We start from the raw sequence: 52,539 nt of genomic DNA on the forward strand, positions 1-52,539 counted from the left end.
GCGACGTTCCACCCGCGGCGGGATCAGACGCTACGCAACGTGAATAGCTCCGCGTCTGCCCACGCCGCTCAACCCGCCCGAGAGGGCCAAACCAACCGCCGGGACGAACTCAAGGCTGGATAGAAACTGGGGGCAACGTCAGCTCCGGCCGGCGCATGTTCGACGACCGCGACGTGACCGCGCTCAAGCCCCACGAGCTGGGGCGCCTCGGCATCGCCTTCGTGCCGGAGAACCGGCGGATCTTTCCCAACCTGACGGTTGAGGAGAACCTGCGGATCGCGACCGTCATGGGACGCACCGGCCCTTGGACGCTGGAGCGCATCTACGGCCTGTTCCCCCGCCTCGAGGAGCGCGCGAGCCAGGGCGGCGATACGCTGTCCGGCGGCGAACAGCAGATGCTGGCCCTCGGCCGCGGTCTCCTGACCAATCCCGAGGTCCTGCTCCTCGACGAGCCGACCGAGGGCCTCGCGCCGCTCATCGTCGACCAGCTCGTCGAGGCCATCCGGGTGATCAACACCGAAGGCATTGCGATCCTGCTGGTCGAGCAGAACCTGAAGGTTCCCCTCAAGCTCGCGCGCCGCCAGTTCGTCATCGACAACGGCCGGGTCGTCTGGTCCGGCACCACAGCCGAACTGCAGGCAGACCGGGCCCGCATCGAAACTCTCATCAGCGTCTAGGATCGGGACATGGCCGACGTCTACATCATCGGGATCGGGATGACGCGCTTCGGGCGCTATCTGGACTCCCGACTCGAGGCCATCGCGCGCCCGGCGGTCGAGGAGGCACTGAGCGATGCAGGCATCGGGCGTAGTGACGTCCAGGCCGCCTTCTTCGCCAACACGGCGCAGGGCGTGGTCGAAGGCCAGCATCTCGTGCGCGGACAGCTCGTGCTGAGGGCCCTGGGCTTCGAGCACATTCCGGTCATGAACATCGAGAACGCCTGCGCCAGCGCATCGACGGCGCTCAACGCCGCCTTCGCCTTCATCGCCTCCGGCCAGGGCGATATCGCGCTGGCGCTGGGCGCTGAGAAGATGAACGCCGCCGATCGCGCCAAATCCTTCGCCATCTTCGACGGCGCCTGGGACGTACACGACGTGGACGCCAGCGTGAGCCGCCTCGCGGCGCTCGGCAAGGATCTTCCCTTGCCGGCGGGCGCGGGCCAGAACAGCGGCAAGCGCAGTGTCTTCATGGACGTCTATGCGGCGCTCGCGCGTTACCACATGCACAGGTTCGGCACGACGCAGCGCGACATCGCCGAGGTGTCCGCCAAGAACCACCGCCATTCCGCTCTCAATCCGAAGGCCCAGTATCAGGACGCGATGACCGCCGACGACGTGCTGGCGGCGCGCGAGGTGTCCTGGCCTCTGACGCTGCCGATGTGCGCGCCGATCAGCGATGGCGCGGCCGCAGCCATCGTCTGTTCCGCGGCCAAGGCGCGCGAGCTCGGCGCCACGCGCGCCATCCGCATCGCCGCCTCGGTCATCGGCTCGGGCTCGGACCGCGAGGCAGACGACCTCGATCATCACCTGTGCCGCCTGGCCGCCAACAGGGCTTACGAGAGCGCCGGTGTCGGTCCGGTCGACATGTCGGTGGCGGAAGTCCACGACGCCAGCGCCTTCGCTGAGCTGCACCAGGCCGAACTGCTTGGATTCTCGGACATCGGCGACGGGGCCCGCCTCGTCAGGAACGGTGACACGGCACTCGGCGGGCGGATTCCGATCAATACGTCGGGCGGGCTGGAATCCCGCGGTCACCCCATCGGCGCGACCGGTCTTGCCCAGGTCTACGAGCTGGTCATGCAGCTCCGCGGCGAGGCCGGTCCGCGCCAGGTCGACGGCGCCCGCCACGCCATCGCCGAAAACGGCGGCGGCTTCCATCGCTACGAGGAAGCCGCCGCCTGCATCACCATCCTCGAGCGTTGAGAGGAAGCCCATGCGTCTGATCGACTTCTTCGACCGCGGCGTGGCCCTGGACCCGACGCGTACCTGCCTGAAGGATGCGACCGTCTCCCGCAGCTATGGCGACGTTCAGCGCCGCAGCTATCGCATCGCTAATGCGCTGGCGGCGGCGGGCTTCGCGCCCGGCCAGAAGGCTGCGGTCTACAGCCCAAACGGAGCGGTCGCCTTCGAGTGCATTCTCGGCATCGTCCGGGGTTCACAGGTCTGGGTGCCGATCAACGCCCGCAACACCGCCGTTGAAAACGCCTATATCCTCGACAATTGCGACGTCGAGGTCCTGTTCTACCACAGCGAATTCGAGGCCAACGTCGAGGTCTTCCGCAAGGACTGCCCGAAGATCCGCTCCTACGTCTGCATCGACCGGGCGGGCGCCGACGCGCCGTTCCTGGAGGGCTGGATCGCCGAGGCTCCGGAAACTGATCCGGACATTCCCGAGGACCGGGACGCGACCATCTCCATCGTCTCGTCCGGAGGCACGACCGGACGGCCCAAGGGCGTCGTCTGGACCCATCTCGTCTGGGAGACGATGATCGCCAACTTCTTCACCGCCATGCCCGTCGGCAAGCCGCCGGTGCACCTGGTGGTGGCGCCCATGACCCACGCGGCCGGCATCGTCGGCATCATCCTGATGGCGGCGGGGGCCACGCAGGTGATCCTGCCGGGCTTCGACGCGGACAAGGTGGTGACCGCCATCGAGACCGAGCGGGTCACCCATCTCTTCCTGCCGCCCACCGCCATCTACGTCCTACTCGGCCATCCGGGCCTGAAGGACCATGACTTCTCCTCGCTGGACCATTTCATCTACGCCGCCGCGCCGATGTCGGTCGACAAGCTGAAGGAATGCCTGGACGTCTTCGGCCCGGTCATGACCCAGTCCTTCGGCCAGGCGGAGGCACCGATGCTCTGCACCTTCCTGTCTCCGCAGGACCATCTCGTCATCGGCGATCGGCAGAAGGAAAAGCGCCTGGCGAGCTGCGGACGGCCCACTTTCATGACCCCGGTCGCCATCATGGACGATGACGGCAAGCTCATGCCGGCGGGCGAGCGTGGCGAGATCGTCGTGCGCGGCAATCTCGTCATGCCAGGCTACTACAAGAACCCGGATGCGACGAGGGAGGTCTCCGCTTTCGGCTGGCACCACACCGGCGACATCGGCTTCAGGGACGAAGATGGCTTCGTCTACATCGTCGATCGCAAGAAGGACATGATCATCTCGGGCGGCTTCAACGTCTATCCGAGCGAGATCGAGCAGGTCATCTGGGGCCATCCGGCCGTCCAGGATTGCGCCGTGATCGGCGTTCCCGACGACAAGTGGGGCGAGGCGGTCAAGGCCGTGATCGAACTTAAGCCCGGTGCGAGCATCACGGCCGACGAGATCATCGCGCTGTGCAAGGCCAGGCTGGGAAGCGTCAAGGCTCCGAAGTCGATCGAGTTCTGGGACAGCCTGCCGCGCAGCCCCGTGGGCAAGGTACGCAAGAAGGACATCCGCGAGACCTTCTGGAAAGGGCGCGAGCGGGCCATCTAGAGCACCGCAGCGAACGGGAGAAACCGATGAACATCGCCATGGTTCTCGCCAATGCAGCCAGGGCCTTCGCCGATCGCCCCGCGCTCTGCCGCGGCCGCGAACCGGTCCACAGCTACGGCGCCTTTCTCTCACGCAGCGCCTCGCTCGGCACGGCGCTCCGCCGCCGAGGTCTCAAGCCCGGGGCGAGGATCGGCGTGTTCCTTTCCAACCGTCCCGAATATTTCGAGATACTGTTCGGTGCCTGGTTCGCAGGAGTGACGGTGGCGCCGATCAACGCCAAGCTGCATGCGAAGGAGCTCGCCTACATCCTCGACAATTGCGCGGCATCAGTGCTGTTCACCGACATCGAAGGGGGTCTGTCGCAGCCCGGCGATGTGGTGGATGTTGACGGCGACGCTTACGCCGCCATGGTCTCGACGCCTCCCGACACACTGCAGCCCGCCACCGCCGCCCCGGACGACATCGCCTGGCTGTTCTACACCAGCGGCACGACCGGCTATCCGAAGGGCGCGATGCTGACCCATCGCAACCTCTACGCCATGACGCTGAGCTTCCTCGCGGACATCGGTCCGGTCGAGGAGACGGATGCCTCGCTGTATCCGGCACCGCTCTCGCATGGCGCCGGCCTCCTCTCGCTCGCGCATATCGTGCGCGGCGCGGCCAATGTGGTTCCGGAGAGCGGTGGCTTTTCGCCCGATGAAATCGTCGAGCTGATCAACCACTATCCCGGCAGTTCCTTCTTCGCCGCGCCGACCATGGTCAATCGGCTTGTCACGTCGCCCGCCATGGGAGACATGAAGGTGGAGAACCTCGACCATATCTTCTACGGCGGCGCGCCGATGTACCTCGAGGACCTGAAGCGCGCCCTCGGCCTGCTCGGCCCCCGGCTCTGGCAGGCCTATGGCCAGGGGGAAGCGCCCTGCACCATCAGCTACCTGCCGCCGCACATGCATCTCGACACCGGTGACGGTCAGCTGGACGCGCGCCTGTCGTCCGTCGGCATCCCGCGCACGGGTGTCGCCGTGCGCGTCGTCGATGCCGATGGGCGTGACCTTCCCCCCGGCGAGGCCGGCGAGGTCATCGTCGCCGGCGACGTGGTCATGGCCGGCTACTGGAACAATGCCGCGGCAACCGCATCGGCGCTGCGCGACGGCTGGCTCTGGACCGGGGACGTCGGCACCTTCGACGCCCACGGCTTCCTGTCGCTCAAGGACCGCTCCAAGGACGTGATCATCTCGGGCGGCTCGAACATCTACCCGCGCGAGGTGGAGGAGGTTCTGCTTCGCCACCCTGCCATCACCGAGGTCAGCGTCATCGGCCGACGCCATCCCGACTGGGGTGAGGAGGTGGTGGCCTTCGTTTCAGCCTCCGATCCGGTGACGGTGGAGGAGCTTGACGCCTTCTGCATCGACAACATGGCGCGGTTCAAGCGTCCCAAGATCTACCGGTTCCTGCCCAACCTGCCGAAGAGCAACTACGGCAAGATCCTGAAGACGGAGCTGCGAGCCCTTCTCGCCAGTGAAACAGCTGCCTGAGCGCAGCGCCAACAGAGCAAAGGAGCGCGATATGACGACCATCGTCGCCGGCGTCGGCATGATCCCCTTCGCGAAGCCGGGCGCCTCCGCGCCCTATGACACCATGGGCGAGGAAGCGGTGAAGCTGGCGCTGAAGGATGCCGGCCTTAGCTACGAAGCCATCGAGCAGGCCTATGCCGGCTACGTCTACGGCGACTCCACCGCGGGCCAGAAGGTGCTCTACCGGGTAGGGATGACGGGCATCCCGATCGTCAATGTCAACAACAACTGTTCGACCGGCTCCACGGCGCTCTATCTCGCCCGCCAGTCCATCGAGAGCGGCGCGGCAGACTGCGTGCTGGCCGTGGGCTTCGAGCAGATGCGTCCCGGCGCGCTCGGTTCCATCTTCGAGGACCGCCCCTCCCCCTTTGAGGAGTTCGACAAGGTCACCGACGACCTGGTGGGACGCGAGGAGATCCCGCTGGCGATCCGTTACTTCTGCGGCGCCGGCAAGGAGCACATGGATCGCTACGGCACGAGCATGGAGACCTTCGCCAAGGTGCGTGCCAAGGCGAGCCGCCACGCTGCCAGGAACCCGCTGGCCCTGTTCCGCAAGGAATTGACCGAAGGCGACGTAATGCAGGCCCCGGTCATCTGGGAGGGCGTCATGACCCGCTCCATGGCCTGCCCGCCGACCTGCGGCGCCGCCGCCGCCGTGCTGGTCTCGGAGAGTTTCGCCAGGAGGCACGGCATCGACACGACGGTGCGCATCCGGGCCCAGGCCATGACCACCGACCGGCCGAGCACGTTCGAGGCCCGTGACATGATGCGCGTGGTCGGCTTCGACATGGCGAAAGAGGCGGCACAGAAGGCCTATGCGGCGGCCGGGATCGGGCCGGAAGACATCAAGGTGGTCGAGCTGCACGACTGCTTCGCCCAGAACGAGCTGATCAGCTACGAGGCGCTGGGCTTGTGCGGCGAGGGAGAAGCCGAGAAGTTCGTCGTCGACGGCGACAACACCTATGGCGGCCGCTACGTCACGAACCCGTCCGGAGGCCTGCTCTCCAAGGGCCATCCGCTCGGTGCGACCGGTCTTGCCCAGTGCTACGAACTGACCCACCAGCTGCGCGGCACCGCCGATGCGCGACAGGTGGAAGGCGCAAGCCTCGCACTCCAGCACAATCTCGGCCTGGGCGGCGCCGCGGTCGTCACGATCTACGAGAAGGCGTGAGGAGATGGCGTCGATGGGAGAACGGCTGAAGGGCAAGATCGCCTTCGTCATGGGGGCCGGCTGCATCGGCGAGGGCTGGGGCAACGGCAAGGCGACGGCAGTGCTGTTCGCCCGCGAGGGCGCCACTGTCATCTGCGTCGACCGCGACCTGGGCTCCGCCGGGCGGACCGCCGCCATCATCTCCGAGGAGGGCGGCAAGGCAGAGGCGCTGCGGGCGGACATCACCTCGGCGGCCGACATCGACGCGGCGGTGGCCGACGTCATCGCCCGTTACGGACGCATCGACATCCTCCAGAACAATGTCGGAATCGCCGAGCCCGGCGGACCCGAGGCAATCGACGAAGCGAGCTGGGACCGGGTGATGGACGTAAACCTCAAGGGGTTCTTCCTCACCTGCAGGCGCGTCCTGCCCGAGATGGTGCGGCAGGGCGGAGGCGCCATCGTCAACGTCTCCTCCGTCGCCTCGATCACCACCATCAACGTGCCGATGATTTCGTACTACTCATCCAAGGCCGCCGTGAATCATTTCACCCGCGCCGTCGCGGTCGAGTACGCCCCAAAGGGCATTCGCTGCAATGCTGTGCTGCCAGGGCTCATGAACACCCCGATGATCGTCGAGCCATACAGGCATGTCTATGCATCGGTCGACGACATGATCGCCAAGCGTGATGCCATGGTGCCCATGGGCAAGATGGGAACCGCCTGGGACGTGGCTCACGCATCGCTGTTCCTAGCCTCGGACGAGGCAAAGTACATTTCTGGGGTCTTGTTGCCCGTGGACGGGGCGCTGACCTGTCAGACCCGGTGAAGGGCGCAGCAATCCCACAAGCGATCGGCGCGCATCGGACATAACGAGTGCTCCGACAATCGCCGAGCGCCTTGCGGAACGGGATATCTGGATAAGGTCCCGAAGCCAATGTCCGCGTTAGTGGCACTAAGCAGAACAAGCCACGCCGCATTTGAACGTCTTTGGACTGCTGCCCGGCTCAGCACCACGGCGTGCACGAGCCGTAACATCAGCGGTTGGCGCATATTCAGGTTTCGGCGGGAACGGCTTTCTCAACTCCGAAATAGGCGCGCTCCAGGCGGCGCGGAAGGTCCGGCTCGCTGGCCTTCGCCTCCAGCACCACACTGCCCTGCGCCACCGCATAGACGCGGTCGGCGATCGCGAGGACCTTCTCGATCAACTGCTCGACCAGCAGGACCGCCGTGCCGTTGTCGCGCAGCGTCGAGACCACGGCCAGAACCCGGTCGACGAGCACGGGCGACAGACCGGCGGACGGCTCGTCGAGCATCAGGAGCCTGGGGCGGCGCACCAGCCCCTGTGCAACGGCGAGCATCTGTTGCTGGCCGCCGCTCAGCGAGCCGCCGCGATCGTTCCGCTTCGCCGCGATCTCCGGGAAATAGTCGAGCGCTTCCTCGACGCGCGCCATCCGCTCGGCGCGCGGGATGTCATAGGCGGCGAGCAACAGGTTGTCCGTCACGGTCTGCTGGGTGAACACCCGATGCCCTTCCACCACGTGGACCAGGCCACCGCGCGCCGTCTCGCGCGGGCCGACGCCGCGAAGACTGGCCCCGCCGAAGCGGACGTCGCCGGCGCCCCATGGCAGGAGCCCGGATATGGCGCGGAGCAGCGTCGTCTTGCCGGCACCGTTCGGGCCGAGCAGGGCCACCACCTCGCCCGCACCGACAGTCAGGGTCAGGTCGTGCAGCACGTTGATCTTGCCGTAGCCCGCCTGAAGCGCGCGGACGTCCAGCAGAGGTTCAGCCTCCGAGATAGGCACTGACGACCTCCTTGTGCACGCGAATTTCCGACGGCGTTCCGGCGGCCAGCACCCGGCCGAGGTTCAGGACCGTGACATGGTCGCAGATGTCGAAGATCAGGTCGGCATGGTGCTCGACGAGGAGAACGCCGGTGCCCTGGCGGCTGATGGCCTTGATGAGGGCCGCGAGGCGTTCGATCTCCGACACCGAGAGGCCGGCGGCCGGCTCGTCGAGCATCAGGAAGGCCGGCCTGAGGATGAGAGCCCGGGCAATCTCGACGAAGCGCAACTCGCTGTGCTGCAGGCGGTCGGCGCGGACATCGGCCAGCGCCTCCAGCCCGACGGCGGCGAGCGCGGTCATGGCGGCTTCACGCAGCCGCCCCTCGTCGGCCCGGTGCCGGGGCAGCGAGAACAGCGTCTCCATGAAGGTCGCCTCGCCCTGGATCGTCGCCCCGATCATCACGTTGTCGATGACGGACGCTTCGCCGACGATCCGCGGCGTCTGGAACGTCCGGGCGATGCCCCTCCCCGCGCGGGTCTCCGGGATCCCCGGTTCCAGCGGTCGCCCAAGCGTGACGCCGCCCTTTTCCGGCGCGTAGTAGCCGGAAATCACATTGAGCGTCGTCGTCTTGCCGCTGCCATTGGGACCGATCAGGCCGTGCACCTTGCCGGGTTCGATCGCAAGGGAGACTCCGTCGATGGCGCGGACCCCGCCGAAGCTCAGCACGATGTCGGTGAGGATGATCGGGGTGCGCTCCTCGCTGCGGCCGAGCAGCGGGGCCAACAGGGCCGGTCGCGGCTTGATCGTCCGGTCGAACGCCAGCGCCTTGCGGCTCTTGAAGTCGAGGAGCGCGGCAATTCCGCCAGGCATGGCGAGGACGATGACCAGCAGCAGGACCGCGTAGAGGAAGGTCGACCAGGCCGCCAGGGGCGCGGCGATCTCCGGCAGGATGGTCAGCACGATCGTGCCGATCAAGGGCCCGAGGATCGAGCCGCGGCCGCCGATCAGCACGGCGATGAAGAACAGCAGGGACAGTTCGAAGGTGAAGGCATCGGGCGTGATATAGGTCTGGAGGCTCGCGAAAAGGCCTCCCGCCATGGCCGCCAGTGCGCCCGCCAGCATGAACACGGCGATGAGCAGGCGCGCCTTCGAAATACCGCTCGCCTCGGCCGCGACGTCGGCATCGCGCACGGCGATGAGAGCCCGACCGAACCGGCTATGAGCGATGTTTGAGGTGATCCAGGTGCTGAAGGCCGCGATCCCCAGGCACAGGTAGTAGAAGCCCCAGGCATTGTCGAAGGGTGCGGGCATTTCCGGCCCGGGCAGCCCGATGCCACCACCGGTGACGCTCTGCCAGGCCAGCGCCACCTGGGTGACGATGGTCGCAAATCCCAGCGTGGTCATGGCGAAATAGAAGGTCCGCAGCCGCAACGCCGGCAGGCCGACGATGACGCCGAAGACGGCTCCGACGCAGCCCGCTGCGGCGAGGGCTGCGAAGACAGGCAGGGGCGGCGTCACGTTGCCGGCGACCAGCACGCTGGTCGTATAGGCCCCGAGCGTCAGCAGCGAGACGTAGCCGATCGCCAGTTGACCGGCGTAGCCGACGATCAGGTTGAGACCTGCGACCAGCATCCAGTAGATGGCGGCGCGGGTGGCGATCAGGCCCCAGTACTCGTTGCCGGTCAGCGGCAGGAACGTGGCGAGGCCGAAAAGGGCGATGAAGGGCAGCGCGACGCGCAGCGCCCTCCCAAATCCGCCGGTCTTGTCTGCGGGCGCGATGCCGGCCGTCTTGCTCAGGTCGGCCATCACACCCTCCTGGCGGCTTGGCCGCCGAACAGGCCCTGGGGTGCGATCAGCAACACGATGATGAACAGGCTGAACACCGCGACGGACGAGAAGATGCCGCCGACCAGGAAGTTGGCCGCCTGCTGGAAGATGCCGAGGGCGAGGCCGCCGATGACGGCGCCGCGATTGTTGCCGAGCCCGCCGAGCGCCACCGGCACGAAGCCGTAGAAGTTCAGGAGAGGACCGTTCGCGAAGAACGCCAGCAGCAACTGGCCTCCTGCAAATCCCGCGAGGCCTCCGATGGCACCGGCGAGCGCATAGCTGGCGATGCGCAGGTTGCGCTCCGGCAGGCCCAGGGCCCTGGCGGCGAAGTTGTCCTCGGCAATCGCGAGGAAGGCGCGGCCGACCAGGGTCTTGCGATAGAGGAATTCGAGCCCGACGATGGTGATGGCGCAAGCCGCCACCGGCAGCCAGAATTTCTCCTCGATGAAGCCGCCGCCCGAACTGAACAGCCGCGGGAAAGGCTGCGGCTCGGTGCTCCACTCGATCGCGGTCACCTGCTGGATCATCAGCGCCAGCGCGAGGGTGGACAGCACATAGAGATGCTGGTCGAGGCTCTTCAGCACCGGCCTGACGGCCACGAACTCGGTGATGACACCGACCAGCGCGCAACAGGCGATCATCGCCAGGAAACCGAGAACCGGCGGAAAGCCCATGCGCAGGATGAACAGCGAGCCGAAGACGCCTCCCAGCATGCCGAGCTGGCCGGCCGTGAAGCTCATGACCCGCGAGGTCGAGAACATGGTGTTGTAGGCAATCCCGATGAGAGCGTAGATCGCCCCAACCGCGAGGCCCGAGGCGAGGATCGAAGCCAGCATGGGTCAATTCTTTCGGGAATGAAGGCCTGCATGCGAAGCCGGGCTGCTCTGGGGGCAGCCCGGCCCTGGTTGGGCGTCTCGCTCAGCCGGAATAGCCGGGGGCGAGCGCGAAGGTACCGTTTTTGGCCGAACTGGCCGCCGACATGACGACATCCGCCACGGGATAGCCGTTGTGCCGGGTCGGGCTGTAGGAATAGTTGCCGAAATAGCCCTCGTATTTTGCAAGGCCGTTCCAGTAGCCGATGATCGCCTCGCTGGACGACGAGCCGGTCGTCTCGACGGCCTTGGCGACGAGGTCGATCGCATCGATGCCGCAGGCCACCCACCAGAGCAGCGTGTCCTGGAGGTTGACCTTGCCGGCGAGCCGTTCGACGAGCGCCTGGTTCTTCGGCGGCAGCTTGCCGTCGGCCCCGTAGCTGCAGCTGCGGTAGCCGATCGCGTAGACCTTATCCCAGTTGGCCGGCTTCTCGATCAGGCCGCCGATTTCGCCGGACGACAACGAAGGGTGGCCGACGAAGGGCACGTCCCAGTTCATCGCGGCACGCGTGTTCATCATGCGCGCCTCCATGCCGGTGGAGACGCTCCACACCACGATCGCCTGGGCGCCGGCATTGCGGGCGCGCAGCATGTCGGGCGTCATGTCCGGCTGGGTGGCGTCGATATTGGCCTGGTAGACCACCTCGGCGCCGTCCTTTTTGAAGCCGGCGACGGAGGCATTGACCGCGCTGACTCCATAGCCGGTCGTGTCGCCGATGACGGCGATCTTCTTCAGCTTGAGGATGGCGAGGCAGTAGTTGCGCACGGCGTCGTCCCACTGGGTGTTGGACGGCGAGATGCGGAAGGCGTTGGGGAAGCGGCGCTCATCGATCAGGGTGTCGACCACGCAAGGGTGGATGTTCGGCATCTTGGCACGGGCCATGATGGGCGTGACGGCCAGCGACTCGCCGGAATTGGTCGGCCCCCAGATGGCATGGACCTTGGCCTGGCTGATCAGTTCCTGGGTCGCGTTGACCGCCTTGGTCGGGTCGCCCTGGGTGTCGCGGGTGATGATCTCTACCCTGCGACCCTTGACGCCGCCGGCCGCGTTGATCGCCTCCGCGGCATAGATGACACCGCGATTGAAGCCGACGCCAGGTGCGGAGCTCGGTCCGGTGAGAGCTGCGAGCCAGCCGATGCGGATCGGCTCGGCCTGGGCGATCGCCGGATGCGCGAGCCCGAACGCCGAGGCACTGATGGCTCCTGCGGAGCCGAAGGTGAAGTGACGCCGATTGATGGCCATGGGATCCTCCCGATCGCTGAGTGAGAAATGCCCGTCTGCGCGGGCTTTTCCGGGCCTTCAGCCCTTGAGGTGGCGGATGTAGTCGCGGTTGAAGGTGAAGCCCCAGCCCGGCCGCTCCGGAACGACGGCGGCGCCGTTCTCGAAGGTCAGTTGCTCGGTGTAGAGCGGCGAGAACCAGGGCATATATTCGAGGAAGATCGCGTTGGAGAGGGCGCCGAGCACCTGGATGCTGGTCTCGGGAAACAGATGGCTGGACACCGCGATGTCGTGGGCTTGCGCCATCTGGCTCACACGCATGAATTCACTGACGCCGCCGGCGCGCTGCAGATCCGGCATCAGGATGTCGGCGGAACGCAGTTCCAGCATGCGGCGGAAGCCATAGCGCGAATATTCCGTCTCGCCGGAGGCGATCGGCGTGTCGAGGGATGCCGACACTCGCGCCAGCCCGTCGAGATCCCAGGCGGGGAGCGGCTCCTCGAACCAGGTGAGGTCATACTCCTCCAGCATGCGTCCCAGCCGGATCGCCTGATGCTCGCTGAGCCCCTGATTGGCATCTGCCATCAGCTTGACCCGCGGGCCGATCGCCTCGCGGACCGCCCGAACCCTTGCGATGTCGTTGCGGGGATCGGCATGGCCGAGGCGCATCTTCATGGCGGTGAAGCCCTCGGCCATGAAGCGGCCTGCCTCCTCCTGCAATGCGTCGATCGACAAGGACAGCCAGAGCCCGCCGGAATGATAGGCCGGAACGCGCGACTGGGCGCCGCCGAGCATGCGATAGAGCGGCAGGCCGGCGGCCTTGCCCGCGAGATCCCACAGCGCGCCGTCGAGGGCCGAGATGCCCATCACGGTCACGCCCTTGTGGCCGAGGAAGTTGATGTCCTTCCAGGCGCGTGCGTTGAAGCCGGCGATCAGGCCGGCATCCTGCCCGACGATCAGGTCGGACAGTTCCTCGATCATGGCACGCAGAACCGGCGTCCTGCGGTTGTTCAGCGTGAAGACGAGGTTCTCGCCGGTGAGCCCCTCGTCCGTGTGGATGGTCACCAGCACCATGCCGAAGTCGCGCAGTTCGCCGAGCGCGCTGCCGATGGGCCTGGCGAGCGTCAGCGTGACCGTCTCGGTCTCGACCCTGGTGACTTTCATGGCCGGTTCCGTCCGTCGATGCGGGTGATGTCGCCGACGCAGTAGCGGGCGAGGATGGCGGGATCCGGATCGGCGCCGAGGCCGGGACCCTCCGGCACCGCGAACAGGCCCTTGTCGCCCTTCACCCAGGGATCGAAGGGATTGGCCTCCATGTCGAGCCAGAGCACCTCGACCATGGGCCTTTCCATCCGCGCCTGGATGATGTGCAGGGTGGCGATGAAGCCCGGCCCGAAATAGGGGCTGTGGGGACAGACCTCGACCCCATGCGCCTCGCAGAGGTCGAAGATCCTGAGCATTTCCGCGATGCCGCCGACCTTGGTGACGCTCGGCTGGGCGATGTCGATGGCATCGGCGTCGATCAGGGTCTTGAAGCCGAAGAGGCCCGCGACGTTCTCGCCGGCCGCGATCGGAATGCCGTAGGCGCGCACGCTCGCAAGGCTCCCGACATCCTCGGGCGGCCAGACCGGCTCCTCGAGCCACATCAGCCCGTCATCGACGAGCGAGGCCGCCATGGCGCGGGCGACCGGTGGTGACCAGGCGCAATTGACGTCCATCATGACCGGCACGTCGCCGGCGGCTTCCTGGGAGGCCAGCACCGCCGAGCGGGTGAGTTCGTGCAGCTTGATGAAGCGATAGCCCCGCGCACAGGCCGCCGCCGTGTTCTTCGCCGCCAGGGCATCATCATTGTAGGCGAGCAGGCTTGCATAGCCGGGAATGGGTCCGCGGTCGCGGCCGCCCAGCAGCCGGTAGAGCGGCTGGCCGGCGCGCTTGCCCGCGAGATCCCACAGGGCAATCTCGATGCCGGAATAACCGTAGACGAAGGAGCCGTTGCGCCCGAGCAGATGCAGGCTGTGCAGGATGGTGCGCGACAGCCCCTGGATGTCGCCGGCATCGCGGCCGATCATCAGCGGGCCTACGATCGTGTCGATGGCGGACCTGGTCGCGGGAATGGCCGCGTGGCCGAAGGCCTCGCCCCACCCCACCAGCCCGTCCTCGGTCTCGACCTTCACCAGCAGGATTTCGAGATGGTCCCAGGGCCTGCCGGCAAAGGCGGGCTTCGGCCCGCCCATGTCGAAGGGAAGCGCCACGACGCAGGTCTCGACCGCGGTGATCTTCATGTCCGGTCCGGCATTTCCTCAGGCGCCGGCCTCTTGGGTCGGGCAGCGTCCATACCTGCGACGCTAGGCCGATGCCGGAATAAGCTCAATTGCCTGTAGCTTAATTCTATATAAGCTCAGCTGATGTCACTCAGCATCCGCCAGTTGCAGATCGTCCACACCGTGGCGAGTTCCGGGTCGGTGACCTCGGCGGCCCATGCGCTCGGCATCTCCCAGCCGGCGGTGAGCATGATGCTGCGCGAGTGTTCGCGCGAAGCGGGCTTTCCCATGTTCGTGCGCAAGCAGGGGCGTCTGCAGCCGACGGCGGAGACGCGCGTCCTTCTCGCCGAGCTGGAGCGGGTCTTCGACGGAGTCGACCGGATCGGCCGGCTGATCGAGGACATGGGCGATACCCATGTCGGCTCGATCCAGATCGCGGCCACCGCGACCCTCGCCAACAATATCCTGCCTGCGGCGGTCGCCGCATTTCAGGCATCGCGGCCGCGCATCCAGATCACCATCAGGACGACCGATAATCCCGGCGTCATCCAGAGCGTGGTGCGCGACGAGGTCGATCTCGGGCTGGCACTGTCGCCGCTCGCCCAGCACGACGCGCGGGCCGTCGAACTGTGCACCGCCGACCTCGTCGTCGTCGTCAACCCAACCCATCCGCTGGCTGACCGCACCGTGGTCGAGGCGGCCGATCTCGCGCCCTATCCGTTGATTTCGTTCAGCCGCAGTCAGCCGCTCGGCGCCTTGGTCGATCAGGTCTTCCGCCAGGCGGGAACGCCGCGCCGGGTTGCGATCGAAGTCAACCAGTCATCGGTCGCCTGCGCCCTCGCGCGCGCGGGGGCCGGCGTCTCGGTCATCGACCCGTTCTGGTTGATCGACGCACGAGAGATCGGGATCGTCTGTCTGAAATTCGTGCCGAAGACGGCGTTGAGTGCGCAAATCCTGATTTCGCGCAGCTCGTCGTTGTCGCGGCCGGCGCGTCTGTTCCTCGCGACCCTCAGGCGCACCGTCCAGTCTTTGCAGGCACAAGGCGTTCTCAACGAGGTCGGGACCAGTCCAGGTGCGAGATAGCCGGAGCCTTTCCTTGCCCTACCGACTGGGCCGTGCGCTTTTGGGCAGTGATCCGATGACAATGGCGGCGAGAACCGACGTCGGGTCCCTTTCGCGCGGCGTCCTTACCTCCCGCTAGACTGAGACGATCTTCCCCGGCGTGATCGGCAGGTCACGGAAGCGCCGCCCCGTCGCATGGAACGTCGCATTGGCAATGGCGGCGGCCATTCCCGGTACGCCGATCTCGCCTAGGCCGCGGGCGCCGAACTCATTGAATGCGGTGTCCGAATTTTCCACGAAGATCACCTCGATCGGCGGAATGTCCGCATGCACGGGCACGGCATAATCGGCGAGGTTGTCGCCGATGATGCGGTGGTGGCTCGGATGAAATTCGGCGCCCTCCATCAGAGCCATGCCGAGGCCGAAGATGATGCCGCCCCTGATCTGGCTGGTCGCGGTCGTCGGATTGATAATCCTGCCGCAATCGAGCGCGCTGACGACGCGGGACACCCGCAGACGCCCGAGCCGCTCGTCGACGCGCACCTCGACGAAATGCGCGCCGAAGGAATAGTAGCTGAGGTCCTTCCGAAGATCGGCCATGCCGGTCGACGTGCCTTCGGCCGTCAGTTCGGCCAATCGGGCGGCCTCTAGCACCGCCGTCGGCGGACGGTTCGACGCCGCGGGCAGTGCGTGCTTGTGGGCGAGGCCGGCCAGCGTCTCACGCATCGCGACGCAAGCCCTTGCAGCCGCCGGCAGGAGACTTGCGGTGGATTTCGAGCGTCCGGCCGTCGGAGCCGCCGGAAAGCCGGAGTCGCCCAGGCGCACCACGATGTCCTCGACGGGATGGCCGAACTCGTCTGCCACGGTCTGCGCCAGAATGGTGCGCATGCCCGTGCCGATGTCGGTGGCCGACGTCTCGACCACGAGTGGCCCGTCGACGCTCAGCCGGAGCCTGACGGTCGCCGGCAGGGCCGGCGCGGGATAGGCGGTGGTCGCCATGCCGTAGCCGACCAGCACGTCGCCGTCGCGCATCGCACAGGGCTTCGGCAGATTGACCGGCCATCCGAATGCGGCGGCGCCCTGCGCGTAGCAGTCGAGCAGGCGGTTCGACGACCATTCGCGCTGGTGATAGGGGTCGCGCGCCGCGAAGTTGCGACGCCGCAGGTCCAGCGGATTGACGTCGAGCTGAAAGGCCAATTCGTCCAACGCGCATTCCACGGCGAAGGAACCGGGCGTCTCCCCCGGCGCCCGGAAGGGCGTCGGGCTCGCGATAGCCTTGCGGGCGACGTGGTGGGTCACCGCCAGCGCCGGCGTGTCGTAGAGAAGCAGGGTGTTGAGCCCGCAGGGCTCGAAGAAATTGCCGCGCAGCGAGGTCGGCACGTGGGAAGCGTGACGCAGGCCCTGAAGCTGACCATCGCCGTCGCTCGCGAGGTCGACCGCCTGCTCGGTCTCGGAGCGATGGCCGGAGGCGACCGCCATGTCGGCGCGGGTAAGCTGAAGCCGGACCGGACGTCCGAGGTGGCGGGCGATATGCGCGGCGAGCGCCTGGTGCGGCCACATCTGGTTCTTGCCGCCGAAGCCGCCGCCCACATAGGTCGCATCGACGCGGACCCTGTCGGCGGAGACCTTCAGGGACGCCGCGATATAGTCGCGTGCGGCCATCGCCCCTTGCGTCGAGTCGTGCACGGTCACCGTGTCGCCATGCCAGACGGCGACCGTGGCCGAGGGCTCCATCGGATGATGCAACTGCATCGGCGTCCGGTAGGTGGCGGAGTGGGACGCGTCAGGCGCCTCCGGCCAGTCGCCGCGGCGCACCTGCATCTCCGCGGCGAAGAAGAAGCCGGGGGCGAGGAACTTGTCGCTGTCCGGTCTGGGATGGACGGAGGACGCGGCTTGTCGCACCTGCGGCAGGATGCGGAGAGTTGCCTCCCGGGCCGCTTCGAGAGAGGTGGCGACAACCACGGCGATCCACTGGCCGGCAAAGATGATCTCCGGCCCGCCGAGGGGCCAGTAGGGCGGCGGCGGGACCGGTTCGACGGCGGCCAGGGCGGTGCGCCCCAAATGCTCGCCGCTCATGGCCACGACCTCCGGAGCCGGCCGCCAGTCCAAGAGGCCTGGCGCGTTCTCGTGGGAATAGACCGCCACGACGCCTGGTACGGCCACCGCCTGTCCGAGGTCGAGGGCGGTGATCGTCCCGGCGGCGACGGGGCTGCGCACGGCCATGGCATAGAGCTGGCCTTCGGGCCTGCGATCGGCGGCATAGGCCGCCAGTCCCGTCACCTTCTCCACGCCGTCGATCCGGCTGCGGGGCGAGCCGATCTGCTTCAGCATGGCCGGCTCCGTGCGAGCATGTGATGGACGGCGCCGCGTGCGAGGTCGAGCTTGTAGCGGTTGTCCGGCGTGGGGCGGGCGGGCGCGAGGAGCGCGTCGCAGAAGCGGTCGACGGCTGCGTCGCCCAGTGCCTCACCAATGAGAAGCCTCTCCGCCCCGCGGTCGCGCCATGGCACGGTGCCGAGCCCGCCGATGGCGACCGCCACCTCGGCGACCACGCCGCCCTCCAGCTTGACCGCAGCGGCCACCGAGGCGCTGGCGAATTCGTAGGACGCGCGGCCACGAAGTTTCAGATAACCCGAACGGGTCGCGAGCGCGGTCGCGGGGACATCGAGGTGGACGATCAGTTCGCCCGGCTGCACGACGGTCTCGATGACGGGCGTGTCGCCGGGAAGCCGATAGAAGTCGGCGATCGCCACGTGGCGGACGCCGCGCGGACCCGCGATGGCAACGCTCGCGTCAAGCGCGAGCAGCGCCACCGCGACGTCGGAGGGGCTGACCGCGATGCAGTGGTCGCTGGTTCCCAGCACGGCATGGTGGGCATTCGCCCCCTCGCGCGCCGGACAGCCGGAGCCGGGGACGCGCTTGTTGCAGGGCCAGTCGTGGGAACGGAAATACGCGCAGCGGGTGCGCTGCATGAGGTTCCCGCCCATCGAGGCGGCGTTGCGGATCTGCCCAGAGGCCCCGGAGAGCAGCGCCTCGGAGAGGGCCGGAAACTGCGAAAGCACGACGGAATCGCGGGCCACCGCGCTGTTTCTCGCGAGAGCGCCGATGCGCAGGGAGCCCGATTCGAGCGTAATCCCCGCGAGAGGCAGCCTGCCGATATCGACGACGAGGCCCGGTGCCTCCACGCCAAGTTTCATCAGGTCAACGAGCGTGGTGCCGCCGGCGAGCGCCCGCGCGTCGGGCCGCGCGAGCAGCGCCAGCGCCTCGTCCAGCGACGTGGGGCGATGGAACTCAAACGGGCGCATGGGTCGTCGCGTCCAGCTGGGCCTTCACGTCCATGATCGCCTCGACGATGCCGTGATGCGCGCCGCAGCGGCAGAGGTTGCCGCTCATCTGCTCGCGAACCGCCTCGCGCGTGGTCACCGTGCGATCGGCGATGACCTCCAGCGCGGACATGATCTGCCCAGCGGTGCAGTAGCCGCACTGCAGCGCATCGTGCCGGATGAAGGCTTCCTGCAACGGATGCAGCGCACCGGGCGCGCCGACACCTTCGATGGTCAGCACCGTGCGGGCTTCGGTCGTCGCGGCGAGGGTGAGGCAGGAGAGGACGCGACGGCCGTCGACGAGCACCGTGCAGGCACCGCACTGGCCGTGGTCGCACCCCTTCTTCGTGCCGGTGAGCAGGAGGTCTTCGCGCAGCAGGTCGAGGAGCGTGCGGCGGATGTCGGCCGTGATTGTCACGGACCGTCCGTTGACAACGGCGGTTACGGTCATCGTCGGGCTGGCGCTGTCCATCGGTGAGCTCGCGGGTTTCGGGCGCAGCGCCCGGATCGGCGAAGAGAAATGCGGAAGGCGCGAGGTGCGCCCTCCGCGGGGTCGATCAGTCGATCAGCATGCCGGCACTGCGCAGGCGTGTCTTCATGTCCTCGAGGCTGCCCTCGTATTCCCAGGTCTGGACCGTCTCGTGCGGGCATTCGATGAAGATGTAGGTCTCGGTGAAGGAGAGGATGCGGTCGATGCGGATGACCTTCTCGACGAACTCGGTGTTCGGCATCTTCTCGGTGACGATCTGGTTGTCGTCGTCATAACCGAGATAGACCTTCTCGGGCCGAACCCGGGCGGTGAGGTATTTCATCGTCTTTCCTTTCAGGGATATCTCGCGATGCGGGATGAGGGGCCGGGCGGATGTCTCGCCGGCGGAGGTGATCAGCGGTCAAGGCGCGGATTGAGAGCCTCGTTCAGCGCATCGCCGAGCAGGTTGATGGCGAGCACCGTCAGCAGCACGGCGAGGCCTGGCAAGGTCACCATCCACCACGCCGTGCGGATCGCCGACCGGCCGGCGCCGATCATAAATCCCCAGGTCATGATGTTGGGATCGCCGAGGCCGAGGAAGGACAGGCCGGATTCGAAGAGGATCGAGGTCGCCACCATCAGCGAGCCGGCCACCACGATCGTGGAAAGCACGTTCGGCAGGATCTGCACCAGCATGATGCGCAGGTCGCTGAGACCGATCGCGACGCTGGCGGCGACAAACTCGCGGCTCTTGACGCTGATCACCTCGGCCCGGACGAGGCGCGCGAGCGGCGCCCACGAGACGATGGCGATGGCGCCGATGACGTTCGGCAACGTCGCGCCGAGAATCGCGACGATGACAATGGCGCCGATGAAGGTCGGGATGGTCTGGAAGAACTCGGTGACGCGCATGACGGCGGAATCGATGCGGCCGCCGTAGTAGCCGGCGAGCCCGCCAACGAGGGTTCCCAGCACCACGATGAAGAGCGTGGCGACACCGCCAACCAGCAGCGAGATGCGCGCTCCGTAGGCGATGCCGGCGGCGATGTCGCGGCCGAGCATGTCGGTGCCCAGCAGATACTCGCCGAGCGGCGGGCTGAACGGCATGCCGACCATCTCGAAGGGCCCGTCGGGATAGAGCCAGGGCGCGGCGATCGCCATGAGGACGATGCAGGCGAGCAGCGTCAGGCCGATGGCCCCGGAGGGGTTGGAGGCTACACGGCGCAGGACGCTGCGCTGCTGAGCGAAGGCATTAGCCATGGGTGCGCCCCGTGTTCAACGCGATGCGCGGATCGACGATGGTGTAGATCACGTCGACGACCGCATTGGTGACAACAACGAGGATCGAGGACAGGAAGAAGATCCCGAGAAGCAGGTTGATGTCGCGGGCGAACAAGGACTCGAAGGCCAGCAGCCCGAGGCCAGGCCAGCCGAACACCGATTCCACGATCACCGAACCGCCGAGCATGCCGGAGACCTGGACGCCAGCCATGGTGAGGACCGGCAGTACCGCGTTGCGCAGGGCATGGACCAGCAGGATGCTGCGGTCGCCGAGGCCCTTCGCCCGCGCCGTGCGGATATAGTCCTGGCCCAGCGTCTCCAGCATGGAGGCGCGCATCAGGCGGGCATAGAGCGCCATGTAAAAGCAGGAGAGCGCCACCGCCGGCAGGACGAGATGGTGCAGCACGTCGAGCACCGCACGCAGGCCCGTATAGTCGGCGCCGACGGTGATAATCCCGCTCGTGGGGAACCAGCCGAGCTGGATGGCGAAGACGATGATCAGCATCAGTCCCACCCAGAACAGCGGCGTGGCGTAGGACACGACAGCAAAGATCACGATGACATGGCTGATGATAGTGCGGTCGCGCATGGCGGCGATGGCGCCCAGTAGCGTCCCCAGCGTAACCGAGATCACCATCGCGGCGCCCATCAGGATCGCGGTGGCCCCCAGCCTGTCGAAAATGAGCGACGACACCTCGCGGCCATGGCGGAACGAATAGCCGAGGTCGAAGGTGACGATGTTCTTCATGTAGCTGAGGAACTGAATGTAGAGCGGCTGATCCAGGCCGAACTGGCGGCGGATCTGCGCCATGTATTCCTCGCTCGCCGCCCCGGCCTCGCCGGCGATCACCTGGGCGGCGTCACCGGGCGCGAGGCGGATGAGGAAGAAATTGACCACGACGATGGCGAGGATGATCGGCAGACCTCGAACCAGCCGCTCGAGAATGTATCTGCCACGGGCGAACCACATGCCTTGAACCTCTGGGAGAACGGGCGGGAGCCGGCCAGAACGGCCGGCTCCCGCATCCTGTCAGCGTCAGCGCTGGATCCACGTCTCATAGAGCCCGCCGCGCAGGCCGAGCGGCGAGGTGATCAGGTCCTTGACGCGCTTGTTCTGCACGGCGACCAGATCCATCTCCATCAGCCAGATGATCGGGCTGTCGGCGACCAGAAGCTCCTGCAGCTTGTGGAAGATCTGGTTGCGCTTCGTGGGGTCGATCTCCGTCTGCGCAGCTTCCCAGAGCGTGTCGACCTCGGGGTTGCGATACTGCGAGACGTTGCCGAAGGGCACGGCGCGGTTGATGGTCCTGGACCAGGTCTGGCGCTGCACGCCGAGCGTCGGATCGGCCATGCCGATCGACCAGGTCGAGGTCATGTTGAAGTCGTACTCGTTATGAACGAGACGCACGAAGGAGGGATAGTCGCGGTTGCGCAGTTCCACGTCGATGCCGACGCGGGCGAGCGCCTGCTTGATGTACTCGCCCATGCGGCGCCAGTCCTCGCCGAACGGAGCGGGGTCGTGGAAAATCTTGACGCGCATGCCGTTGGCGCCGCGCTTCAGTCCGGCCTCGTCGAGCAGGCGGTTGGCGATGTCCAGGCGATCGCGCACGTCGAAGCGCAGGATGTTCTGGTCGGTGAAGGCGCCATTGCCCTTCATGAAGGAGGAGATCGGGCCGACCGCCGGCTTACCGAAGCCGTGCCAGATGGCCCGGGTGATGAAGTTCCGGTCGAGGGCGTAGGCGACGGCGAGACGCACCCGCTTGTCGTCGAACGGCGGCTTCTGGACGTTGAGCTCCAGCATCATGACGGGGGCGATGGCCTCATAGCCGCCCTTGGCGATGGCGAGGTGCGGCAGCGTCTCCAGACGGCGCATCTCGACCGGGTTGATCGTGCCGAAGGTCGCGACGTCGATCTCGCCGCGCTCGATGCCGGCCGCGCGGGTGGCCGAGTCCGCGATGAAGCGAATGATGAGGCGGTCGAGATAGGGACGCCCAGGGCGCCAGTAGTTCTCGTTCTTGTCGAGCTGGATGAAGTTGCCCTTCTCCCAGCGTGCGAACTTGAAGGGGCCGGTGCCGATCGGGGCGTTCACCGCGGGGTTGTTGCGGAAGTCGGTGCCCTCGTAGATGTGCCGCGGCACGATGGGTGACTCGAGGCTCGACAGGCCCATCATCAGCGGCGGATAGGGATGAGCGAGGTTGAACACGGCCGTATGCGCGTCCGGCGTGTCGATGGACTGGACCGGACCGAGATTGCCCTGACCACGCGGGTGGAACTTCTTGACCACCTCCATCAGCGCGAACTGCACGTCCGCCGAAGTGAAGGGCTTGCCGTCGTGCCAGGTCACGCCCTGGCGCAGCTTGAAGGTGATGGTCTTGCCGTCCGGGCTGATCGTCCAGCTCTCGGCGAGGGACGGCTTCGGCTTCAGCTCGAGATCGTATTCCAGCAGGCCGTCAAAGATCTTCGTCGCGAGTTCGGCGGTCGTCGGCGCCGAGCTCAGGGCATTGGTGATGATGGCCGGCTCGGGGGTCGTGGTGATGGTCAGCGTGCCGCCGGGCTGCGGGTTGGCGAGGGCCTGCGACGTGGGAAGGAGGGCGCCGAAGGCGGTGCCGAGAAGGAGGCCGTTGAAGAGCCTGCGCGACGTGACGAGATGATCCATGGCCGTTCCCCGGTCGTGAGACAGCCCTTGCGGGCAGGACCTGAGCGTTTCATCATGATTGAAATTATCGAAGTGCTTTTTTCAATGGGCAGCAATGCGGTGCGCGCTGGGGCGACCAGCAAGCAGGGGATTTTGCGGTATTTTTCCTCCTTAAGCGCGGCATTAGCTTGGAAAATGACGCTTCTGAGATCGAACTAGCCAAGTCGGGGACAGTCTGACATTATCACTGCAGTATAAGTTGGGCGGACTTCACCTGCAGGGTCTCGCTTAGAATTTTCAATCGGCGTATAAGGCGATCATCGCCCCCTGCCCTTTCCGATGGCCCTGGAATGTCCGACGGCACCGACGAACTCGACAGCAGCACGCTGGTTGGCCTCGGCGAGAGGATTCGCAATCTGCGCGTCGAGCGCGACCTCACCCTGGCGACGCTCTCGGCGCGCAGCCAGATCTCCGTCGGCATGCTCAGCCACATCGAACGGGGAAAGACGTCTCCTTCGCTGAAGCTGCTCGACCGCCTGCGGGTTGCGCTCGGCGTACCGCTGGCGAGCTTCTTCGAAGCGCAGACGGACCGGTCGATCGAGGAAGGCACCATTACCCGCGCCGGCCAGCGCTCGACCCTCGCCTTCAGCAAGACCGGGTTGACGAAGGAACTGCTCTCGCCTCCCGGCCATTCCGAGATGGAGATGCTGATGCTGACCATCGAGCCCGGCGGCGGCTCGGGACCGGATCCCTGGAGACGGAACGGCCAGAAGGGCGGCTACGTGCTGCAGGGCCGCTTTGAGCTGAAGATCGACGACCAGATTCACATTCTCCAGCCGGGCGATGCATTCCAGTTCGACAGCCGCCGGCCGCACTGGTTCCGCAACCTCGCGGACGGCGAGGCCAGGATCCTGTGGATCATCCGGTCGAACGAAGCGGGATAGCGGGGAACGGACCGCCCTCACCTTCACAAGGATCCCATGCACGAGAGCGACGGAGCACAGAGCCTGGAGCGGGGACTGCGCATCCTTCGCGTCATCGCCGCGAGCGGCGTCTTCGGTCGCCGGCTGATCGACATCGAGACCGAAACAGGTCTTGCCCGCTCGACGGCCCATCGCATTGCGCAGACGCTCGCTCGCAACGACTTCGTCCGATACGACCGGGCAAGCCGGCGCTATTTCGTCGGTTCCGAAATATCCATCCTCTCGGTCTCGGCGCCCGCGGGCATGGCCGAACTGCGTCATCTGGCGCAGGATGCCCTGCGTGCCTTGGCGCTCGCGACCGGGGACACCGCCTATCTCATGGTGCGCTCCGGAAACGACATCGTCTGCATCGCGCGCGAGATGGGCCCCTACCCCATCAAGGCGCTGACCGGAGAAATCGGCACGCGCCGCCCCCTCGGGGTGGGCGCGGCCGGCATCGCGCTCTTGGCCCATATGAATCCGGCGGACGACGAGGCCGTGCGACGGGCTAATCGGTCCCGCCTCCGCCGGTTTCCCGGCGCAACGGAACGCGCGGTGACGAACGCCGTGCAGGAGGCGCGCGCCACAGGCGTCGCATTCAGCGAGGGCCTGGTCATTGCTCCGGTGCGAGGCGTTGGCCGGGTCATTCAGGACCCGAGCGGCAAAGCGGTTGCCGCTATCAGCGTCGGAGCGACGCAAGAACGGATGACTGAGGAGCATCGTGCCAAGGTGACGGCGGTGCTCGTCAAAGCCTGCCAGATGCTTGAGCGCCGTCTCGCGCGGGAGCCCGGCCTCATTGGCCGAGGCTGATGTTGCTCTGGCCGACGATGGCCCGGTAATAGTCCAGCTGCTGACGCCAATAGGCGTCAAACAGCTCGGCCGGCATGCCGACTGCCTCCACGCCGAGCGACGCCAGCCGCGAACTCACCGCCGGATTCGCGGCGATCTTCGCGACCTCCGCCGAGACCCGGGTGATGATCTCGGACGGTGTTCGCGCCGGTGCGTAGAGACCGGTCCAGAACGGCAATTCGTACCCCGGGATGATCTCCTTCATAGCGGGTACATCCTTCAGCGCCGGAGATCGTTCGGCCGTCGTGACCCCCAGCGCACGGAGCTTGCCCGCCTGGATGTGCGGGAGGAGCGGCGCGATGCCGTCGAAGGTGAAGGCGACACGCCCGGTCAGAAGATCATTGAGCACGGCGGAATTGCCGCGGTAGGGCACGTGAACCAGTTTGGCCCCGGTCAGGGAATTGAACAACTCCCCCGCCACATGGGTGACGGTCCCGACCCCTGAACTTCCGTAGGAGTATTTCGTCGGCTCCGCCTTGAGCGTCTCGATGAGGCTCTTCAGATCGGCAGCCGGTAGGTCCGGATAGGTCGCCATGACCAGGGGAAAACGCGCAAACAGGGAGACGGCCGCGAAACCGCCGACGGGATCGTAGCTCAAGTTCTTGTAGGTCAGCGCGTTGATCACCGCCGAGGAGACCGATTGGAAGATGAAGACGTAACCATCCGGGTCGGATCGCGAGACGTTGGCAGCGGCAATCGTGCCGCCCGCGCCGACAAGATTTTCCACGACGACTGGCTGACCCAGAGCCTTGTCCAACTGTTCGGCGAGAATTCGGGCCATCATGTCAACGCCGCCACCGGCGGCGAGCGGAACGACGAACCGGATCGGGCGCTGCGGCCAGGTGTTGGCCCGGGCGGCGACGGCCGGGGCGGCGAGCGCGCCGGCGATGAGAAGTCGGCGGTTGAGCATGGGCGTTCCTCCAGTCTGTCGCATCGCCAGTGAACCGGCCTGCGTGCTTATTCCTTGAACTTGTAGACGTAGGTGCGCTGAGCGAGATCCGGCACGGAAACCCCCGCACGGATCTCCTCGTAGCGGCGGCTCTCGCCGTCACGAATTTCCGTGGCACGCTTCAGCACGCGGGCAGCTTCTGCGAGCGGCACGAAACAGACCCCGTCGTCATCTGCCACCACAATGTCGCCAGGGCGGACGGGCACACCGCAGATGTGGATCGGGCCGTTGATCTCGACGGTCTGAATGCGCCACTTGCCGGTGATCGGGCTCACCGAGCTCGCCCAGCGGGGGAAACCGATCAAAACCGACTCCGCGACGTCGCGGATGCCGCCGTCGACGATCGCCGCCGCCTCGCCCTGCCGCTTGGCGATGGTCGAGGAGATGCCGCCCATGTTGGAGATGTCGGCGATCCCTTCGATCACCAGGACGTCACCCGACTTGGCAAGGTTGTGGGCCTCGATCTCGGCGAGACGCGACACGCGGTCCTGGGCGCCCTTGTAGGCGTGGACAGGCTGCTCGATGTTGCGCAGGGTCAGGGCAGGACCGACCACACGCGACCCGGGAATAGTGGGCTTGAGCCGCGAGGCCGGCACCACCCCGTTGAGGCCGAGCTCGTCCATGGCGTCCGAGACGGTGCTGGAGAGGTCGCCGAGGGCAAGGAAGCCCGCGATAAGGGCGGGATCGACAACGGGAAGATCAAACAAGCGGATAGCGTCGCTTGGCACCTTGCCCGTCAAAGGACGCCCGTCGGGAGCGGTTTCAGCCGTCATGTCTTTATCCTTTCGGGTCACTGGATCACTTGCCGGAAGGCTCGGAGAAAATTTCCGCCGGCAAAGGCGGCCATGTCCTCGACGGAGAAGCCGTGGTCGGCGAGCGAGAAAATGAAGTCCTGCTGGGCATCGAGATCGGCGATGGGAAAGCGCCATGGCCAAGTCCCATAGACTTCGGGGTGACGCAGGAATTCCTGGTACCGCTCGGCGGGCTGATCCTCGATGAAGTCGGACCCGATGCCGATGAAGCCGGGGCCAAGACGGTCCCTCACATGGAGCACGTGGGCGAGGACGTCCGCGGCCGCGGGTGCACCGCCGCCCATACGAACCATGGGCGGCAGGTAACAGAGACCGAGCACTCCACCGTTGACCTTCAGCGCATCCAGCACGGCGTCCGACTTGTTGCGGACGTTGTCGCAGACGGCGCGGGAATTGGCGTGGGTGATACAGACGGGCGAGGAAGATAGCTGCAGCGCCTCAATCGTGCTTCGTTCACCGGTATGGGAAAGGTCGATGACGATGCGCAATCTGTTAAGCTCGCGGATAAGGTCACGGCCAGCAGACGTCAGCCCCTTGTCCGCCGGGTCGGCGCAGCCCGCGGCGTAAGGTCCTGCCCGATTGTGGGCGATCTGGATGCAGCGGATCCCGAGATCGGCAAGGCAGGCGAGAATGCGCAAATCACCCGCAAGATCAGGCACATTCTGATAGCCGAGCACCACGGCGAGCCGGCCAGAGTCGCTTGCGCGGTCGAAGTCCTCTGCGCGTTCGACCACGAGGGCGACGTCGTCGAGCCCCGCGAAATGAGTTCGGATCGCCGAGAGCTCGCCGAGGGCCTCTGCGAGTGTCGGATAGGGCCGGATCGTGGAGTAGTTGTTGACGGTCAGCTGAGCGGCCGAAAGGCCGCCCGAAAGCGCCTTCTCGATGTAGCTCCGCGTCATCCGGGAGCCGTTCAGGGCGTCAAAAACATTGTGCACGGTCATCTGCGTCTCCGGAGCCCGAGAAGGACCGGGAGGCATCTCGCCGTCAAACAGAACGTTCACTTCTCCCACTAAGTGGGAGAATTTCATCGGATCGGCTCTCCAATGACACTCTTGAATGTCGATTTCGGAAGGCAGCAGCTATCCGGCCGCGGCGCCCTGCTTCAGGGGGCCGCTTCACATATGTCGCCGATGATCGGGCGAGTTCCGCAGTGCGTAGGTGGCGCATCGGCGCAATGCGTCACAACTTCCTGGCAAGCGGGGGGGGCTCCGGTGAGCTCATGGCGCTCCAACTGGCAATGTGCCTCGGACTAGTCGCTCATCGTTCGAAACGCGACGTTCCGCCTGACCTCAGCAACCCACCGAGCAAACCGCGAGAACTGCAGTCACCAGGATGCGTCGGCCGTAGTCCATTTATGGCGCCGGTGAAATCAAGGGGTAAGCGCGACGCAGTCGGACGGCAGGATGCTTCGCGCCTCAATCGAGGCGCGTCTGGCTGCTCCGGCGGGTATGTGAATCCAGTCCCTGCCCGTCACCGGACAAGCTCATATGGGGCGACGCCGGTGTTTGCAGCCCGGGATGAAAGCGAAGAGTAGCGCCGGCACTGGCGGCTCATTTTTTCGGGAGCGGCATCGCCAGCAGCACGGTCACAGTCCGATTGGTGACGTTCTTTAGGCTGCGGGTTTCGTCCGGGGCAATCCTGCAACTGTCCCAGGGTCCAAGCTCCACAGTGCCGTCGGGAGTTTCGATAACCAGCGAGCCCTCCAGCACGACGTAGAATTTCTCTTCGGGCGAGGCGGAGGGGTCGATCCCGCCGCCGGGCAGGATCTGCGACACGCCAAGCCACATTACGTCCGAGGGTCCTGCCTCCCTGCCCTGCATGCGCAGCATCCGCATGTCGCGATGACCGGGCGATTGGTACGGGCGAAGATCGGCGAACCGGTTGACGTGCATGACGCGTCCCTAGGGCACGAGGAAAATGCGATTGCGGGTCGAGCCGAGCACGGCCGCATAGGCTTCGCGCGCCCGGTCCAGAGGGAAGATCGCTTCCGGGTGGACGTCGAACGGCCGCAAGTGTCCAGAGACGAGGCCGGTAAGCAACTCGCGCAACACCTGCGCCGTGGCAGGGGTCGACAGCGCAAGCGTATCGATCCCCACATAGGTGTGCCGGCCACGGTAGAAGCTGAAGAGATCGAACGACACCGGCTGTTTGACCGAGGCGATGATGATCATCCGCCCACGCACGGCAAGCGCCTTGGTCGCAGCCTCATGATAGGGCTCGCCGACCGTGTTGAAGACGATGTCGGCGCCTTTTCCGCCGGTCGTCTCGCGGATCGCAGTCGCGGCGTCGCATGCGCTTGCGTCGATCACCTCGACCGAGCCGCTCGTGTAGCCGGCGTAGGGCTCGCGTTTGCGGGCAATGCCGATGACCCGCGCGCCGCACCAGGCGGCGATCTGGGCGGCGGCCTGGCCAACCTTGCCGTTGATCCCGAAGATGGCGATCGTTTCGCCCGGTGTCGGTACGCCTGTTCGCCTGAATCCCTCCTGGGCCGTGACGAAGGGAACTCCGATCCCGCTCGCGGCCACAAGGTCGAGGGCGGCGGGTTTCTCGACGACACCGTCCTCCTCCACCAGGAGGTGGCTCGCATGGGTGCCGTCTCGGCGGATGCCGAGATCGCCGGAGGAGCCGAAGACCTCCTTGCCGATCATGGAAGCGTCTCCCTCGACCACGATCCCGGCAAAGTCACGTCCTGGGGTTCGGGGAAAAACGGCGTAGGGCATCATCCCGATGGCCGCCTTGGCGTCGGACGGGTTCACCGCCGCGGCACGGATCTCGACGAGAACCTCCCCTGCGGCGGGGCGCAACCGCCCGACACGCTGCACGGCAGGCGCCACCAGCTCGATCGATGCGGCCTTCTCGAGCAGGCGAACACGGCGCATCGCCGTATCCTCGACCCCTGCCCTCTCCTCAATGGTCATCGACGTCATGGCCGCGATCACGCCCCTCTCGAGGGAAGTTGGAAGATCTCTCGCGCCTCGTCGGGGCTTGCGACGGATACGCCGAGTTCCTCGATGATGCGGCGTGCCTTCTCGACCATCGCCGCGTTGGAGGGTGCAAGCTCCCCGCGCGAGAGGTAGACCCCGTCCTCGAGGCCCGTGCGGGCATGGCCACCCGCCAGGACCGATTGAGCCACCATGGGAAAGGTCGATCGCCCGATACCGATCGCCGTGAACTCGGTGCCGGCAGGCAAGAGGTTGCGGGCATAGAGAACGGTCTCGGCGCTCGGCTGGAAGCCGTACTTCACGCCAAGGACAAAGGAGGCGATGCAAGGCGCCTCGAGCGTGCCGTCGCGGATCAGGTCGTGCATCAGCGCAATGTCGCCCGAGTCGAACAGTTCGATTTCTGGCTTCACCCCCGCCTCGCGCATGACCTTGGCCATCTTGCGGACATTGCCGGGGGTGTTGATCACCACCTGTCCGCCCGAGTTCATGGTGTTGAGGTCGAGCGTGCAGATGTCGGGGCGGATCTTGGCGATGTGCTCGACACGCTTTTCCGGGGCGACCAGCGTCGTGCCTGGCCCCGCGACCTTCGGATCGTCCTCGGACGGTACGAACCGCCCCCCCGGCCCTGTCGTCAGATTGAGGATCAGTTGAGGGTTTCGCGTCCGGATCCGGTCCACGACCTCCTCGTAATACTGAAGCTCCATCGACGGCCGGCCGGTCGCGGGATCTCGGACGTGGATATGGACGACGGCCGCACCCGCTTCGGCCGCCCCGAGACAGGCCTCCGCAATCTCTTCCGGCGTGATCGGCAAATGGGGGGTCTGGTCCGGGGTGGTCAGGTTTCCCGTCACCGCGCAGGTGATGACAACCTTGTCTCGCATGGACCGCATGGTCACATTCCCTCGCAGCTAGAGCGCGCGGCCGCCGTCGACGACGACGAGCGATCCGGTCGAATAGGTAAGGTGCGTGGCGCAGGCGACGATCGCCCGGGCGACATCCTCGGCACTCGCGACACGCTGGAGCGGAATTGTCGGAGCGATCCTTGCCAGTTGCTCCGGTCCCCGGCCCGCGACGAAGTCGGTGGCGACTACGCCCGGCGACACCCCCATCACCCGAATTGCCGGGGCAAGTGCGCGGGCCAATGACTTGGTCATTGTGTCGGTTGCTGCCTTCACCGCCGCATAGGCGATGTTGGAACCGACGCCGTTGAAGGCCGCAATGGACGAGACATTGACGATCAGCCCGTCACCCCGCCTTGCAAGCTGGCCGCGGAAGGCACGGATAGCGGCAAACTGGCCCCGCCAGTTGATCTGGAAGATTTCATCGATCAGATCGTCGGTCAGGGCGTGGAGATCGGCAGCGGGAACAGGCTGCGTGAAACCACCGGTATTGATCAGGATGTCCGCGCCGCCGGTCTCCTGCTCGACGCGGGCGGCAAGATCGGCAAGAGACGCGCTGTCGCCGAGTTCGGCCGGCAGACACAGATGCCCGCCAGCTGGCAGCGAAGCGACTACCGCTTGGGCGCTGGCCTTACCTCGCCGGAAGGTTACGACCACGCGAGCGCCTTCTGCCGCGAGGGCTTTGGCCGTCGCGCCGCCGATGCCTCCTGAGCCTCCAATAACTACTACGACCTTATCGGCGAGCCGGCCAGACATCGTCACCTCAGGAAATGGGGGGGGTTGGAAGGATGGCCTCGCCGGGGGCGAGAACAAAGTCATGGGCCAGGGAGAGTCCGTCAGCGCCGCGGTCGAGCTTGCCGACGAGCGATCGGGTAACCCCAAACACCACATCCGATTGCAGCTGCTGCTCGTCGTCGACGAAGATCTGCGACACGAGCGTCTTAAAACCGGGCTTGTAAATCAGGAAATGGATGTGGGCCGGACGAAGCGGCGCACGCTTCTGGGCGGCGAGCAGCGTGCCGACGATCCCGTGCGTCGGAACCGGGTAGCCTGCCGGTTTCACGGAGGAGAACCAGAACCGCCCTTCCGCATCGGTGGTGAACTGTCCCCGCAGGTTCATATCCGCCTGGTCAGGGTCCTGGTTCTCGTACATGCCGACGGGCGAGGCCTGCCACACGTCCACAACCGCCCCCGCCACCGGTGCGCCGTTGACGTCCCTCACCGCGCATCGAACCGCGAGATTTTCGCCGGGGGTTGGCGAGCGCACGATGCTGTCGCCATTCCGGGTCACAGGCGAATTCATGCGCCAGAACGGGCCGAGCAGCGCGGCTGCCGTTTCGGTATTGCCCGCCGGTCCGTTGTTCATCAGGCAGACGAGCGTCGAGAGCCCGATGACATCTGCGGCGAGCACGACCTCGTTATGCGTTGCGGTCGTCAGTTGCCCCAGCGCGACCACGGCCCCGATCGCCTGCTCGAACTCGGGCTCGGTCAATTGCACCTCACGGACAAAGTCGTGGAGGTGGCGGACGAGGGAGTTCATGATGACGGCGAGACGCGGATTGCCTGTGTCCGACATGGCTGCCAGAACGGCGTCCGTCACCTGCTCCTGCCGCTCAATGATCATTATCGACTCCCGATAAAAACGCTAATGCAATCGATTGCATTCGTCAATGAACATGTGCCTTTCGGCGGCTAGTGTCGTGTGGCCGCGGGAGATGCCGCCTCGCCTGGGAAGGCCTCTCGTCTCAGTCGCGCAACCGACTCCACCAGGCGCTCTCCCATGGACGTGAGCCACCCCTGCTCGGCCAGCATGCGCCCGTCCCGCTTGCGCGTGATGCCATCGATGATCACCGTATCGACGTTGCCTGCGTGAGCCTGCTCGACCAGCGACGCGATCGGATCGTGGACGGGGAAGAGGTTGAGGTCGTCGGCCCGCAGCATGATGAGATCCGCCTTCATGCCGGGCTGCAGCCTGCCGATTGCTGTAGCCATTCCGAGCGCCTCGGCTCCTGCCGTCGTGACCCAGCCGAGAGCCGAGCGGGACGCGATCATGGCGTCGCGTCGCCCCGATCGCAGCCCCTCGTTGCGGGCGAACAGCAGCGCCGTCTGCATCTCTCGCCAGAGATCTCCCGACACCATGGCTTCGACGTCGACACCGAGCGATGGCCGGTGCCCGTGATCCATCACCTTCCGCACAACCGAGTCGGTCGGATAGTCGTGGAACTCGTTGCTGGTGGTCGCTGTGACGGTGCAGCCGGCATCGAGGAGCCGGCACACCTCGTCCCGCGTCAGATGATTGCAGTGGACCAGATTGTGGTCGGGTCCGAGCAGGCCGAGTGCCGCGAGGCGATCATAGCCGTCGGGAACGACCGCATCCTTGTGGGCACGCGTGACGTGTGAGGAGACGATGAGGCCGAGATCGCGGGCGAGGCGGACATTGTGGAGGCTTGCCTCCCAATCCGCCCAGTGCGGACCGGCGATCCCGAGGGCGAGCGTGACGCGGCCGGGCCCGGAGAACCGGCTCCGGCGCAGAGCCTCGACACGGTCGCGCGGGTGCAGGCGCCGGGCCGGCATGGCGCCGGGCGACACCGGCTCCCGCAGCCCGTCGCCATGGATGAAGACCGCCCGAATGCCTGAATCGCTGAGGGCATCGACCGAGCGCTCGGCCTGTTCGAGGGTGCGCAGGTTGTGTGAATAGTCGGCGAGTGTCGTGACCCCGGCACTGATCTGGCCGAGCGCCCCGAACAGTGTGCCGAGGTAATTGTCCTCGGGCGTAAAACGCGTGGCGATATCGCCGTAGAACAGCCGGAAATAGTCCGGGGCGAGCCACTCTGACCCGATGGCGCGAAAGCCTGTCTGGAACGTGTGGAGATGCATGTTCACGAGGCCAGGCATGACGATCATCCGCCCGGCGTCGATGACCTCCTCGCACGGCTGCTCGAGCCGCTGCCCGACGGCGACGATGCTGTCGCCCCGGATGATCAGTTCGCCGCCGCGCAATGCTGGCTCGTTGGCGCCGGTGACGAGCCAGCCGCAGCGGATGAGGGTGTGCCTGGCCGCGTCCATCGTCTCAGCGGCCGAAGGGCACGTAGGAGGCCTCGTCCATGATCCGCGCGACCGAGGCTGCCAATTGCTCCATGCGGCGCCGTCTGACGTCCGGCGGGAACACAAGGGCCTTGTTGCGTTTGCGGATGACGCCGTCGATGAGGACCGTATCGACGTTGCCGGCATTGGCTTGCTCGACGATCGACAGGACGGGATCGTGGACGGGGAAGAGGTTGAGGTCGTCACCATCGAGGAGGACGATGTCGGCCTTCTTTCCCGGCGTCAGCGTTCCAATGCGATCTTGCAGTCCGAGCGCCTCGGCGCCGCCGATCGTCGCCCAGGCGAGCGCCTCGCGTGAGCGGATCGGAACCGTGCTGAACGGGGGCTTTGCATCGCGGGCATTCTCGCGCTGGCAGACGGACAGCGCATAGAGCAGCGCGACGTGCATCTCGCGGAACATTTCGCCGGACACGCGCGGCTCGACGTCCACCCCGAGAGAGGGCGTGCCGCCGAGGGCCCGCACGCGTCCGACGAGGGGATCGCCGGCATAGCCGCGCAGCTCGGTCTGGACCGTGGCGCAGAAAGTGACCCCGGCGTCGAAGAGCCGCTTCAACTCGTCGTCGGAGAGGTAATTGCCATGGACGACGCTGTGATCGGCGCCGATCAGACCCTCGTCGAGCAGAGGATAATAGCCGCGTGGATCGATGGCGAGTTCAGGACGCTTGGTGGCGTGGGAGGAGGATCTCAGCCCCATCTCCCGGGCAAGCCGCAAGTTGATCCGCGTCGGCTCCATCTCCGCCCAATGCGGCCCGGCCACCGCCAGTGCCATGGTGACGAGACCGGCGTCGTCGGCGAGGCGCGCGCGGATGTGCGCGACGCGCTCGCGCGGATTGATCCGCCGTTCGAAGGGCTCGCGCGCCTCGCCCTCCGGCGGCAACTTGCCGGCACCGAGCGTGAAGACCGCGCGGATGCCGGTCTCCTCCAGCGCGTCGATCGATCGTTCGGCCTGCTCCGTCGACGTGATGTTGTGGCAATAGTCGTTGAGGGTGGTGCAGCCGCCGTCGATCTGGTTCAGCGCGCCGATGAGGTTGCCGAGGTAGTTGTCCTCCGGGCCGTACTGGGTCGCCATGCCGCCGTGGAGATACTTGAAATATTCCCCGTGCGCCCATTCGCAGCCGATCGCCCTCAGGCCCGTTTGCCAGGTGTGGAGATGGGCGTTGACGAGGCCCGGCATGGCGATCATCGCCGGCGCCTCGATCACCTCGTCGACCTCTGCGCCGAGCTGGCGACCGACGGCGGCGATACGATCGCCGTGGACGAGGATTTCCCCGTCCCTGAGATCACCGACAGCCGGATCCATCGAGACGATCCAGCCGCATTTAAGCAACGTCCTACGCATCGCCGTCAGCTCGCGGCCGGCGTGAAGTTGCCGGCCCGCATGATGCGGTCGATCGAGGCGACGAGTTCGCCCTTGCGTGTCTCCAGCAGCGCATCGGGGAAGCTACGGCGCCCTCCCCGCTTTTTGATGACCCCGTCGATCATGACGGTGTCGACGTTGCCGGCATGGGCCTGGTCCGTGATGGACAGAAGCGGGTCGTGAACGGGGAAGAGGTTGAGATCGTTGGCCCGCAGCATCACGATGTCGGCCCTCTTTCCCGGCGTGATGGAGCCGATCTGGTCCTCAAGGCCGATGGCGCGGGCATTGCCGATCGTCGCCCAGGTCAGCGCTTCACGCGAGCGGATCGGGATCGTCTGGAAGGGCGGCCGCCCGGCGGCCGCATTGTCGCGGAGCGAGGCCCAGCGCGCATGCAGGAGAGCCGCCTGCATCTCGCGGAACATCTCGCCGGTGACGATGGGCTCGACGTCGATCCCGATGGACGGCATGCCACCGAAGCGGCGCACCCTGAGCGTAACGGGCTCGGCCGCATGGCCATGAAGCTCGACGAGCACGGTGGCCGTGACGGAAGCGCCGGCTTCGATCAGGGGTTTGAGCTCCTCGTCCTCGATGTAGTTGCCGTGGACGAGATTGTGGTCGGGTCCGATGAGGCCGGCGGCGACAAGCTTCCCATAGCCCCCGGGGGCCACCTGATCGGGAATCTTGCGCGTCGCATGCGAAGTCGAGAGGAGGTCGAGCTCACGTGCGAGCCTCAGGTCCTGCTCGGCGACCTCGTAGGTGCCCCAGTGCGGGCCGAGGATGGCCATGGCGAGGGTGACCAACCGATCGTCGGAGGCAAAGCGACCGTTGCGCAGCGCCTCGATCCGGTCGCGCGGATGAGGAACGTGCGTGTAGGGGAGCTCGCCCGGCTTCGTCGGCGGCTTCGCCGTGCCGTGGGCGAAGACGGCGCGAATGCCCGATTCCTCAAGCCCGTCGACCGATCGCTCGGCATGTTCGAGCGAGGTCAGGTTGTGACACCAGTCGAGGATGGTGGTGACGCCGCCGTCGATCTGCCCGAGAGCGCCGATCAGGTTGCCGAGGTAGTTGTCCTCCGGTCCGTAATGGGTCGCGAGATTGGCGTGGATGTTCTTGTGGTAGTCGGGCCCGAGCCATTCCGATCCGATGGCGCGCAGGCCCGCCTGCCAGGTGTGGATGTGAGCATCGATCAGGCCGGGCATGACGATCATGTCGCGGGCGTCGATGACCTCGTCGGCCTCCGCCTCGATGCCCTTGCCGGCGGCAAGGATGCGGTTCCCCTCCACCAGAATGCGGGCATGCCGGTGGTCGCCGACCGCGTCGTCCATGGACACGAGCCAGCCGCACTCGATGAGGGTGCGCTTCATGGGATGCTTCTCCGATATGCGCCGCGGTGGCGCTGGGTATGCGGTATGCCCGGTGCCGTCAGTTGGCGCGCCAGCGATTGACGAGATTGCCGATCCTGTCCTGAGCCTTGGTCAGGAAGATGCCGAGAACGGCGAGCAGCAGCAGGATGGCGAAGACCTGGCCGGTCTCCAGCACCTGGCCTGCCATCTGAAGCTTGGCGCCAAGCCCATAGCGCGCCGTCTGCATCTCCGCGGCCACCACGAGGATGATCGAGATGCCGAGGGCCAGCCGCAATCCGCCGAAGATGGCGGGGATGGCTGCCGGAAGGACGACCTTGCGCTGGATTTGGAGCGGGCTGGCGCCGAGATCACGGGCGGCGAGGATCAGGCCCTCGTCGCATTGCCGGACCCCGATGATCGTGTTGACGAGGATCGGAAAGATGCAGCCGAGAGCCGACAGGGCGATCTGGAACGAGTTGCCGGTGCCGAGCCAGATGACTAGGAGCGGCACCAGCGCGATCTTCGGCACGGGATAGAGCGCCGCCACGAAAATGTCGGCGATCGCGTAGACGCGCTTCGACATCCCCATTGCAAGTCCAAGCCCGATGCCGATGAAGGCCGCGAGGAAGAAGCCGCCGAAGATGCGGTAGAGTGTAATGCCGAGATCGTAGAGGAGCCCTCGGGTGGCGAAGAGGTCGTAGAGCGTCACCACCACGACAGAGGGGCGCGGCAGGAACAGCTCGGGGATCGAGCCGTACATCACCGACAGCTCCCAAAAGACCAGGAAGCAGGCCATCGCCACCGGGCCATACCACCAGGTGTCGTCCTTGAGGCGTTCGTCCGGCGGCGCGGGGGGCGCTGAGCTGTCTGTCACGAAGGTTATGGTCCTGTTGATGTCAGTCATGCGCCGCAAGCCTCAATTCAGCATCGACTTGCGCACTTCGTCGCGGAGCAGTCCGTAGATTTCGGAAAAGAGTTCGCCGAACCGCTTGTCATGCTGGATATCGACGCCCCGGGGGCGAGGAAGGTCCACCTCGAGGCTGGCAGCGATCCTGCCCGGACGAGCGGTCATGACGATCACGTGGTCGGCGAGAAAGATCGCCTCCTCGATGGAGTGGGTGATGAGGACCACGGTCTTGGCGCTCTTCTCGACCAGCGTCGACAGCTGCTCCTGCAGATAAAGGCGCGTCTGTGCGTCGAGCGCCCCGAAGGGTTCGTCCAGGAACAGAACGTCGGGTGCCATGACCATGCCCCGGGCAAGGCCAACGCGCTGCTTCATGCCGCCGGACAGCTGGCCCGGATAGTGGTTCTCAAACCCGCTGAGTTCGACCAGCCGGATGGCCTCCATCGCCTTGTCCAGCCGCTCGGCCTTCGCCATTCCCTGCAATTCAAGGCCGAACGAGACGTTGTCGGCAACGGTCCGCCAGGGGAGCAAGTTGAACGACTGCCAGACCGTCGACATGCGGGGCGGCGCTCCAGCCGTGACCCGCCCAGCGCCGTCACCGTACAGGAACCTGATCTCGCCCTGGCTCGCCTTCATCAGGCCGCGCATGATGAGAAGAAGGGTCGACTTGCCGCATCCCGACGGACCGACGATGGCCGTCACCTTCCCTGCCGGAAACGTGCACGTCACATCGGTCAGCGCTGTCGTCGGTGGACGTGTGCGTGACAGGAAGCGGTGCGACAGGCCCTCGATGGAAATGGACTGAAACTGCATGAACGAGACGCGCCTCCCAGCGCGGCGGAAGGCGGCAACAGGTCAGATGAAGGGGTTCTTGTCGTCGAGGCGCTTTCTGGCCTCGCGCACGGCCCGATCGTCGAACAGCTGGTTCTCGGGAACCATGCGCTGGAGAAGATCGGTTTTCTCGTGCCAGAACCGCTGCTGAGCGACGATCGACGGCATGTTCGGCAGGCCGTCGGCCGACATGAAGGTCCAGCGCGGACGCGTCGAGTTGATGACCTCCGGCGTCAGCCCCGTTCCCTCGGCCATGATCTTCAGGATCTCTGGAGTGCCGTTGCGAGCCGCTTCCATGAACTCGGCGTTGCCTTGCATGATCGCCATGGAAAACCGGACGGCGGCCGAATGCCTCTCGCGGAGGAATTTCTCGCTGGCGACCGAGCAGGCGAGCACAAAGTCAGGAGCGATCTCGTCGCTCCATGTCGCGATCTTGCCAACCCCGCGGTTCTGCGCGGCATAGGCGGCCGGCAGCGGCATGTTGAGGATGTCGATGCGGTTCTGCTGCATCAAAGGCAGACTGACCTGTGGCGACATTCCCCAGTTCCAGTCGGCATCGTCGAACTTCAGACCCGCCCGTTCCAGGCCGACCGTATGGAGGTAGTGGGCGACACTGCCGCGCGACGAGATGCCGATCTTTGCGCCCTTGGCGAGCTTATAGCCGTCGAGAGAGCGGAAGCCCTTCTCCCACATCGCATTGGACACCATGATGGAGTTCGAGCCCCAGCCCGGTGCCTCGCGGCCGCGCTCGAAGAAGAGGCGCAGGCCCGCGCCCTTGGCCATGAGGTTGAACAGACCAGCGCTGAGGGTGGCGCCGGTGATGTCGAGTTCACCTGCCGCAAGCGCCGGCATCGACAGCGACCCGTCGACGTGGCTGGTCGGCACAATCTCGATATTGAGCTTGCGGAAATAGCCCTTGGCCTGCGCGATGTAATAGGGGCCGGCGGAAATGTAGGGCGCAAAACCCATCCGGATGCGGGCCGGCTCCATGAAGTCGGTTTGCGCCATGACCTGGGGGGCGTGCAGTGCTCCCACCGCTGAAGTGGCAATGAACGTCCGTCGCGTCACCTTCAGCATTGCACCCTCCGTAAGAAGCCCCTGCGGCCAACATTGCCGGGAAAGCCGTGAAATTTAGCGCCGCAATCGATTGCAATGGCAGGTTGCGATAAAGATCATGCTGGTGTCAATCCTTAGGCCTGCACATCTTATCGGCGCTGGGCCGCCTTGTTGGGCGCCCCGGTGGAGCCGCGGACAATCAGCGTCGAGGGGAGCACGACGCGCATCTGCGGGACGGCCTCGCCGTCGATCAGGGCCAACAGCATCCGGGCGGCCTCCTGGCCCATCTGCCGGGGACCGATGCGGATCGTCGTCAGCGACGGCTCGACGAGGTCCACCAGAGGCATGTCGTTGTGCCCGACGACGGAGACATCGCCCGGGCAGGTCAGGCCCCTCCCCCGGATCGCCGCGCAGGTGCCGAGAGCGAGGAGATCGTTGCCGGCGACGATGGCGGTCAGTCGAGGATGCCGGCGCATCAGGTCGGCGGCGGCGGACTGACCCGCCTCGATGTCGTAGGCCCGCGCCTCCACAGCGAGGTCGGGCCGGAACGCGAATCCGAAATCGGACAGGCCCTTCTCAAACCCGATGCGACGGAGGTGGCCGGTCGACAACCGTTCCGGGCCACCGACGAAACCGATCTCCCGATGCCCGAGCCCATAGAGATGCTCAACGGCAGCCCGCATGCCCAGGATGTCGTCGCTGACGACGGCCGGCGCGCGATCAAGGTCATCCGCCCGGTTGACGAGGACCACGGGAATGCCCTCGGCAAGGCAATGGTTGAGCACCGGGTCGTTGCGGGTCGCGCTGGCAAGGACGAGCCCCTCTACCCTTCTGGCGATCAGTTCGTCCACCAGCCTGAGACCACTGTCGGCTTCACCGCCCGTGTCGGCGACGATGGTCGAAAACCCCTGCCCGCGGACAACCTCCGTGATGCCCGAAATGATCGGAGAGAAGACAGGATTGGCGATGTCCGGAACGAGAACTCCCACGAGCGTCGAGCGCTGGGTTCGCAGGCTCGCGGCGACCGAGTTGCGCCGATAGCCATATTCCTCGGCAATCCGGCGAATGCGATCGGCCACATCTGCCGCGACGAGACCATTCTTCAACGGATCAAGGGCGCGCGAAACGGTAGACGGATGGACGCCGGCGACCTCTGCAAGCTGCTTGAGCGTAAAGCCAGTTCGGGCGGGGCGGCGCTCGCTTACCATTGGGGCGGCTCTGGCGATCTCATGTCAGCCAAAGCCTTACCACCGGTTTTTTCAAGGGCAAAGAAATGTCCCGCTCCTGCTCGGCCATCCTTGCGTCCAGCAGCTCCACAGCTCCGAGGGATTGTCGCCGCCACCGAGCCCGATACCATTGAGGAGAGATCAGCGGTCCACAAGTTGGCGCAAACGGTCGAGCTGGCGTCGCCGCTTCCACGATCCAGGGGCCCTCCCCTTAAACTAGCCTGCCATGGAGACGTTCATGTCCGCCATAATCCCTCCTCCTGCCGGCCGTTTCGCCCTCCTCGATCAGAAGGTCGTTGCCTGGGGCCAGCATCTTGACGCTGCGCTATATGAGGAGGTGAGCAAGCGCGGGGCCCGCCGGCTCTTTATCGTGACAACGCGTTCGCTGAGCCAGCGCGCGGCAGCGATGGCCAAGGCCCATGGCGACCTCGATGCGGTGGCGGTTGAAGACGCCATCCCTGCCCACACGCCGATGCCCTCAGTGTTCGCACTCGCTCAGCGTCTCGCCGCATTCCGTCCGGACCTGATCCTGGCGCTAGGCGGTGGAAGCGTGATCGACGCTGTAAAGATCGCAGGGCTCATCCAGGCCGAGGGAATCGACGGCCGCGACGGACTTATCGCCCGCTCGATGCAGAAGGGCGGTCAGCCATTGGCGATCTCCGATCCTCCCCGCTACATCGCCGCACCGACGACGCTGTCGGGGGCGGAATTCGGAACCATCGGCGGCTCGGTCGATCCGGAAACGCGCATCAAGTTCGGTTTCGCAGCGTCCTGGTTTCCGGCCGAGACGGTGATTTTTGATCCGGCGCTTTGCCAGGCGACGCCTGAAGGACTGTGGCTGTCGAGCGGCGTGCGGGCGACAGACCACGCGGTCGAGGCCATCCTGTCGCCGGACGCCAATCCGTTCATCGACGGCTGCGCGTTGCACGCCCTGCGGCTCCTCGGCAGGAGCCTGCGTGCGACCAGGGCAGACCCAGGCGACCTTCTTGCCCGGCAGGAGAGCCAGTTCGGCGTCTGGCTCGCTTCGCAAAGCGTAGGCCGGGTGCGCTATGGGGCGAGCCATGGGATCGGCCATCAGCTGGGAGCCGTCGCGGGTGTCGCCCATGGCCACACATCCTGCATCATGCTGCCAGCCGTGATGGCATGGAACGCCGGCCATGTCGGCGGCCGCGACCGGTTGGTCCACGAGGCGGTAGACCCGAACGCCCCGGACGCGGCGACCGCGGTGGCGCAGCTGATTGCCGACCTCGGTCAGCCCCGGCGTCTGGCGGATGTCGGCGTACATGAGGACCAGTTCGACCGCATCGCGGAGCTCGCGATGAGCAATCCTTTCGTGAAGGCCAATCCGCGGCCGATCGCCTCACCGGCAGACGTCGTGGCCATCCTGCGTCTGGCGGCGTGACGGGTTGTCGCCCTCCTCTCCTTCCAGAACTCAATGCGGCAAGAACGGTAGCGACGCTGCAGCAGGTCAGCTCGTATCGAAAAAACGGCCAAATACCTGCCTTTCCGGGCTCGCTGGCGAGCCTCCGCGAGGAATGGTCCGAACGGCAACCTGCCGGTCTTGAGCGAAGCCAAGCCCCCAATGGTTGGGAAGCTCTTCGGGCTTCTCACGAGTTGGGCATGAAAGCTGCTTCTCAATGTGTTGATGCATAGGGCGGGGTCAGTCATCGTGCTCCCGCCTGAGCTCTGCTCACGATTTGAGCCAGCGTACGGGATTTCGTTATGGGCCGTTTCTTCGAAGACGCCATGACCGATTATGGCGACACAAATCGCATTGTTGCCCACGCAACGGTTGGCCGTTCGCAGACCTGGATTTCAGTCGCCGCCTGCCGAAAACAGGAAGGCCGGTGGCTTAGGGGGTTCGACGACCTGGTCGTCGGGATCTTCGATGTCTCGAAGCCCTTCATCATGGAGCGCGATCGCGGTGACGGGTTCGAGCGTTTGAAGATCAAACCAGGCGCGGTCTATGCGATCCCCTGGTCTTGCGACCGGTTCGCCGCATGGAACACCAACTACCGTTTCCCCAGCATCGCAGTGCCACGAAAATGGGTCCGCGATTTCCTCGACGGCGCCGGAGTTGGAAGCGAAGACAGCGTCGTCAAAGGCTCGAAGCTCGCAGCCGAAGACCCCGTCATTGCCATCCTGATCCGCCGGCTGGTGGATGCCCATACCAATAGCGCCCGGGCGGTCGACGACCTCGACGACCTCTATTGCGATCAATCGATCGGGCTCATCATTTCAGCTCTCATGCGGGCAGGTGGGGAACGCGACATCGACAATTCCCGGGGGCCGCATTGGCGGATCAGGCGAGCAATGGAGTTTGTCGAAGCCCAAAGCCAGAGGCGCATCATTCTGGACGACATGGCACATGCCGCCGGCCTGTCAAAGTTCCACTTTTCGCGGTCATTCAAATCCGCGACTGGCTACACGCCCCACGAATGGGTCGTTCGCCACCGGCTCGCAAAGGCAAGGGAAATGCTCATGAACAGCAACTTGCCCATTGCCGAGATTGCCCGTTCAACAGGCTTCGCCTCGGCGAGCCGGTTCGGGGAAATGTTCAGGCGACGCTTTGGCAAGCCTCCACGCGCCTGGCGTGAAGCTGGGCGATAGAGCGGGTCTGAACACCGCAGCAATATCTGGCGAGAACAGCAAGGCTTGCAGATTGTCCTGCCGGCACCGGGTCGTAGGCTCTGGGGGCTGAATTTGCCCCAAGTCCGCCCAATCGAACTCTGGTGATCCCATGGTCAGGCGTTTTCTCCGTCATATCCTCTCGGCGACCGCTCTCGGAGTAATGGGAGCGATCTCCATGGCCCCCGCACACGCCCAACAGCGCGTGGTGGTCGGCCTTCCCTCCCCGTGGAACGTTCAGTTCGCCCTGTTCACCTTTGGCGAACAGCTCGGCTTCTTCCGCGAGGAAGGAATGGTGCTCGAACGCGTCGGCGTGACGGGTTCAGCAGTGCTTCTGCCCCAGATCGCTGCAGGTCAGGTCCAGTTCGGCTATGCCAATCCGGATCTTGCCATTATCGCGCTCGCCCGCGGCGAGCCAATGCCGGTTCGCTTCTTCATGAACTGGCTCCGGAGCCAAACCTTCGAGTTCGTGGTGCCTGAGGCCAGCCCCATCGGATCTCTCGCAGATCTCAAAGGCAAGAAGCTCGGCGTTGGTGCCCTCACATGGGGCAATCTCCCGCTCTCCCGCGCCATGCTCGCGAGCCAAGGCGTGACCTGGCAGCGTGATGTCGAGGTCCTCCCCGTCGGCCTCGGCGCAGCAGCCTGGCGCCGTATGCAGACCGGCGAGGTCGATGCCCTGAACCTCTTCGTCGGCGAGCACCTCAGGATGGAGCTCGCAGGGATCAAGATCAGGCGTCTGCCGATGCCCGAAGCTTTCCGGACCCTGTTCTCAAACGGCTGGGTCGCAAGCGAGGCGACACTGCGTGACAATCCCCGCCTTGCGGTCGGGTTCGGACGAGCCCTCGTGAAGTCCTGGATTGCCTGCAAGGCCAACCCGGAGGCCTGTGCTCGCAGCTGGTGGGCAGCCGTCCCCTCCTCGCGCCCCCCCGCGGGGCAGGAGGCTGCAGAACTCGCGACGCAGTCGCGCATCGTGATGACCGATCGCGTCCAGATCGACGACTTCGCTGCCGGCAGCGCGCCGGTCTACGGCCAGTTCCCGGACGGGTCCTGGCAGCGCCTGATCGACGTCATGCGTTCAGAAGGTCAGATCCAAAGGTCCGATCTCGATCTTGCCCGACTGATGACAGGTGAACTCCTCGCAGACATCAATCGTGGCATCGATCCAGCCGCTATCGAGGCAACGGCCAAAGCCGCGCGCTGAGGACAGCATGTCTCGTCTCGCAGTCGAGAACGTATCGCTCGTCTACGACACCAGCAGAGGGCCGCTGACGGCCCTCTCAGACCTCAGTTTCAAGGTCGGGGACGGAGAGTTCGTTTCCGTCCTCGGCCCGTCGGGCTGCGGCAAGTCGACCCTTCTCAGATTAGCCTCTGGCCTGATGGCGCCCTCTCAAGGGACCCTGCGACTGTCGGGAGAAGCCATCAAAGGCCCAAGACCGGACGTTGGCATCGTCTTCCAGCAGCCAACCCTCCTGCCCTGGCGCCGTGTGATCGACAACGTGCTCGTCCCCATTCGCGCCATGGGGCGCAGCCTCAGTGAATATCGTCCGAAGGCGCTGGCACTCCTTGAGCTCGTCGGGCTCAAAGGGTTCGAGAACCACTACCCACACGAACTCTCAGGAGGCATGCAGCAGCGCGTCGGGATCGCCCGCGGCCTCATCCACGACCCCTCGATGCTCCTCATGGACGAGCCCTTCGCGGCGCTCGATGCCATGACGCGCGAGACCATGATGGACGAGATCCAGCGCATCTGGTCGACAACTGCCAAGTCCGTGCTCTTCATCACCCACTCGATCCCGGAGGCCGTCTATCTTTCGGATCGGGTTCTCGTGATGTCGCCGCGCCCCGGACGCGTCATCGAAGAGGTTGCCATCGACCTGCCGCGGCCGCGCACGGTCGCAACACTCGATGACCGGCGCTTTGTTGCGCTCTCAAGCCACCTTCGTGCCCAATTCCGTCCGAAGGCAGGCGATCCATGATCGCCTGGCGAACACGGCTCCAGGAACTTGCCTATCCCGCCATTGCGCTCGCCATGACGATCGGCGCCTGGCACATCGGTACGGTCACCGGCGCCATCCCATCCTATTTGCTGCCGCAGCCCGCGCGGGTGCTTACAGCCTTCGTCGAAGGCGCCCAGAACCCGCTCGTGTGGCGCCATCTCGCCTCTACCCTGCAGGCGACCATCGTCGGCTATGCGACGGGCTCACTGATCGCTCTCGTCCTCGCCGCGCTCATCGCAGAGTTCCGGCCGGTCGAACGCTTCCTGATCCTGCCGCTCACCGCCATTCAGGCCATCCCGAAAGTCGCGATCGCTCCCCTTGTGTTCCTGTGGGCGGGCTTTGGGCTGCAGGGCAAGACCATTCTGGTCGCCCTGATCTGTTTCTTCCCCGTCTTCGTCAACGGCCTCGTGGGCTTCCGCTCCGCCGATACCAACCTTCTCGACCTCCTGCGGGTGAGCGGCGCCTCCCGCCTCCAGCGGTTCTTGGATGTCAAACTCCCAACCGCCGCCCCAACCATCTTCGCCGGGCTCGAGGTCGCCGTCTCGTTCGCCCTCATCGGGTGCGTCGTCATGGAGTTCATCGGCGCGACGCGCGGCATGGGTTTTCTGATCCAGGACGCCTCGAGCGCCTTTGATCTCCCACTCGTTTTCGCAGCCATCCTCACCTTGGGGATGCTGGGCGTCGGCCTCAACGCCATCGTGCGCACCATCCATCGGCGCGTCGTCTTCTGGAACCGTTCGCCCGCGACGGCTGCTCCGAGCGCCTCGCCATGATCGCAGACAACCTCAAGACCCTGGTTGCCACCTGCGCCACGCTTTGCCTGTGCGCGATCGGCTGGGAGTTGGCGATTAGAGTCTTTGACCTTCCTTCATTCGTTCTGCCGCCGCTCTCGGCCATTGGCCAGGCGCTGTACCAGGGATGGATTGTCGGAACACTCTACGAGCACGCCCTCTTCACCCTCCAAGGCACCCTCATTGGCCTCGTGATCGGGGTCATCGTTGCCATCGTTCTTGGAGCACTCGTCGCAGAGATCAGGCCCGTCGCGCTGGCCATCTATCCGCTGGTCATCGCGACACAGTCCATGCCGACGGTCGCGATCGCTCCGCTGATTATTGTCTATCTCGGAGTGGGCATCGCATCGAAGGTCGCGACGGTTGCGCTGCTCTGTTTCTTCCCCGTGTTCGTGAACACCATCGTCGGCGTCCGCGGCGTGAACCCTGCGCTCATCGACCTCTACCGCGCATTCGGCGCATCGCGGTTCCGGATCTTCAGGGACGTCAAGTTCCCCGGGGCCATCGATCAGGTCATGGCCGGCATCCAGGTCGCAGTCGTGCTCGCATTCGTTGGCTGCGTGGTGTCCGAATTCATCGCAAGCCCCAAAGGCCTCGGCCACATCGTGCGCACCTATGCGGCTGATCTGAACGTCTCGGTCATGTTCGCTGCGATCATCGGGCTGGGTGTCCTCGGCGCCTTGGCAGGCGCCTTCACCCGCGCGGCTCACCGCGCACTCGTGCCCTGGCGTCGATCCTAGGAGGCAAGATCAATGGACCCGCAGGATCTCCTCACCCGCAATCTCGGCTCATGCTTCGACATCAAGGGTCGCGAGACCAAAGTCGCCATCATCGATGTGGCCGATCCCGAAAGCCCGTTCGAACTCACCTATGCGGAGCTCGATGCCGCCGTGAATGCCTTGGCGCGAGGTCTCCTTGCCAAGGGGTTTGCAACAGGCGATCGCATCGGAATCCTCGGGTTCAATTCGTGGCGATATGTCGTGGCCTTCCTCGCGACCATGCGCGCCGGCCTGGTGACGGTGCCGATCTCGATAAAGCTTGCCACCAACGTCATCGAGTACATCGTTGCTGACGCGTCGCTGAAGGCCGTCTTCCATGACGCTGCCCACGCGCGTCTCGTGCCGGCGGGACTGACAGCCTTCGACATGGAGCCCTCAGGCGCTCTCGACCAGATGGCGCTTCCCGGACCGTTCGAAGCCGTTCCGCCGGGCCGGCATGACGTCGGCATGATGCTCTACACGTCAGGCTCAACGGGTAAGCCCAAAGGCGTGTTGCTCTCGCACTACTCGCAGCTTTGGGGCCTGTCCCAGTCGCTGACGCTCTTCGGCGACATCTCGGAAAATCGGTACATCGTCGCGGCGCCGCTCTACCACATGAATGCGACCTTCAGCATCAAGATGGCGCTCGTTGCCGGCGCAAGCTTCGTCCTGATGCCCTCGTTCAATGCGGCGGCCTATCTGCGCGCGGTGGCCAGGCATCGGGTCACCTGGTTGACCTCGGTACCAACGATGCTCGCGCTGTGTGCCCGCGAGAAGGACCTCTTCGCAACCCTTGACCTATCGAGCGTCAAGCGCGTGATGATGGGCTCGGCCCCGCTCACACAGGCGCTGATCGACAAGGTGGAGGCGCTCTTCCCCGGCGCGATCTTGTCGAACAGCTATGGGACGACGGAGGCAGGCCCCGTCGTGTTCGGCCCTCATCCTGACGGCACACCGCGCCCGGTGATCGCTCTTGGCTACCCCCTTGCAGGCAGCGAGATGGAGCTGCGCGAGGGAACATCGCCTGACGAAGGCGTCCTCTACATGCGCAATCCATCGCTCATGGAGGGCTACCATAATCTGCCGGCCCGGACGGCAGATGCCCTGCGTGAGGGCTGGTACCGCTCCGGCGACATCATGAGGCGCGACAAGGACGGGTTTTTCTATTTCGTCGGCAGAGCCGACGACATGTTCGTGGTCGGCGGTGAGAACGTCTGGCCGGGCGAAGTTGAAAAGCTCTTGGAACGCCACGGCCACGTCCATCAGGCCATGGTGGTCCCTGTGCCGGACGACGTGAAAGGCGCCCTGCCCTTCGCCTTCGTCGTCGCAAAGCCCGGCACGACCATTGAAGAGGCCGACATCAAGGCCTTTGCGCTCGCAAACGGACCGGCTTTTGCCCATCCGCGCTTCGTCGAGATCGTGCCGGAAATCCCGCTTGCCGCCACCAACAAGCCCGATCGCAGCGCCCTGACAAAGCGGGCCGCGGTGATCGCCGAGGAACGGCGCGCGCGGGGCGAGCGCGCCGACAAGGCCCTGGCCTGAGGAGCACTGAAATGGACACCAACGCCTTTGCGAACATCGTTGCCGGGTTCCAGAGCTCTCCCGCGATCGCAGCCCTCGGGATGGAGGAGATCACCCTCGATCCTTCAGGAGTTGTGACGGGCGAACTCCCCCTTCTGGCGGCTCACGAGCGACAGGCAGGTACAGGCCAGTTCCATGGCGGCCCCATCGCCTCGTTCATCGACACGATCGGCGACCTGGCGGTGGCGGCAGCGGTCGGTGGCGGTGTTCCGACGATCAACCTGCGGATCGACTACCTCAAACCTGCAACGGGGCCACGGCTGACGGCCAAGGCGAGCGTCCGTCGGCTCGGGCGCACGGTCGCCGTCTGCGACATCGATGTCTTTGACGCCAAGGGTTCGCTCGTCGCCATCGGGCGCGGCACATACGGCTCACAGACCGGATAGGGGAGGCAAAAACAATGCGCGCGATGGTGCTGACCCAACACGGCGGCAACGAGGCTTTCAAGTTCCACACGGATTGGCCCGACCCGGTACCGGGACCGGAGGATGTGGTTCTGCGCGTGCGCGCCTGCACGCTGAACTATCATGATGTCTTCACCCGCAATGGCATGCCCGGGATCAAGGTTCCGATGCCGATCATCATCGGCATCGACATCGCCGGCGATATCGTTGCGACAGGGTCCGACGTTGAGCGCTTCAAGGTGGGCGATCGCGTCCTCGTCGATCCCATTGACCGCGTCAAAGGGGGCCTGACCGGTGAGACTTACGACGGGGGTCTTGCCGAATATGTGAGGATTCCTGCTCACCAGTTGGTGCCGCTCGATGACGCCGTCGGATACGCCGAAGCCGCAGCCCTCCCCGTGGCCTATGGCACCGCCTATCGGATGATGGTTGCCCGCGGCAAGGTGACCGCCGGCGAGACCGTGCTCATCCTCGGCGCCTCTGGCGGGGTTGGTACGTGCTGCGTTCAGTTGGCCAAGGACGCTGGCGCAACGGTCGCGGTCTGCGCATCATCTGACGATAAGCTGTCCAGGCTCGCCGAGCTCGGCGCCGACTTCGGCATCAACTACGCAACAGAAGACTTCGTGAAAGTGTGTCAGGCCAAATTTGGTCGCGCCCGCGTCTTCCAGGATGAGGGCAAGGGGGTCGACGTCGTGGTCAATTTCACCGGCGGCGACACGTGGACGAAGTCGCTCAAGGTGATGAAGCGGGACGGCCGGCTCCTGACCTGCGGCGCAACAGCCGGCTACAATCCGCCAGAGGACATCCGCTTCATCTGGACCTTCGAGCTCAACATCGTTGGCTCCAACGGCTGGAGCCGCAATGACGTCATCGACCTGCTCGGTCTCGTCAAGTCGGGGCGCTTGAAGCCGGTTCTGCATCCCGAACGCTTTTCTCTCGAACGCGCCGTCGAGGCGATGTCGGTGCTCGATCGCCGCGCCGTCATAGGCAAGATCGTCGTCGAGCCATGAGTTTCTCGCCATGCCCTTGGCCGATCGGTGGTGTCGATCACATCGTCATCACGGTCGCGGATCTCGATGAAGCCGAAAGGACTTGGTCCTCGCTCGGCTTCACGCTCTCGCCTCGCGGCTACCACCCGCACGAAGTGGGCACCGCAAACCACACGATCATGCTCGGTGACCAGTACATCGAGCTTCTCGGGGTCGTGCGCCCGACACCTTACAATGAGGGCACGCGAAGGTTTCTGAAGGGCGGCGGCGGTGTGGAAGCCATCGCTTTTGCGTCGCGCGATGCAGCTCAGGCTGCAACGCGCATTCGTGACCAGGGACATATCCCGACCGGTCCAGGCTACTTCGATCGCGAGGTCGGAAGACGGGATGGCGCCAAAGGGGTGGCACGGTTCGGCATTGTCAGATGGCCGGACGATGTCTCGGTCGCTGGCACCAAGTTCTTTGTCTGTGAGCATCAGGCGCCGGAATGGGTCTGGCTCCCCGAACTCATCAGCCATCCGAACGAGGCTTCAGGCATCGCGGCGATCTATGTTGCGTCGGACCACCCCGATCGGGACGCAGCAGCGTTCCTCGACCTCGGCGGCGAGGGTTACTCCGTGATCGAAACGGACGTACCAGCCTTCAAGACGCTCCGACAGGCCAATGGTTGTCTCATCCATTTCGCACCAATCGACGACCTGAAAGGCCGCTTAGGGGACAATTCAAGGCCCTCAACACGGCGCGAAGGCGTAATCGCCATCGATATTGCCATCCGGAACGCTACACCTGGAGGTGAAGGCCAGACCTCCGAACAAGATCTGCCCGGTGCGGCGCCGATGTATGGCTCCGGCATGATGTTGCGCTTCGTGCCACCGCTTAGTGTCAGCTGACAACGGTTGGCCTCCGATGCATTTGTCGGCAAAGGAACCGCGAGGCGAGAAATCGGAAGCACGAACAACTACACCGCAGCCGGTCCGATTCCCCTTGAGACAAGTGTCTGCTGGCAAAAAGCCGCGAGGGTCAGGGCTGGCAAAACAGAACTAAAAGGTAGTTGGCGCTCCCTACGGGATTCGAACCCGTGTACCCAACGTGAAAGGCTGGTGTCCTAGGCCTCTAGACGAAGGGAGCGAACCGCATGGCGGCGGCGGGCGTTATAGGGGTGTTCCCCGCCGCCATCAAGCGCCCGGACGGAAAATCAGCTCGCCTTGATCGAATTGTCGCGGACCACCTCGCCCCAGATCTTCATCTGCTCGGCGAAGAAGCCCCTCAGCGCGTCCGGACCGGTCGCCAGGAGCTTGATCTGCTGGGTTTCCGTCAGCTGCCGCGCCGTGGCGGGCTCGCGGAAGGCGCCGGCGAGGGCCTCCTGGAAGCGCGCGACGATGGGCGCCGGGGTCCCGGCGGGCGCGAAGACGCCCCACCAGGCCTCGGCCTCGAACCCGGCGAAGCCGTTCTCCGCCACCGTCGGCACGTTGGGCAGCGTCGTGGCCCGCTGGGCGCCGGTCTGCACGATCGGCCGCAGAGTGCCGGCGGTCAGATGCGACGCCAGGACCGCGACGGAGGCGATGGACAGCGGCACATGGCCGCCGAGCGCGTCGTTGATCAGCGGTCCGCCGCCGCGATAGGGGATATGGTTGAAGCTGGTGCCGGCGCGCTTGGCGAGCAGCGTCATCGCGAGATGGCCGAGGCTGCCGTTGCCGATGGTGCCGTAGGGAACGCCCCCTGCCCGCTCCTTGCCGGCCTGAACCACCTCGGCGAGCGTCCTGTAGGGCTGCGAGGGATGGGTGACGATGACCATCGGCGCCGTGCCGATCAGCATCACCGGATCGAGGTCCTTCACCGAATCGAAGGGCATGTTCGGCAGCAGGGACGGGTTCACCGCATGGGTGTCGAAGACGAAGAGCCAGGTGTTGCCGTCGGGAGGCGCCTTGGCGACGGCATTGGCGCCGACGCTGCCGCCGGCCCCTGCCCGGTTCTCCACGATCACCGCGGTGCCGAGGCTGCGTTCCAGCACCGGCTGGGCGAGGCGCGCCAGCGCATCCACCGAGCCCCCGGGCGGGAACGGCACGACGATCCGGATCGTGCCGGAAGGCCATGACTGCGCCCGAACGACGGCGGGCGCAAGCGGCGCGAGCAAGGATGCCGCGGCGAGGCCGCGGCGCGTCAGGATGGGCAGTGGCGTTCTCCCGGTCGATGTGACGGCGGAGGCGTCGATGCCTCCGCCCGTCCGGGAGTATAGGGCAAGGTCAGGGAATGCGAAGGACCCAGCCCGGCTGGATGAGGTCCGGATTGACGATCGGCGGATTGTTGGCCGCCACGATCTTCGGATAGTCGGCGCCCTTGCCGTAGTGGGTCTCGGCGATCTTCCAGAGCGTGTCGCCCTTCTTCACCGTGTAGAACTTGGCCGCCGGCGTCTCAGCCGCGACGATGAGCTGGCTGGTGTCCACCTGCGCCACGCCCACCGTGTTGCCGAGGGCAAGGATGATGCGCTCGGCCTCTTCCTGCGACTTCACCTGGCCCGACAGCTGCACGTTGTTGCCGCTCGTGCCGATCTGCAGCTTGCTCGTGTCGAAGCCGTGGCTCGCCACCTCCTGCGTCAGCGCGGGGGCCGGCGCCGCCTGCGCTTCGCTGGCGCCCACCAGCTTCTTGCCGACGTTCTTCACGAAATCGAAGAATCCCATGCTCTGCTCCTCCCGGACCGGCCGCTCCCCGGCGGCATGAGCGAACAGTAGCGCCGCGAGGGCGCCCTGACCAGCGGACATGACGTTAAGTCATCTTTCGGTGCTGCGGTGCATCATGGGGCGCTGTGGATAAGGCTGCCGTACGGTCACGGGGCTGTTGCAACCGGTTCGCGGCGCGGTTGCAATCGTCTCGACGGACCAGACGATTCCGTGCGTTCCGTTGCGTGACAGGTGCCATCATCATGGGGACTGCGTCGTTGGACGTCGTGCTGCCGGACGGCAGGACCAGCGAGGACAGCGTGGTCGCGCTCGTCCTGTGGCGCCTGCACGACCCGGCCTGGAATGCCTCCTTCGCCGATCTCCTCGAGGATGCGCGGACCTGCGCGGACCCGGCGATCCGGGAATCCGACCTGCTCGCCGTGCTGCGCACCGCGGTCACGTCCGACAAGACGCTGGCGCCGCGCGCCGGCGCCCTCGCGGTCCAGGCGAAGCGTCTGATGGCCGCGCGCGGGCTGTCGCGCCAGGGCGCCAGCGAACCCGCAC

Annotated in this window: 50 protein-coding genes, 1 tRNA gene and 1 pseudogene; 21 read left to right on the plus strand and 31 right to left on the minus strand. The window is 65.6% G+C overall.

The features are described from left to right. From ACT6XY_RS07140 to ACT6XY_RS07170, 7 genes and pseudogenes are all read left to right on the plus strand, one after another. A pseudogene (locus tag ACT6XY_RS07140) lies at positions 1 to 123 on the plus strand (IS3 family transposase); the annotation flags it as partial. After that, positions 120 to 677, plus strand: a complete 558-nt coding sequence (locus ACT6XY_RS07145) for an ABC transporter ATP-binding protein (protein ID WP_444747691.1) — start codon at positions 120 to 122, stop codon at positions 675 to 677. The pseudogene ACT6XY_RS07140 and the gene ACT6XY_RS07145, both read left to right, overlap by 4 nt. A gap of 9 nt (positions 678 to 686) precedes the next feature. Next, a complete protein-coding gene (locus ACT6XY_RS07150; RefSeq protein ID WP_444747644.1) occupies positions 687 to 1,922 on the plus strand; it encodes a thiolase family protein in 1,236 nt (411 codons plus the stop codon). A gap of 10 nt (positions 1,923 to 1,932) precedes the next feature. Beyond that, a complete protein-coding gene (locus tag ACT6XY_RS07155; protein ID WP_444747645.1) occupies positions 1,933 to 3,483 on the plus strand; it encodes an AMP-binding protein in 1,551 nt (516 codons plus the stop codon). A 26-nt stretch (positions 3,484 to 3,509) separates the two neighbouring features. Then, positions 3,510 to 5,018 carry a class I adenylate-forming enzyme family protein gene (locus ACT6XY_RS07160; RefSeq protein ID WP_444747646.1) on the plus strand — a complete coding sequence of 503 codons (1,509 nt, stop codon included), beginning with the start codon at positions 3,510 to 3,512 and terminating at the stop codon, positions 5,016 to 5,018. Between the two features lie 31 nt (positions 5,019 to 5,049). Beyond that, on the plus strand, positions 5,050 to 6,228 hold the full coding sequence (locus tag ACT6XY_RS07165) for a lipid-transfer protein (protein WP_444747647.1): 1,179 nt from the start codon (positions 5,050 to 5,052) through the stop codon (positions 6,226 to 6,228). A 13-nt stretch (positions 6,229 to 6,241) separates the two neighbouring features. Next, complete coding sequence (locus ACT6XY_RS07170) at positions 6,242 to 7,036, plus strand: SDR family NAD(P)-dependent oxidoreductase (protein ID WP_444747648.1); 795 nt, start codon at positions 6,242 to 6,244, stop codon at positions 7,034 to 7,036. Between the two features lie 226 nt (positions 7,037 to 7,262). Here the strand turns inward: ACT6XY_RS07170 and ACT6XY_RS07175 are convergent, their stop codons facing one another. The 6 genes from ACT6XY_RS07175 to ACT6XY_RS07200 form a co-directional block, all read right to left on the minus strand. After that, positions 7,263 to 8,012, minus strand: a complete 750-nt coding sequence (locus ACT6XY_RS07175; RefSeq protein ID WP_444747649.1) for an ABC transporter ATP-binding protein — start codon at positions 8,010 to 8,012, stop codon at positions 7,263 to 7,265. Further along, the gene (locus ACT6XY_RS07180) at positions 7,993 to 9,798 is read right to left on the minus strand and encodes a branched-chain amino acid ABC transporter ATP-binding protein/permease (protein ID WP_444747650.1); all 1,806 of its coding nucleotides are present in this window, start codon (positions 9,796 to 9,798) and stop codon (positions 7,993 to 7,995) included. The genes ACT6XY_RS07175 and ACT6XY_RS07180 overlap by 20 nt, the downstream gene beginning before the upstream one ends. Continuing rightward, positions 9,798 to 10,655, minus strand: coding sequence for a branched-chain amino acid ABC transporter permease (locus ACT6XY_RS07185; protein ID WP_444747651.1), 858 nt, complete (start codon positions 10,653 to 10,655; stop codon positions 9,798 to 9,800). The genes ACT6XY_RS07180 and ACT6XY_RS07185 overlap by 1 nt, the downstream gene beginning before the upstream one ends. 82 nt (positions 10,656 to 10,737) lie before the next feature. Next, a complete protein-coding gene (locus ACT6XY_RS07190; RefSeq protein ID WP_444747652.1) occupies positions 10,738 to 11,934 on the minus strand; it encodes an ABC transporter substrate-binding protein in 1,197 nt (398 codons plus the stop codon). A gap of 57 nt (positions 11,935 to 11,991) precedes the next feature. Further along, the gene (locus tag ACT6XY_RS07195; protein WP_444747653.1) at positions 11,992 to 13,074 is read right to left on the minus strand and encodes a mandelate racemase/muconate lactonizing enzyme family protein; all 1,083 of its coding nucleotides are present in this window, start codon (positions 13,072 to 13,074) and stop codon (positions 11,992 to 11,994) included. Continuing rightward, positions 13,071 to 14,192: a mandelate racemase/muconate lactonizing enzyme family protein gene (locus ACT6XY_RS07200; protein WP_444747654.1), complete on the minus strand. Its 1,122-nt coding sequence runs from the start codon at positions 14,190 to 14,192 to the stop codon at positions 13,071 to 13,073. Before ACT6XY_RS07200 ends, ACT6XY_RS07195 begins: the two co-directional genes overlap by 4 nt. 180 nt (positions 14,193 to 14,372) lie before the next feature. Between ACT6XY_RS07200 and ACT6XY_RS07205 the strand changes: the two genes are divergently transcribed. Then, positions 14,373 to 15,254 carry a LysR family transcriptional regulator gene (locus ACT6XY_RS07205; RefSeq protein WP_444747655.1) on the plus strand — a complete coding sequence of 294 codons (882 nt, stop codon included), beginning with the start codon at positions 14,373 to 14,375 and terminating at the stop codon, positions 15,252 to 15,254. 114 nt (positions 15,255 to 15,368) lie between these two features. Here ACT6XY_RS07205 and ACT6XY_RS07210 read toward each other — a convergent pair whose 3' ends face one another. The 7 genes from ACT6XY_RS07210 to ACT6XY_RS07240 all read right to left on the minus strand — a co-directional run bounded on the left by ACT6XY_RS07210 (position 15,369) and on the right by ACT6XY_RS07240 (position 22,959). After that, positions 15,369 to 17,564 carry a xanthine dehydrogenase family protein molybdopterin-binding subunit gene (locus ACT6XY_RS07210; protein ID WP_444747656.1) on the minus strand — a complete coding sequence of 732 codons (2,196 nt, stop codon included), beginning with the start codon at positions 17,562 to 17,564 and terminating at the stop codon, positions 15,369 to 15,371. Then, complete coding sequence (locus tag ACT6XY_RS07215; RefSeq protein ID WP_444747657.1) at positions 17,558 to 18,535, minus strand: FAD binding domain-containing protein; 978 nt, start codon at positions 18,533 to 18,535, stop codon at positions 17,558 to 17,560. The genes ACT6XY_RS07210 and ACT6XY_RS07215 overlap by 7 nt, the downstream gene beginning before the upstream one ends. After that, a complete protein-coding gene (locus ACT6XY_RS07220) occupies positions 18,522 to 19,025 on the minus strand; it encodes a (2Fe-2S)-binding protein (RefSeq protein WP_444747658.1) in 504 nt (167 codons plus the stop codon). The genes ACT6XY_RS07215 and ACT6XY_RS07220 overlap by 14 nt, the downstream gene beginning before the upstream one ends. Positions 19,026 to 19,110: 85 nt before the next feature. After that, positions 19,111 to 19,365, minus strand: a complete 255-nt coding sequence (locus ACT6XY_RS07225; RefSeq protein WP_444747659.1) for a hypothetical protein — start codon at positions 19,363 to 19,365, stop codon at positions 19,111 to 19,113. Between the two features lie 71 nt (positions 19,366 to 19,436). Then, on the minus strand, positions 19,437 to 20,282 hold the full coding sequence (locus ACT6XY_RS07230) for an ABC transporter permease (RefSeq protein ID WP_444747660.1): 846 nt from the start codon (positions 20,280 to 20,282) through the stop codon (positions 19,437 to 19,439). Further along, positions 20,275 to 21,273, minus strand: coding sequence for an ABC transporter permease (locus ACT6XY_RS07235; protein WP_444747661.1), 999 nt, complete (start codon positions 21,271 to 21,273; stop codon positions 20,275 to 20,277). The genes ACT6XY_RS07230 and ACT6XY_RS07235 overlap by 8 nt, the downstream gene beginning before the upstream one ends. Before the next feature lie 66 nt (positions 21,274 to 21,339). After that, complete coding sequence (locus tag ACT6XY_RS07240) at positions 21,340 to 22,959, minus strand: ABC transporter substrate-binding protein (RefSeq protein ID WP_444747662.1); 1,620 nt, start codon at positions 22,957 to 22,959, stop codon at positions 21,340 to 21,342. A 329-nt stretch (positions 22,960 to 23,288) separates the two neighbouring features. On the opposite strand from ACT6XY_RS07240, the gene ACT6XY_RS07245 reads away from it, so the two are divergent. Together ACT6XY_RS07245 and ACT6XY_RS07250 are read left to right on the plus strand one after the other, a co-directional pair. Next, on the plus strand, positions 23,289 to 23,882 hold the full coding sequence (locus ACT6XY_RS07245; protein ID WP_444747663.1) for a helix-turn-helix domain-containing protein: 594 nt from the start codon (positions 23,289 to 23,291) through the stop codon (positions 23,880 to 23,882). A 36-nt stretch (positions 23,883 to 23,918) separates the two neighbouring features. Beyond that, positions 23,919 to 24,710: an IclR family transcriptional regulator gene (locus tag ACT6XY_RS07250; RefSeq protein ID WP_444747664.1), complete on the plus strand. Its 792-nt coding sequence runs from the start codon at positions 23,919 to 23,921 to the stop codon at positions 24,708 to 24,710. Here ACT6XY_RS07250 and ACT6XY_RS07255 read toward each other — a convergent pair. The 15 genes from ACT6XY_RS07255 to ACT6XY_RS07325 all read right to left on the minus strand — a co-directional run bounded on the left by ACT6XY_RS07255 (position 24,694) and on the right by ACT6XY_RS07325 (position 40,152). Next, positions 24,694 to 25,659 (minus strand): Bug family tripartite tricarboxylate transporter substrate binding protein, encoded by a 966-nt coding sequence (locus tag ACT6XY_RS07255; RefSeq protein ID WP_444747665.1) that lies wholly within the window; start codon positions 25,657 to 25,659, stop codon positions 24,694 to 24,696. The genes ACT6XY_RS07250 and ACT6XY_RS07255 overlap by 17 nt on opposite strands. 47 nt (positions 25,660 to 25,706) lie before the next feature. Next, entirely contained in the window at positions 25,707 to 26,471 is a 765-nt protein-coding gene (locus ACT6XY_RS07260) for an RraA family protein (protein WP_444747666.1), read from the minus strand. Between the two features lie 17 nt (positions 26,472 to 26,488). After that, positions 26,489 to 27,451 carry a dipeptidase gene (locus tag ACT6XY_RS07265; RefSeq protein ID WP_444747667.1) on the minus strand — a complete coding sequence of 321 codons (963 nt, stop codon included), beginning with the start codon at positions 27,449 to 27,451 and terminating at the stop codon, positions 26,489 to 26,491. A gap of 609 nt (positions 27,452 to 28,060) precedes the next feature. Next, positions 28,061 to 28,402 (minus strand): cupin domain-containing protein, encoded by a 342-nt coding sequence (locus ACT6XY_RS07270; RefSeq protein WP_444747668.1) that lies wholly within the window; start codon positions 28,400 to 28,402, stop codon positions 28,061 to 28,063. Positions 28,403 to 28,411: 9 nt separating this feature from the next. Beyond that, a complete protein-coding gene (locus ACT6XY_RS07275) occupies positions 28,412 to 29,428 on the minus strand; it encodes a quinone oxidoreductase family protein (RefSeq protein WP_444747692.1) in 1,017 nt (338 codons plus the stop codon). A gap of 17 nt (positions 29,429 to 29,445) precedes the next feature. Continuing rightward, positions 29,446 to 30,333: a 3-keto-5-aminohexanoate cleavage protein gene (locus ACT6XY_RS07280; protein WP_444747693.1), complete on the minus strand. Its 888-nt coding sequence runs from the start codon at positions 30,331 to 30,333 to the stop codon at positions 29,446 to 29,448. Positions 30,334 to 30,360: 27 nt separating this feature from the next. After that, positions 30,361 to 31,107: an SDR family NAD(P)-dependent oxidoreductase gene (locus ACT6XY_RS07285; protein ID WP_444747669.1), complete on the minus strand. Its 747-nt coding sequence runs from the start codon at positions 31,105 to 31,107 to the stop codon at positions 30,361 to 30,363. Positions 31,108 to 31,114: 7 nt separating this feature from the next. Then, positions 31,115 to 31,975 carry a dioxygenase family protein gene (locus ACT6XY_RS07290; protein WP_444747670.1) on the minus strand — a complete coding sequence of 287 codons (861 nt, stop codon included), beginning with the start codon at positions 31,973 to 31,975 and terminating at the stop codon, positions 31,115 to 31,117. 68 nt (positions 31,976 to 32,043) lie between these two features. Further along, complete coding sequence (locus ACT6XY_RS07295; RefSeq protein ID WP_444747671.1) at positions 32,044 to 33,417, minus strand: amidohydrolase family protein; 1,374 nt, start codon at positions 33,415 to 33,417, stop codon at positions 32,044 to 32,046. Positions 33,418 to 33,421: 4 nt separating this feature from the next. Beyond that, the gene (locus ACT6XY_RS07300) at positions 33,422 to 34,795 is read right to left on the minus strand and encodes an amidohydrolase family protein (protein WP_444747672.1); all 1,374 of its coding nucleotides are present in this window, start codon (positions 34,793 to 34,795) and stop codon (positions 33,422 to 33,424) included. 5 nt (positions 34,796 to 34,800) lie between these two features. Further along, complete coding sequence (locus ACT6XY_RS07305) at positions 34,801 to 36,174, minus strand: amidohydrolase family protein (protein ID WP_444747673.1); 1,374 nt, start codon at positions 36,172 to 36,174, stop codon at positions 34,801 to 34,803. 58 nt (positions 36,175 to 36,232) lie between these two features. Continuing rightward, entirely contained in the window at positions 36,233 to 37,027 is a 795-nt protein-coding gene (locus ACT6XY_RS07310; protein WP_444747674.1) for an ABC transporter permease, read from the minus strand. 42 nt (positions 37,028 to 37,069) lie between these two features. Continuing rightward, positions 37,070 to 37,870, minus strand: coding sequence for an ABC transporter ATP-binding protein (locus ACT6XY_RS07315; protein ID WP_444747675.1), 801 nt, complete (start codon positions 37,868 to 37,870; stop codon positions 37,070 to 37,072). A gap of 42 nt (positions 37,871 to 37,912) precedes the next feature. Next, positions 37,913 to 38,965, minus strand: coding sequence for an ABC transporter substrate-binding protein (locus ACT6XY_RS07320; protein ID WP_444747676.1), 1,053 nt, complete (start codon positions 38,963 to 38,965; stop codon positions 37,913 to 37,915). A 128-nt stretch (positions 38,966 to 39,093) separates the two neighbouring features. After that, positions 39,094 to 40,152, minus strand: coding sequence for a LacI family DNA-binding transcriptional regulator (locus tag ACT6XY_RS07325; protein WP_444747677.1), 1,059 nt, complete (start codon positions 40,150 to 40,152; stop codon positions 39,094 to 39,096). A gap of 256 nt (positions 40,153 to 40,408) precedes the next feature. Between ACT6XY_RS07325 and ACT6XY_RS07330 the strand changes: the two genes are divergently transcribed. The 10 genes from ACT6XY_RS07330 (at position 40,409) to ACT6XY_RS07375 (ending at position 50,208) form a co-directional block, all read left to right on the plus strand. Further along, a complete protein-coding gene (locus tag ACT6XY_RS07330; RefSeq protein ID WP_444747678.1) occupies positions 40,409 to 41,572 on the plus strand; it encodes an iron-containing alcohol dehydrogenase in 1,164 nt (387 codons plus the stop codon). Between the two features lie 344 nt (positions 41,573 to 41,916). Beyond that, a complete protein-coding gene (locus tag ACT6XY_RS07335) occupies positions 41,917 to 42,780 on the plus strand; it encodes a helix-turn-helix domain-containing protein (RefSeq protein ID WP_444747679.1) in 864 nt (287 codons plus the stop codon). A gap of 196 nt (positions 42,781 to 42,976) precedes the next feature. Beyond that, a complete protein-coding gene (locus ACT6XY_RS07340; RefSeq protein WP_444747680.1) occupies positions 42,977 to 43,999 on the plus strand; it encodes an ABC transporter substrate-binding protein in 1,023 nt (340 codons plus the stop codon). Between the two features lie 7 nt (positions 44,000 to 44,006). Further along, positions 44,007 to 44,774: an ABC transporter ATP-binding protein gene (locus ACT6XY_RS07345; protein ID WP_444747681.1), complete on the plus strand. Its 768-nt coding sequence runs from the start codon at positions 44,007 to 44,009 to the stop codon at positions 44,772 to 44,774. Continuing rightward, positions 44,771 to 45,568, plus strand: coding sequence for an ABC transporter permease (locus tag ACT6XY_RS07350; RefSeq protein ID WP_444747682.1), 798 nt, complete (start codon positions 44,771 to 44,773; stop codon positions 45,566 to 45,568). Before ACT6XY_RS07345 ends, ACT6XY_RS07350 begins: the two co-directional genes overlap by 4 nt. After that, positions 45,565 to 46,326, plus strand: coding sequence for an ABC transporter permease (locus tag ACT6XY_RS07355; protein WP_444747683.1), 762 nt, complete (start codon positions 45,565 to 45,567; stop codon positions 46,324 to 46,326). The genes ACT6XY_RS07350 and ACT6XY_RS07355 overlap by 4 nt, the downstream gene beginning before the upstream one ends. 12 nt (positions 46,327 to 46,338) lie before the next feature. Next, positions 46,339 to 47,886 (plus strand): class I adenylate-forming enzyme family protein, encoded by a 1,548-nt coding sequence (locus ACT6XY_RS07360; RefSeq protein ID WP_444747684.1) that lies wholly within the window; start codon positions 46,339 to 46,341, stop codon positions 47,884 to 47,886. Positions 47,887 to 47,897: 11 nt separating this feature from the next. After that, positions 47,898 to 48,311: a PaaI family thioesterase gene (locus ACT6XY_RS07365; RefSeq protein ID WP_444747685.1), complete on the plus strand. Its 414-nt coding sequence runs from the start codon at positions 47,898 to 47,900 to the stop codon at positions 48,309 to 48,311. Between the two features lie 14 nt (positions 48,312 to 48,325). Beyond that, the gene (locus ACT6XY_RS07370) at positions 48,326 to 49,339 is read left to right on the plus strand and encodes a zinc-binding dehydrogenase (RefSeq protein WP_444747686.1); all 1,014 of its coding nucleotides are present in this window, start codon (positions 48,326 to 48,328) and stop codon (positions 49,337 to 49,339) included. Further along, positions 49,336 to 50,208 carry a VOC family protein gene (locus ACT6XY_RS07375; RefSeq protein ID WP_444747687.1) on the plus strand — a complete coding sequence of 291 codons (873 nt, stop codon included), beginning with the start codon at positions 49,336 to 49,338 and terminating at the stop codon, positions 50,206 to 50,208. The genes ACT6XY_RS07370 and ACT6XY_RS07375 overlap by 4 nt, the downstream gene beginning before the upstream one ends. 162 nt (positions 50,209 to 50,370) lie before the next feature. On the opposite strand, the gene ACT6XY_RS07380 is transcribed toward ACT6XY_RS07375, so the two are convergent. The 3 genes from ACT6XY_RS07380 to lysM all read right to left on the minus strand — a co-directional run bounded on the left by ACT6XY_RS07380 (position 50,371) and on the right by lysM (position 51,996). After that, a tRNA-Glu gene (locus tag ACT6XY_RS07380) sits at positions 50,371 to 50,446 on the minus strand. Positions 50,447 to 50,513: 67 nt separating this feature from the next. Further along, positions 50,514 to 51,383 carry a tripartite tricarboxylate transporter substrate binding protein gene (locus tag ACT6XY_RS07385; RefSeq protein WP_444747688.1) on the minus strand — a complete coding sequence of 290 codons (870 nt, stop codon included), beginning with the start codon at positions 51,381 to 51,383 and terminating at the stop codon, positions 50,514 to 50,516. Positions 51,384 to 51,561: 178 nt separating this feature from the next. Next, positions 51,562 to 51,996 (minus strand): peptidoglycan-binding protein LysM, encoded by a 435-nt coding sequence (gene lysM, locus ACT6XY_RS07390; RefSeq protein WP_444747689.1) that lies wholly within the window; start codon positions 51,994 to 51,996, stop codon positions 51,562 to 51,564. Between the two features lie 242 nt (positions 51,997 to 52,238). On the opposite strand from lysM, the gene ACT6XY_RS07395 reads away from it, so the two are divergent. After that, on the plus strand, positions 52,239 to 52,539 hold a 301-nt coding region (locus ACT6XY_RS07395), incomplete at its 3' end, for a hypothetical protein (protein ID WP_444747690.1).

The sequence above is a fragment of the Phreatobacter sp. genome (assembly GCF_052440005.1).
Taxonomy (GTDB): Bacteria; Pseudomonadota; Alphaproteobacteria; order Rhizobiales; family Phreatobacteraceae; genus Phreatobacter.

Bases quoted from the DNA above. Each gene is read 5' to 3' on its own strand.
- ACT6XY_RS07260 (WP_444747666.1), bottom strand. From the start codon at position 26,471: ATGACGGCTGAAACCGCTCCCGACGGGCGTCCTTTGACGGGCAAGGTG.
- ACT6XY_RS07355 (WP_444747683.1), top strand. From the start codon at position 45,565: ATGATCGCAGACAACCTCAAGACCCTGGTTGCCACCTGCGCCACGCTT.
- ACT6XY_RS07330 (WP_444747678.1), top strand. From the start codon at position 40,409: ATGTCCGCCATAATCCCTCCTCCTGCCGGCCGTTTCGCCCTCCTCGAT.
- ACT6XY_RS07360 (WP_444747684.1), top strand. From the start codon at position 46,339: ATGGACCCGCAGGATCTCCTCACCCGCAATCTCGGCTCATGCTTCGAC.
- ACT6XY_RS07185 (WP_444747651.1), bottom strand. From the start codon at position 10,655: ATGCTGGCTTCGATCCTCGCCTCGGGCCTCGCGGTTGGGGCGATCTAC.
- ACT6XY_RS07270 (WP_444747668.1), bottom strand. From the start codon at position 28,402: ATGCACGTCAACCGGTTCGCCGATCTTCGCCCGTACCAATCGCCCGGT.
- ACT6XY_RS07180 (WP_444747650.1), bottom strand. From the start codon at position 9,798: ATGGCCGACCTGAGCAAGACGGCCGGCATCGCGCCCGCAGACAAGACC.
- ACT6XY_RS07190 (WP_444747652.1), bottom strand. From the start codon at position 11,934: ATGGCCATCAATCGGCGTCACTTCACCTTCGGCTCCGCAGGAGCCATC.
- ACT6XY_RS07285 (WP_444747669.1), bottom strand. From the start codon at position 31,107: ATGTCTGGCCGGCTCGCCGATAAGGTCGTAGTAGTTATTGGAGGCTCA.
- ACT6XY_RS07250 (WP_444747664.1), top strand. From the start codon at position 23,919: ATGCACGAGAGCGACGGAGCACAGAGCCTGGAGCGGGGACTGCGCATC.
- ACT6XY_RS07335 (WP_444747679.1), top strand. From the start codon at position 41,917: ATGACCGATTATGGCGACACAAATCGCATTGTTGCCCACGCAACGGTT.
- ACT6XY_RS07350 (WP_444747682.1), top strand. From the start codon at position 44,771: ATGATCGCCTGGCGAACACGGCTCCAGGAACTTGCCTATCCCGCCATT.
- ACT6XY_RS07220 (WP_444747658.1), bottom strand. From the start codon at position 19,025: ATGGACAGCGCCAGCCCGACGATGACCGTAACCGCCGTTGTCAACGGA.
- ACT6XY_RS07235 (WP_444747661.1), bottom strand. From the start codon at position 21,273: ATGTGGTTCGCCCGTGGCAGATACATTCTCGAGCGGCTGGTTCGAGGT.
- ACT6XY_RS07340 (WP_444747680.1), top strand. From the start codon at position 42,977: ATGGCCCCCGCACACGCCCAACAGCGCGTGGTGGTCGGCCTTCCCTCC.
- ACT6XY_RS07155 (WP_444747645.1), top strand. From the start codon at position 1,933: ATGCGTCTGATCGACTTCTTCGACCGCGGCGTGGCCCTGGACCCGACG.
- ACT6XY_RS07225 (WP_444747659.1), bottom strand. From the start codon at position 19,365: ATGAAATACCTCACCGCCCGGGTTCGGCCCGAGAAGGTCTATCTCGGT.
- ACT6XY_RS07210 (WP_444747656.1), bottom strand. From the start codon at position 17,564: ATGCTGAAGCAGATCGGCTCGCCCCGCAGCCGGATCGACGGCGTGGAG.
- ACT6XY_RS07345 (WP_444747681.1), top strand. From the start codon at position 44,007: ATGTCTCGTCTCGCAGTCGAGAACGTATCGCTCGTCTACGACACCAGC.
- ACT6XY_RS07305 (WP_444747673.1), bottom strand. From the start codon at position 36,174: ATGAAGCGCACCCTCATCGAGTGCGGCTGGCTCGTGTCCATGGACGAC.
- ACT6XY_RS07215 (WP_444747657.1), bottom strand. From the start codon at position 18,535: ATGCGCCCGTTTGAGTTCCATCGCCCCACGTCGCTGGACGAGGCGCTG.
- ACT6XY_RS07265 (WP_444747667.1), bottom strand. From the start codon at position 27,451: ATGACCGTGCACAATGTTTTTGACGCCCTGAACGGCTCCCGGATGACG.
- ACT6XY_RS07245 (WP_444747663.1), top strand. From the start codon at position 23,289: ATGTCCGACGGCACCGACGAACTCGACAGCAGCACGCTGGTTGGCCTC.
- ACT6XY_RS07365 (WP_444747685.1), top strand. From the start codon at position 47,898: ATGGACACCAACGCCTTTGCGAACATCGTTGCCGGGTTCCAGAGCTCT.
- ACT6XY_RS07160 (WP_444747646.1), top strand. From the start codon at position 3,510: ATGAACATCGCCATGGTTCTCGCCAATGCAGCCAGGGCCTTCGCCGAT.
- ACT6XY_RS07320 (WP_444747676.1), bottom strand. From the start codon at position 38,965: ATGCTGAAGGTGACGCGACGGACGTTCATTGCCACTTCAGCGGTGGGA.
- ACT6XY_RS07230 (WP_444747660.1), bottom strand. From the start codon at position 20,282: ATGGCTAATGCCTTCGCTCAGCAGCGCAGCGTCCTGCGCCGTGTAGCC.
- lysM (WP_444747689.1), bottom strand. From the start codon at position 51,996: ATGGGATTCTTCGATTTCGTGAAGAACGTCGGCAAGAAGCTGGTGGGC.
- ACT6XY_RS07300 (WP_444747672.1), bottom strand. From the start codon at position 34,795: ATGCGTAGGACGTTGCTTAAATGCGGCTGGATCGTCTCGATGGATCCG.
- ACT6XY_RS07375 (WP_444747687.1), top strand. From the start codon at position 49,336: ATGAGTTTCTCGCCATGCCCTTGGCCGATCGGTGGTGTCGATCACATC.
- ACT6XY_RS07325 (WP_444747677.1), bottom strand. From the start codon at position 40,152: ATGGTAAGCGAGCGCCGCCCCGCCCGAACTGGCTTTACGCTCAAGCAG.
- ACT6XY_RS07295 (WP_444747671.1), bottom strand. From the start codon at position 33,417: ATGGACGCGGCCAGGCACACCCTCATCCGCTGCGGCTGGCTCGTCACC.
- ACT6XY_RS07170 (WP_444747648.1), top strand. From the start codon at position 6,242: ATGGGAGAACGGCTGAAGGGCAAGATCGCCTTCGTCATGGGGGCCGGC.
- ACT6XY_RS07165 (WP_444747647.1), top strand. From the start codon at position 5,050: ATGACGACCATCGTCGCCGGCGTCGGCATGATCCCCTTCGCGAAGCCG.
- ACT6XY_RS07200 (WP_444747654.1), bottom strand. From the start codon at position 14,192: ATGAAGATCACCGCGGTCGAGACCTGCGTCGTGGCGCTTCCCTTCGAC.
- ACT6XY_RS07280 (WP_444747693.1), bottom strand. From the start codon at position 30,333: ATGCGAGACAAGGTTGTCATCACCTGCGCGGTGACGGGAAACCTGACC.
- ACT6XY_RS07150 (WP_444747644.1), top strand. From the start codon at position 687: ATGGCCGACGTCTACATCATCGGGATCGGGATGACGCGCTTCGGGCGC.
- ACT6XY_RS07195 (WP_444747653.1), bottom strand. From the start codon at position 13,074: ATGAAAGTCACCAGGGTCGAGACCGAGACGGTCACGCTGACGCTCGCC.
- ACT6XY_RS07290 (WP_444747670.1), bottom strand. From the start codon at position 31,975: ATGATCATTGAGCGGCAGGAGCAGGTGACGGACGCCGTTCTGGCAGCC.
- ACT6XY_RS07255 (WP_444747665.1), bottom strand. From the start codon at position 25,659: ATGCTCAACCGCCGACTTCTCATCGCCGGCGCGCTCGCCGCCCCGGCC.
- ACT6XY_RS07315 (WP_444747675.1), bottom strand. From the start codon at position 37,870: ATGCAGTTTCAGTCCATTTCCATCGAGGGCCTGTCGCACCGCTTCCTG.
- ACT6XY_RS07275 (WP_444747692.1), bottom strand. From the start codon at position 29,428: ATGACCATTGAGGAGAGGGCAGGGGTCGAGGATACGGCGATGCGCCGT.
- ACT6XY_RS07240 (WP_444747662.1), bottom strand. From the start codon at position 22,959: ATGGATCATCTCGTCACGTCGCGCAGGCTCTTCAACGGCCTCCTTCTC.
- ACT6XY_RS07370 (WP_444747686.1), top strand. From the start codon at position 48,326: ATGCGCGCGATGGTGCTGACCCAACACGGCGGCAACGAGGCTTTCAAG.